The 57,671-nt window shown below is 36.0% G+C and carries 43 protein-coding genes, 1 pseudogene and 1 riboswitch (1 of these 45 running past the window's edge); of the genes and pseudogenes, 12 read left to right on the forward strand and 32 right to left on the reverse strand.

Translation table 11 applies throughout. The features are described from left to right. The 9 genes from C8E03_RS17845 to C8E03_RS17885 form a co-directional block, all read right to left on the reverse strand. The coding region (locus C8E03_RS17845) for a DUF6531 domain-containing protein (RefSeq protein ID WP_110291754.1) at positions 1 to 9,629 on the reverse strand (9,629 nt) is incomplete at its 3' end. A 110-nt stretch (positions 9,630 to 9,739) separates the two neighbouring features. After that, on the reverse strand, positions 9,740 to 10,405 hold the full coding sequence (locus C8E03_RS17850; protein WP_110291755.1) for a hypothetical protein: 666 nt from the start codon (positions 10,403 to 10,405) through the stop codon (positions 9,740 to 9,742). Next, a complete protein-coding gene (locus C8E03_RS17855) occupies positions 10,380 to 11,402 on the reverse strand; it encodes an MORN repeat-containing protein (protein ID WP_110291756.1) in 1,023 nt (340 codons plus the stop codon). The genes C8E03_RS17850 and C8E03_RS17855 overlap by 26 nt, the downstream gene beginning before the upstream one ends. Positions 11,403 to 11,928: 526 nt before the next feature. Further along, positions 11,929 to 12,441 carry a hypothetical protein gene (locus C8E03_RS17860; RefSeq protein WP_110291757.1) on the reverse strand — a complete coding sequence of 171 codons (513 nt, stop codon included), beginning with the start codon at positions 12,439 to 12,441 and terminating at the stop codon, positions 11,929 to 11,931. Positions 12,442 to 12,738: 297 nt separating this feature from the next. After that, positions 12,739 to 14,061 carry a glycoside hydrolase family 28 protein gene (locus tag C8E03_RS17865; RefSeq protein WP_242993635.1) on the reverse strand — a complete coding sequence of 441 codons (1,323 nt, stop codon included), beginning with the start codon at positions 14,059 to 14,061 and terminating at the stop codon, positions 12,739 to 12,741. A gap of 23 nt (positions 14,062 to 14,084) precedes the next feature. Continuing rightward, on the reverse strand, positions 14,085 to 17,252 hold the full coding sequence (locus C8E03_RS17870) for an alpha-mannosidase (RefSeq protein ID WP_110291758.1): 3,168 nt from the start codon (positions 17,250 to 17,252) through the stop codon (positions 14,085 to 14,087). Positions 17,253 to 17,393: 141 nt separating this feature from the next. Beyond that, the gene (locus tag C8E03_RS17875; RefSeq protein ID WP_094377089.1) at positions 17,394 to 18,245 is read right to left on the reverse strand and encodes a carbohydrate ABC transporter permease; all 852 of its coding nucleotides are present in this window, start codon (positions 18,243 to 18,245) and stop codon (positions 17,394 to 17,396) included. 1 nt (position 18,246) lies between these two features. Then, on the reverse strand, positions 18,247 to 19,128 hold the full coding sequence (locus C8E03_RS17880) for a carbohydrate ABC transporter permease (protein ID WP_242993643.1): 882 nt from the start codon (positions 19,126 to 19,128) through the stop codon (positions 18,247 to 18,249). 78 nt (positions 19,129 to 19,206) lie between these two features. Continuing rightward, complete coding sequence (locus tag C8E03_RS17885) at positions 19,207 to 20,565, reverse strand: ABC transporter substrate-binding protein (RefSeq protein WP_094377087.1); 1,359 nt, start codon at positions 20,563 to 20,565, stop codon at positions 19,207 to 19,209. A gap of 174 nt (positions 20,566 to 20,739) precedes the next feature. On the opposite strand from C8E03_RS17885, the gene C8E03_RS17890 reads away from it, so the two are divergent. The 3 genes from C8E03_RS17890 to C8E03_RS17900 all read left to right on the forward strand — a co-directional run bounded on the left by C8E03_RS17890 (position 20,740) and on the right by C8E03_RS17900 (position 25,829). Further along, a complete protein-coding gene (locus C8E03_RS17890) occupies positions 20,740 to 22,524 on the forward strand; it encodes a sensor histidine kinase (RefSeq protein ID WP_170123055.1) in 1,785 nt (594 codons plus the stop codon). Positions 22,525 to 22,550: 26 nt separating this feature from the next. Further along, positions 22,551 to 24,086, forward strand: coding sequence for a response regulator transcription factor (locus C8E03_RS17895; protein WP_110291760.1), 1,536 nt, complete (start codon positions 22,551 to 22,553; stop codon positions 24,084 to 24,086). A 117-nt stretch (positions 24,087 to 24,203) separates the two neighbouring features. Next, the gene (locus C8E03_RS17900) at positions 24,204 to 25,829 is read left to right on the forward strand and encodes an alkaline phosphatase (protein ID WP_110291761.1); all 1,626 of its coding nucleotides are present in this window, start codon (positions 24,204 to 24,206) and stop codon (positions 25,827 to 25,829) included. Positions 25,830 to 25,931: 102 nt separating this feature from the next. Here the strand turns inward: C8E03_RS17900 and thiT are convergent, their stop codons facing one another. Next, entirely contained in the window at positions 25,932 to 26,621 is a 690-nt protein-coding gene (gene thiT / locus C8E03_RS17905) for an energy-coupled thiamine transporter ThiT (protein WP_094377083.1), read from the reverse strand. Between the two features lie 35 nt (positions 26,622 to 26,656). Further along, positions 26,657 to 26,759: riboswitch (TPP riboswitch) on the reverse strand. Between the two features lie 225 nt (positions 26,760 to 26,984). Here thiT and C8E03_RS17910 point away from each other — a divergent pair. Beyond that, positions 26,985 to 28,001, forward strand: coding sequence for a glycosyltransferase family 2 protein (locus C8E03_RS17910; protein ID WP_094377082.1), 1,017 nt, complete (start codon positions 26,985 to 26,987; stop codon positions 27,999 to 28,001). Positions 28,002 to 28,106: 105 nt separating this feature from the next. On the opposite strand, the gene C8E03_RS17915 is transcribed toward C8E03_RS17910, so the two are convergent. Together C8E03_RS17915 and C8E03_RS17920 are read right to left on the reverse strand one after the other, a co-directional pair. Beyond that, positions 28,107 to 28,778: a phosphatase PAP2 family protein gene (locus C8E03_RS17915; protein WP_094377081.1), complete on the reverse strand. Its 672-nt coding sequence runs from the start codon at positions 28,776 to 28,778 to the stop codon at positions 28,107 to 28,109. A 94-nt stretch (positions 28,779 to 28,872) separates the two neighbouring features. Beyond that, entirely contained in the window at positions 28,873 to 29,796 is a 924-nt protein-coding gene (locus tag C8E03_RS17920) for a diacylglycerol/lipid kinase family protein (RefSeq protein ID WP_170123056.1), read from the reverse strand. A 174-nt stretch (positions 29,797 to 29,970) separates the two neighbouring features. On the opposite strand from C8E03_RS17920, the gene C8E03_RS17925 reads away from it, so the two are divergent. Next, entirely contained in the window at positions 29,971 to 31,191 is a 1,221-nt protein-coding gene (locus tag C8E03_RS17925; protein WP_110291763.1) for a 6-phosphofructokinase, read from the forward strand. 131 nt (positions 31,192 to 31,322) lie between these two features. Here the strand turns inward: C8E03_RS17925 and C8E03_RS17930 are convergent, their stop codons facing one another. The 6 genes from C8E03_RS17930 to nudC form a co-directional block, all read right to left on the reverse strand. After that, complete coding sequence (locus tag C8E03_RS17930; RefSeq protein WP_110291764.1) at positions 31,323 to 32,189, reverse strand: prolipoprotein diacylglyceryl transferase; 867 nt, start codon at positions 32,187 to 32,189, stop codon at positions 31,323 to 31,325. Between the two features lie 93 nt (positions 32,190 to 32,282). After that, a complete protein-coding gene (locus C8E03_RS17935; RefSeq protein ID WP_094377077.1) occupies positions 32,283 to 33,200 on the reverse strand; it encodes a SufB/SufD family protein in 918 nt (305 codons plus the stop codon). A 1-nt stretch (position 33,201) separates the two neighbouring features. After that, positions 33,202 to 33,927, reverse strand: coding sequence for an ABC transporter ATP-binding protein (locus C8E03_RS17940; protein WP_094377076.1), 726 nt, complete (start codon positions 33,925 to 33,927; stop codon positions 33,202 to 33,204). Between the two features lie 277 nt (positions 33,928 to 34,204). After that, a complete protein-coding gene (locus C8E03_RS17945; RefSeq protein ID WP_094377075.1) occupies positions 34,205 to 34,393 on the reverse strand; it encodes a small, acid-soluble spore protein, alpha/beta type in 189 nt (62 codons plus the stop codon). A 66-nt stretch (positions 34,394 to 34,459) separates the two neighbouring features. Then, positions 34,460 to 35,377 (reverse strand): ArsR/SmtB family transcription factor, encoded by a 918-nt coding sequence (locus C8E03_RS17950; RefSeq protein ID WP_207657818.1) that lies wholly within the window; start codon positions 35,375 to 35,377, stop codon positions 34,460 to 34,462. A gap of 140 nt (positions 35,378 to 35,517) precedes the next feature. Further along, a complete protein-coding gene (nudC, locus tag C8E03_RS17955; RefSeq protein ID WP_110291766.1) occupies positions 35,518 to 36,363 on the reverse strand; it encodes an NAD(+) diphosphatase in 846 nt (281 codons plus the stop codon). 114 nt (positions 36,364 to 36,477) lie between these two features. On the opposite strand from nudC, the gene C8E03_RS17960 reads away from it, so the two are divergent. Further along, complete coding sequence (locus C8E03_RS17960) at positions 36,478 to 37,404, forward strand: S1 RNA-binding domain-containing protein (RefSeq protein ID WP_242993637.1); 927 nt, start codon at positions 36,478 to 36,480, stop codon at positions 37,402 to 37,404. 120 nt (positions 37,405 to 37,524) lie between these two features. Here the strand turns inward: C8E03_RS17960 and C8E03_RS17965 are convergent, their stop codons facing one another. Beyond that, on the reverse strand, positions 37,525 to 38,436 hold the full coding sequence (locus C8E03_RS17965) for an EamA family transporter (RefSeq protein ID WP_094377072.1): 912 nt from the start codon (positions 38,434 to 38,436) through the stop codon (positions 37,525 to 37,527). A gap of 359 nt (positions 38,437 to 38,795) precedes the next feature. Beyond that, positions 38,796 to 39,152, reverse strand: coding sequence for a stage V sporulation protein AE (gene spoVAE, locus C8E03_RS17970; RefSeq protein ID WP_094377071.1), 357 nt, complete (start codon positions 39,150 to 39,152; stop codon positions 38,796 to 38,798). A 429-nt stretch (positions 39,153 to 39,581) separates the two neighbouring features. On the opposite strand from spoVAE, the gene arcC reads away from it, so the two are divergent. Beyond that, positions 39,582 to 40,517, forward strand: coding sequence for a carbamate kinase (gene arcC / locus C8E03_RS17975; RefSeq protein WP_094377070.1), 936 nt, complete (start codon positions 39,582 to 39,584; stop codon positions 40,515 to 40,517). Positions 40,518 to 40,992: 475 nt separating this feature from the next. Here the strand turns inward: arcC and dapF are convergent, their stop codons facing one another. The 4 genes from dapF to C8E03_RS22085 all read right to left on the reverse strand — a co-directional run bounded on the left by dapF (position 40,993) and on the right by C8E03_RS22085 (position 44,376). After that, positions 40,993 to 41,838 (reverse strand): diaminopimelate epimerase, encoded by an 846-nt coding sequence (dapF, locus tag C8E03_RS17980; RefSeq protein WP_110291767.1) that lies wholly within the window; start codon positions 41,836 to 41,838, stop codon positions 40,993 to 40,995. 129 nt (positions 41,839 to 41,967) lie between these two features. Beyond that, positions 41,968 to 42,516 (reverse strand): ANTAR domain-containing response regulator, encoded by a 549-nt coding sequence (locus tag C8E03_RS17985; protein ID WP_110291768.1) that lies wholly within the window; start codon positions 42,514 to 42,516, stop codon positions 41,968 to 41,970. Between the two features lie 41 nt (positions 42,517 to 42,557). Further along, a complete protein-coding gene (gene glnA, locus C8E03_RS17990) occupies positions 42,558 to 43,889 on the reverse strand; it encodes a type I glutamate--ammonia ligase (RefSeq protein ID WP_110291769.1) in 1,332 nt (443 codons plus the stop codon). A 322-nt stretch (positions 43,890 to 44,211) separates the two neighbouring features. Beyond that, positions 44,212 to 44,376 carry a hypothetical protein gene (locus C8E03_RS22085; RefSeq protein ID WP_170123057.1) on the reverse strand — a complete coding sequence of 55 codons (165 nt, stop codon included), beginning with the start codon at positions 44,374 to 44,376 and terminating at the stop codon, positions 44,212 to 44,214. 171 nt (positions 44,377 to 44,547) lie between these two features. Here C8E03_RS22085 and C8E03_RS17995 point away from each other — a divergent pair. From C8E03_RS17995 to C8E03_RS18005, 3 genes and pseudogenes are all read left to right on the forward strand, one after another. Then, positions 44,548 to 44,697: pseudogene (locus C8E03_RS17995) on the forward strand (ISNCY family transposase); the annotation flags it as partial. Between the two features lie 460 nt (positions 44,698 to 45,157). Next, the gene (locus C8E03_RS18000) at positions 45,158 to 45,694 is read left to right on the forward strand and encodes a hypothetical protein (RefSeq protein WP_094375650.1); all 537 of its coding nucleotides are present in this window, start codon (positions 45,158 to 45,160) and stop codon (positions 45,692 to 45,694) included. Between the two features lie 242 nt (positions 45,695 to 45,936). Then, positions 45,937 to 46,470: a hypothetical protein gene (locus C8E03_RS18005; RefSeq protein ID WP_094377372.1), complete on the forward strand. Its 534-nt coding sequence runs from the start codon at positions 45,937 to 45,939 to the stop codon at positions 46,468 to 46,470. Between the two features lie 229 nt (positions 46,471 to 46,699). Here the strand turns inward: C8E03_RS18005 and C8E03_RS18010 are convergent, their stop codons facing one another. The 3 genes from C8E03_RS18010 to C8E03_RS18020 all read right to left on the reverse strand — a co-directional run bounded on the left by C8E03_RS18010 (position 46,700) and on the right by C8E03_RS18020 (position 50,096). Then, a complete protein-coding gene (locus tag C8E03_RS18010; RefSeq protein ID WP_094377371.1) occupies positions 46,700 to 48,925 on the reverse strand; it encodes a glycoside hydrolase domain-containing protein in 2,226 nt (741 codons plus the stop codon). 222 nt (positions 48,926 to 49,147) lie between these two features. Next, positions 49,148 to 49,546 carry a phage holin family protein gene (locus tag C8E03_RS18015; protein ID WP_094377370.1) on the reverse strand — a complete coding sequence of 133 codons (399 nt, stop codon included), beginning with the start codon at positions 49,544 to 49,546 and terminating at the stop codon, positions 49,148 to 49,150. A gap of 13 nt (positions 49,547 to 49,559) precedes the next feature. After that, positions 49,560 to 50,096, reverse strand: a complete 537-nt coding sequence (locus tag C8E03_RS18020; RefSeq protein WP_094377369.1) for a sigma-70 family RNA polymerase sigma factor — start codon at positions 50,094 to 50,096, stop codon at positions 49,560 to 49,562. An 842-nt stretch (positions 50,097 to 50,938) separates the two neighbouring features. Between C8E03_RS18020 and C8E03_RS18025 the strand changes: the two genes are divergently transcribed. Then, entirely contained in the window at positions 50,939 to 51,382 is a 444-nt protein-coding gene (locus C8E03_RS18025) for a hypothetical protein (protein ID WP_094377368.1), read from the forward strand. Between the two features lie 42 nt (positions 51,383 to 51,424). On the opposite strand, the gene C8E03_RS18030 is transcribed toward C8E03_RS18025, so the two are convergent. Genes C8E03_RS18030 through C8E03_RS18040 form a run of 3 tightly spaced genes read right to left on the reverse strand, consistent with a single transcriptional unit; the run spans position 51,425 to position 55,001 of the window. Then, complete coding sequence (locus C8E03_RS18030) at positions 51,425 to 53,335, reverse strand: NAD(+) synthase (protein WP_094377367.1); 1,911 nt, start codon at positions 53,333 to 53,335, stop codon at positions 51,425 to 51,427. Between the two features lie 28 nt (positions 53,336 to 53,363). Beyond that, entirely contained in the window at positions 53,364 to 54,245 is an 882-nt protein-coding gene (gene hslO / locus C8E03_RS18035; protein WP_094377366.1) for an Hsp33 family molecular chaperone HslO, read from the reverse strand. 3 nt (positions 54,246 to 54,248) lie between these two features. Further along, positions 54,249 to 55,001, reverse strand: coding sequence for a class I SAM-dependent DNA methyltransferase (locus C8E03_RS18040; RefSeq protein WP_094377365.1), 753 nt, complete (start codon positions 54,999 to 55,001; stop codon positions 54,249 to 54,251). 129 nt (positions 55,002 to 55,130) lie between these two features. Here C8E03_RS18040 and C8E03_RS18045 point away from each other — a divergent pair, with 129 nt between their 5' ends. Further along, positions 55,131 to 56,138, forward strand: a complete 1,008-nt coding sequence (locus C8E03_RS18045) for a DUF6709 family protein (protein ID WP_094377364.1) — start codon at positions 55,131 to 55,133, stop codon at positions 56,136 to 56,138. Positions 56,139 to 56,286: 148 nt separating this feature from the next. Here the strand turns inward: C8E03_RS18045 and C8E03_RS18050 are convergent, their stop codons facing one another. Together C8E03_RS18050 and hisC are read right to left on the reverse strand one after the other, a co-directional pair. Next, on the reverse strand, positions 56,287 to 57,141 hold the full coding sequence (locus C8E03_RS18050; RefSeq protein WP_242993639.1) for a DUF368 domain-containing protein: 855 nt from the start codon (positions 57,139 to 57,141) through the stop codon (positions 56,287 to 56,289). A gap of 55 nt (positions 57,142 to 57,196) precedes the next feature. Then, a protein-coding gene (hisC, locus tag C8E03_RS18055; protein ID WP_094377375.1) for a histidinol-phosphate transaminase crosses the window boundary here: on the reverse strand, positions 57,197 to 57,671 show its 3' end. The gene runs 584 nt beyond the window's last position; 475 of the gene's 1,059 nt are visible here — the last part of the coding sequence; the start codon falls outside the window, past its right edge; its stop codon occupies positions 57,197 to 57,199.

Below are 57,671 nucleotides of genomic sequence, written 5' to 3' on the forward strand. Positions count from 1 at the left end.
ATAATTCGCTCGGCTTCACCAAACGCAGTTACAAACAACCCTCCTGCATACGCATAACTGTCAGTTTTTGTGGTTACTTCTCCATAACGGTTTTCCAGGCTTTGTGTAACCGGATCCACATATACCTCACTCTCTACCTGAACTTCTCCCGGAAAATGTAGGTAATCTGAGATTCCTGCCGTTGTTTTGACTGTTTTTGTGGGTTCACTTTTGATGTGAATCTCTCCCGGCATTGATACAATATCCCCGATTCCCGCTGTTGCTTTTATCGTGTTTGGTGACAAATCACTACTGCTAGATGAATTAGATCCATAGCTTGCGTATTCATGATAACTGTGTCCACTCGGGTCAACGTAATTAACCGGATTATTACCCGTATACGCATACAGATTCTGTGTCAGCGGATCTTCCAAGCTTCCTGTATCGGTGTCCTGTGTCAGAAATCCTCCGATACTGCTATTATAATACCTTGCTCGTAGATATTGCAATCCGGTATTGGTATCCACTGCTTCCGCATTGTACCCATAAGGGCTGTCGGTTTCTCCACTTACCTGTGCCACTCCGTAGGCATCGTACTGATAGGTCACCGTTGGCGTTGCGTGTACACTTGTTAAGGCAGATACGCTTCCTTGTCCGTCATACAGATAATACTGCGTCTGGCTGGCACCGTCACGCAGGTTCGTATAACTGTTTCTCTGTGCACCGTAATCATATACAGAGGCTGCCTTGTCATTGACATCATATTCCATCAGAACCTGCGTATATTCCTGATTCACATCATTGACATAGCTGGTCATTTGATAGTTTTCCCGCTCAATATCGTCTGTTCCGCTTGGAATCAGTACAGTTTCATACAATGCTTTTTCATAACCGCTTAATTCTTCTAATTCCTCCTTGGGAATGAGTGCGCTTCCCTCCTCGTACTGCTTTTCGCTTTTGATATGAGTCTTGGTATCGGTTTCTATCTCAGGATTACTTTGCCTCACATCAGTCTGCGTTGTTTCACTCCACTTTGGCTTTGCTTCCTCCCGCGTCAAAGATGTCTCATTCTCTTCAGACACTGATGCTGACGCTGTTGTCTGATACTCGGTTGTCTTGGTATGCCTTACGATATAATACTGATTGTTGATATAATCCCATGCTTCACGAAACCAGTTGGATAAATACTGCGGTGCGCCGCTAAAGCTCTGGATTAAGGCTTGCCCAAATCCATACCAGAAGATATTGACACTAGGGTCTACGTAAAGTCTGGTTTCCTCTATTTCTGTGTTCGGGGCGTAGCTTGGATTGTCTGCTTTTTCTTTCGCCTTTTCCTCAACTGTTACTTCCTTGGTTTGGTCACCTGCTTGCTGATGATAACTCTTTCTTGTGGCCGTTGTCTGGGTATCACGGCGGATAAAGGTTTTCTTAATGCTCTCTGTCACCTTATCCCAAGTGAATACGCCACGGCAGGTATCATATTCGACCGGCTTTTGCATGCTTTGCTCACTTGAAACAAAGTCCTTGTGTTCTGCAATGGTTTCCTCATAGCTTTCGCTTGTTCTTTCTACGGTAAAAATCCGGTTTCCATCGCCGTCATACAGAGCCGCCATTAACAGGGTTCCCTGCTCTTTAACGGAATTCAGACGGTTTTCCACATCATAATAATAGCTTACTTCCTCTTCACCGGGTGCCAGTTCCTTTACCATATTTCCGTTCTGATCGTACTCATAGATGGTTGTCCCATTCTTACTGTCCTTTGAGCTAATCAGGCGGTTGGCTTCGTTATAGGTATTCTCAGTCCACTGTTTACTGATGGTATCTTCCGACTTTTCAATGCAGATACGGTTGCCTGCCTGATCGTAGGTGTAACGGATATCGGTTTCTTTTTTATCCTGTCGCTTCACAACTTTGGTAAGCTGACCTCGAAGGTCATAGGTGAAGCTGCTCTTAATGTTGATTTTGTCCTTATCTTGGTACTGTGTCTCTTCCTCTTCAGTGATAAAGCCACTGTTGTCATAGCAGTAGGTATAGGAAGAAAGGACTTTTCCCTTTGCGTTTTGGTTCTCTACTAAGGTTACCTGATTTAATACATCGTAGGTAAGCTTTGTTACGGTTTGGTTTGGCCGCTTAATCTGAATTAGATTTCCTGCTTCATCATAGGTGTAATGGGTTTCCTTTTTATTACGGTCAGTCAGCACCGTCAGTCTGTCCAGTGCATCATAGGTGTAGGTGACGGTTTTACCATCCGGATAGATTAGCTTTGAGAGGTTTGCGTAGGAATCATACTCATAGTGTATTTCTTTTTGGTCACTGGTTCTTACAAGAGCAATTCTTCCTGCTTCATCGTATTCATAGGAGGTGGTTCCTGTTACATCCTCCATGGAGATTTTTCGTCCCTCACTGTCGTAGGCGTAGAGTACGTTTTCTTTTTCGTGCTCTTTTCCATAATCTATCGCTACAAGCTGGTCAAGCTGGTTGTAATCATATTGTATGGTGGTGCCATCTTGCTGCTTTTCTTCCTTTAATCTTCCCTCGATGTCATAGGTAAATTCCAAAATCTCGGAAAGCGGATTCGTAGTGGATGTCATTCTTCCAAGTAAATCGTAGGTGTAGCTTGTCGTATTTTGGTTTGCATCGGTCACACTTTCGAGATTGCCGACACTGTCATAGGTATAAGTGGTTTCAATTCCATCACCGTCTGTTACTTTCGTAATCCGGTCTGCCAAATCATACGCGTAGGCAATGCTTCTGCCCTCTTCATCCATAATCGAGGTAAGGTTTTGGTTTCCATCGTAGGTCAGCTTTAAACTGTTTCCTTTTGCATTGGTGATTGCTGTCTTTTGACCTATTTTGTCATACTCGTAGGAAGTTTTTTGTCCAGCAGCGTCTATGACACCTGTTACTTGATTCTTATTATCATATTCATAGCTTGTGGTCTGTAACAAAGCATTGGTCACAGACGTCTGGTTTCCCACTGGGTCGTAACCGTATTGTGTGCTTCGGCCTCCATTTTCGGTCAACTTGGTTAAATTGCCAACAATATCGTAGGTTAGTTCTGTCACCTTTCCTACCGGGTCGGTCTGTGTCGTGATACGGTCAAGCACATCATAAGTGTAGGTGGTCTTACTTCCCAATGGTGATACGACACTTGAAAGATTCCCCGCATCATCATAGGTATAAGAGGTAGTTGCATTTTCTTCATTCGTGGTCGTAAGCAGCCGATGCTGCTTATCATAGGTATAGGAAACCACTCTTCCTGCCTGATCGCTTTCTTGTATCAAATCTCCGACACTGTCGTAGGCATATTGTCGGGTTTGATTTTCTGGTGCTTCCAGTTTCGTCAATCGACCAAGCTGATCGTAGGCATAGGAATATTGTGCTCCGTTTGGAAGGCTTCGTTTGACTGCCTGATTGTTTTGGTCATATTCTAACTGGGTAACACCGCCGAGTGGGTCAGTAACGGTGGTGGTGTTTCCATGTCCGTCATACGTATAGGCATAGCTTCCGCCATTTGGAGTGGTAAGCTGTGTGAGCTGGCTGACTGAATCGTAGGTATAATTGGTTACATTACCTGCTGCATCCTGATATTTGATTAAATTACCAAGGGCATCATATAAATATTCCTGCTTTGATTTGTCTGCCTCCTCTACTGCAATGACCTGTCCAAGGGCATCATAGGTAAAGCTTGTTTTATTTCCATTTTGATCTTTCTGTGAAAGAAGATTGCCTGTGCTGTCGTATTCAAAGCTCTTGGCAGCTCCTGCTGCATCCTGTACCTGTGTCAGGTTGCCAAGTAGATCGTATTGATAACTGTTTTTCTCGCCAAGTGGATTGGTATCACTGGTTAAATTGCCAAGCTGATCATAGGTATATTGATAAGTGCGAAGCAGCTCATCCTCCTTTGAAATAAGACGGTTGTTCTTATCATACTCATAGGTGGCCGCTTTCCCTTCTGAATCTGTTATTTTTATCACATTTCCCATTTTGTCATATTCATATTGGGTAGTATTTCCATCCAGTGCTGTAACCGAGGTTAAATTTTTGCTGACATCGTAGGTATACGTTGTTTTCTGTCCCAGACTGTTTGTGAGGGAGGTGATATTTCCAAATGCATCATAGGTATATTCCTTGCATTCTCCTGCACTGTTTTCTTCCTTTAACAACTGTCCCTTTTTGTCATACTGATAGCTTGTTTTTAGTCCTTCACTGTCTGAGGATTCGATTAAATGATTTCGACTGTCATAAGTATAGGAAAGGAAAGACTGGTTGGGTGCCACGATTTTTGTATTGTTTCCTGCACTGTCGTATTCTAAATCATAGCGGTTCCCATTTGCATCAATGACCTTTACTACCAGCCCTCTTTTATTAAACTCATAGGCTGTTGTGCCGTTTAAGGCATTGGTTATGGCGGTGGTGTTTCCTGCCTCATCATAGCTTATTTTTGTTACAAAGTTTCTCTGGTCAACTGTCTGAGTAAGCTGATTCACCAAATCGTAACAATTCTTTGTTGTATTTCCGAGTGAATCCGTTGTCTGTATCAGGTTGCTGTTGTTATCGTAGGCAAAGGTAGTCAGATGACCCAGCGCATCGGTTACTGCTGTCAGATTGCCGATTTTGTCATATTTGTATGCTGTTTCGTTTCCAAGTGCATCGGTCTGCTTGATTAAATTGCCTGCTGCATCATACGCATATAATATGGTGCCTGTATTTGGTAGTGTCTGTGCAATCATTTGATTTAGGGCATCATAAACAAAGAAGTACTTCTTTCCATCACTGCTTATCATTTGTGTCAGGTTGTCATTTGAATCATATCCTAAATTGGTTACAAGACCGCCCTCTTGTTCATATTTTGTCATACGGTTTGCCGCATCATATTCAAAAGTAACCTGTTCTCCATTCTCATCGGTCTGCTTGATTGGAAGTCCGTTAACCGAATAGGCAGTGGCAATCTGTGCTCCCAACGGATCGGTTTTTAAGGATACTTGATTGCAGCGGTAATCGTATTCATAAGAAGTGGCATTCCCATTTGCATCGATTTCTTTTACTTTATTTCCTGCCACATCATATTCGTATTGAATCGTTTGTCCTTCTGCATTGGCAGCAGAGATTTGATGACCCATACTGTCATAGGCATAGGTTATGGCTTCCCCCTTTGGGTTGATTTCTTTGGTCTTATTTCCATTGGCATCATATTCATAATGATACACTCTGCCCATGGGGTCTGTTAAGGTAACAATGTTTCCGTTTTTGTCATGGGTAAAGCTTGTTTGTCCACCATTGTAATCAACGATTGCAGTAATATTTCCTGCATTGTCATAGGTGTAATCCGTACTTTTGCCTGCCGGATTGATTTCCTTTACTTTACGCCCTGCGCTGTCATACTGATAGGTGGTTGTATTTCCTGCCTTATCTGTAAAAGAGATTATATCTCCCTTGCCGTCGTAGGAAAAGGTCTGGGTTTGCCCCATTGCATCAATGATGCTGTGCACCCAAGGTCCTTGATAGGTAAACGTCGTCTGTAAGCCTTTTGCATCTTTCATTTCTGTTACATGATTGTTTGTATCATAAGTGTAGTAAATACTGCGATTATCTGGCTTGGTTATCTTAATGAGGTTTGAATTACCATCATATTCATAGGCGGTAAGGTTTCCTGCATAGTCAGTCTCACTTAACAGCAGATTCTGGCTGTTGTAGGAATAAGACTTACTAGCCCCGTCAAACCTTGTCTCTTTTGTCATGTTTCCACTGGCATCGTATTCATAGACGGTTTGATGTCCCAGTACGTCGGTTTCTGCTGTCAGTTGATTGCCACTGTAGGATTTGGACACGCTCGAGCCATTTGGGTAGGTAATCTTGGTTGTCCTATGCTGGTCATCATAGCTATAAATGGTTTGTGCTCCTGTTCCATCTGTCGTAATTGTTTTTCCATCCTGATAGGTAAGAAAGCACTCGTTGTTGTTTGCATCGACCTGTCTTGTTACTCTATCCTCACTGTCATAGGTGTTGCTTACGACTCTGTCACCGCTTCCATCGTACCATTCTGTCATGCGGTGTGCGTCGTCGTAACAGTAGTGAAGAGTGATTCCAAGCTCATTGGTAAAGGAGGTCAAATTCTCTGAATCATCATAACCATAGGTTAGTGTATTACCGTCAGGAAGCTGTATGGCTGTTATGTTGCCATTCTCATTGCAGTTGATATGGTAGGTAAAGCCTGTACTGGAGCTGATTGCTTGCAGAAAATAATTGGCATCATAGGTTAGGGTGATGGTATTGCCCTTTGCATCTATAATCTGTGTCAAATAGCCATATTCATTAAAGATACGCTTCGTGTTAGAATGATCGGTAATCGTATATTCGTATACACTGTAGGCTTTGTCTTTTTTTCCCATATTGACCGTTCTTGTTCCAACAACTCGTTCTTCTAACGAATCGTCATAGCCTTCCGGCGGTGTGTAGGTATTGCCGTTCTTTTGAAAGGTCAGTGAGCTTCCATCACCTCTGCTGTAGATGATGTTCTCATTTTCATCTTTTGAAAGCTGTTCCTCGTAATTAAACTGCCAGCCTCGTCCAAAAGAGCTGTTTCTTGTGGAGCCCTTTGCGTTGTAGCTTCTGGTAATGGCAAACTGTTTTGTTTCATCAGTAATGCTTGCATCGGTCTGCTCCATATAGAAGTTACCCGTATTTAGATTAATCGGCTCAAAGCCAAACTTACAATGTAAGCCTCGTCCCATTAGAAGGGAATCTATCTGTGCTTTGGAATCATCGGTTAATTTGGGTGGATTATATGGTTTGTTTGCATTCTTTTTTGGATTTCTTATAAATAATGTATTGTTTTTAACAACTAAGGTATCGGCTGCCTTGTTATCATAGAGCATTTGACTGAGTGGAACTCCATAGTATTTTGCAATCTTTGGCAAGGTATCAAACTGTGTGACCTTATAGATTAGAAACGTCTCACTTTCGGCCTTTTTACCTGTTACATTGTCCTTGGCAGCAGTCGCATTGATCTGATATAACACATTAAAGTCAAAATTGACAAATGGAAGCATCGTCTGCCAATTAGAGAGCTTGTCCTTATATTTTGTTGTTCCGGATGGAAATAAACTATTGGTTGCACTACTGTTTGGAAATACCTTATAGTAGCCTGCCAATACCGAGGAGTTGAAGTTCTTGGCAGCATCATTTAACTCGTAAGTGACGGTTGCGCCCGGTTTGGCTTCGCCATCTGCATATACACCATGAAATAAATGCTTGCCGCTTAAATTTGATTCAATCAAAGTTCTAAGATTTACGGTAGTGGCATCTAGGGAATAGTTGTTTTCGTCCAGCTCACCTTCATATTTCCAGTCAATCACAATCTTTGGCTTTTTACTCTTTTTGATTCCTGCTGATTCATTTGTATAAAACTCAGCATTTGTCTTTGCTTCCTTATCTGCAATGAGTACCAAACCATGAACAGGTGCAATTCCTTGTATCCATCTGCTTACGGTGTCTTTGATATCAATTTCATGCTTTCCTATTTTGGATTTAAAATTACTGTTCTCACCTGCAACCTCTCGGTTGATGTTTACCGAACTTTCCCATGTCATACCATCTATTCCGGCTTTATGATTCAAGGCTTTTTCCAATCGGTAACAGGTGATATTTCCTTTTTCATTTCCTGCATATTGGTAAATTTGTAGCTTTGCATCTGTGACCACCGCATCTTCCGGAATTATATCGTTAAACCAATAGCCTACAATAATATAGCTTCTGCTTTTTCCATAATCAGATGAGGAGCCTACATATCCAACCGTACTAGACAAGAAATTGGACTCTGAGCAGATGGAGTATATGACAATTTGCTTATCAATTGTATTAATGGACGGATCGATATGAATCGGATAAAGACGCTCTTGGCTGTCTAACCACTCCTGATTTGCTGTCATTGTAACAATGTAGTCTTCTTCTTTTTCCGCAAGATTCAGCGTAATATCGGTACTCTCTGCTCCTAGCTCGTCTGTCATAACTGGAGCTTCTAGCGTCATGGACGGTATGTTGTCTTCCCCCTTGAATATGTACACGACATTGTCAATCAGCTTCGCATAAAGCCCTTCCTTTGAGAAGCGGTAGGAGTATTCATTTCGCTTTGTTCTCTCGTTTAAAATAATATCTTCTTTTATACCAAACGTTTCAACTGTATATTGAATATGAATATTGTCAAATACCTGATTGTATAAGATGGCATTTTCTTTGACCGCCGCCTTGCTGTAATCACCTTCCATAGGATAAAGGGTGAGTGAAAAATCATTTTTACTCAGTGTAATACCATTGGTATCGCTTCCATTTGCAGGTAAGGTTACTACCATGTCATTGCTTACATTGGTATATGCTGTAATCACCTCCTCTGTCTGAGGCTCTGTATTCTTTTCCTTATCTTGTATTGTATTTTCTTTGGTTTCTTGTTCCTTCGAAGCATCCGTTACTTGTTCTTCTATTACCAATTCTTCTGTATCTGATTTGTCTGTATCTGTCTTGTCTGTATCTGTCTTGTCTGTATCTGTTATTTCTGTATCTGTTATTTCTGTATCTGTTTTGTCTGTATCTGTCTTGTCTGTATCTGTTATTTCTGTATCTGTTCTGCCTGTATCTGTTTTGTCTGCATCTGCATTATCCGTTGCATTTTCGTCTTCCACTGCTTCGTTCGTAACCTCTGCTGCTTTTTCTGCCTCGTCTTTTATTACTGTTGCTTCCCCTGCTTCATTGGTTTGCACTTGAGGTGTTGCTTGCTTCGTGTTTGAAAATACTGACAACTTCGTTGCAAATTCGCTTTTTTGTTCTGTTGCTTCTTTCTTATCATCAATTGTCTTTTCTTCTGTTTCCGGCTCTTTCTTATCATCAATTGTCTTTTCTTCTGTTTCCGGCTCTTTCTTATCATCAATTGTCTTTTCTTCTGTTTCTGGCTCTTTCTTATCATCAATTATCTTTTCTTCCGTTACCGGCTCTAGTGTATTATCAATTTCTTTTTCTTGCCCTTCGCTGTCAACATAGGTATTTGGAATATCACTGTATACCGTTTTATACGTTCCCTCCGGTGTTTTGTAAACTTTTGTATACTGTGTGACCTGTATTGGTTCTCCATATAAAACATCAAGCTCATCTTCTTCATCCTCAATCGAAGGCAATTCAAGCTTCTGTTGTTTTGATTGTTCTTTTTCCTCGTTGTTAAAAATCGCTTCTGTTTGTTTGTCTTTCTCCTCTTTAGGAGGATTTTCCTGAGCAGCATCCTCTTGCGGTTGACTTTCTTGAATCACACCTTCTTGCTCCTTGGAAGCATCTGTAGTTGGTTCCTGTGGTATTTTTTCTGTCTGCTCTGTGTTTTCTTCTTCGGGCTGTTCCTGTGGTGTTTCCAGTAAGTCAGAATTTTCTTCTACTGAATCGGCCGTATCCTCCTGTGTCTTTTCTTGCTCCTCGTCAATTTGTATTTGTTGTTCGTCTTCTTTTATTTCTGAATAAACATTTGCCTTTGGATAGTCAAATACTTCCCTTTCCTTCTCTATCGTCTGTTCCTGCTTTGTCTCAATCACTTCGGCAAATGCCTGTAAATCATTCGTAACAAATAAACATAGCGCTAATACAACTGCTATGACTCTTTTATCAATTTTCATAAACTCTTATCCCTCTCTTAACTCTTTAACACTCATCCTCTTGCTTCTCTTTTTCCCACTTTTACAAAGTATAACATCCTAAACAGAATGCTTTTTCTATCATAGAAAACTCAGAGGAATTTTTTATGACTGAAAAACAGCACGCTCACCATTAGTAAGGTACTCAAACATGCTGTCAGAATTGCCTGAATTGCCAGTGCGAAAGCACTGCTTCCGATGCGCTGTATCAGAAGTGTTCCTATGACAACGCCATAAAATAAAACCGTAGTTACCGCAATATGATTCCCTATGCTTTTCCACGGCAAATCATAAAGTAATTTTATGAAAAGAAGCAGTACAAAAGCTTTTAGCGGAGCCACAGCAACCACTGCAATTCGTTCTATAATGATTGCAGTCTGCAAGATATCGCTTTGAAGATATGCCAGATAAACCGCTGACATGCCAATCACAACGGCGATTGCCAAGCTAACACCTGCAAATATCAGAATAATTTTCATTAATATTTTTAATCTTACTTTCATACTCTTTTTCTCACCAAACGTAAACAGGGAATGTATCATAAGGAATATTCCAAAGATTTTAAGACTTAAGCCAGATAAATACCAAGGAGTAAAATAATAATTTTGCTGTACTGCATCTGTGACTGCAAATGGAATAAAGTAATACGCTGCCAAGTTGATAGCTAAAATCCCGCATAATAACATCATAATACTTTTGTTTTTTACTTTCCAAAACATGACTATTTTTTGCTTATTGTTCTCCCACAAACTCATCATTTTTCCATGCTCCCCTCATTATTACACCATTTTCATAGGTCATCGTACCGATACCATTTCTTTGGTTACTCTGAAATTCACCTTCATAAATGCCGATTTTTTGATTGTTCTCATCAAGATAAATCTCGGTTCCCACGCCTTCCTTTTGATTGTTCACCCAATCACCATCATAATAAGCCATGCTTTTATAGGTTAATTTTCCTTTCCCATTTCGCTGCCCGTTTGCAAAGCTTCCCTCATAAGTCCACCCATCAATCGATGTATAGATTCCTGTTCCCTGTTCAATATCGTTTTCAAATTCACCCTGATAAACGTCACCATTTGAGAATGTATCAATTCCACTCCCCGCTTTCTTTCCGTTCAAAAATTCACCCTGATAGCAAAAGCCTTGACTACTTGTATAAGTTCCATTGCCATTCCACATATCGTGGCTCCACTCACCATCATAAATGGAACCATCAGCAAAATAATAGATTCCCTTTCCTGACTTCTCACCCTTTACAAAATGCCCGGTATAGCTGTCTTGATTGGGATAGCACATGGTTCCTGTCCCCGAAATAACATCATTTTCCCATTCTCCGCTGTATGACCAACCATCCAAGCTTTCATAAGAGGCAAATCCATTATAAGCATTATCTTGTGTTTCCTCTTTAAAGAGTCTGTTTTGCTCATATACCTTCTGTGTATCTTGTTCGTCTGCTGTTATCGTATCTTCCTTTATAACTGTCTCTGTTGCTTCCTTTGCTTGAGAAAATTTTTCATTGTTATCGTCTTCCAACGCATTGGTTACTTTACTGCTTTCTTTCTTTTCCTTTGAATCGCCGGCTTCAACTACAACATATTCTTTTTCCTCCTTGTAACCAAGTAATTTTTCTGCCTCATTATTTGGAGATTTTGATGTCACCTTTGATTGCGGCACACTGAACTTAAAAATCAGAACGACAAAAAAACATAGCACAAAAAAAATGGCTATGTTCTTTTTAAATTTTCCTTTCATAACCCTCTTACTCCCTCTTTCGTATCAATTTTTGTAAAAACTTTATATAATAATTCATTATATGGATTATTATGGTATTTGTCAATAACTCGATTATTTTTATCGTCAATATGAGTGTTTTATTATTGTATAAAGTTAAATTGGATATTCGCAATTTGCATTGCTACTAGCTCATTTTTACATACATCAGGTATTTTATTTGAAAATAGAAAATTTTTCCTCCCTATCACAAACATCTTTATGGATTGTTCTGCAATTTTATTATAACATAATTAGATTGAAAAATTCAGCAATTTCAAGGGATTTTATTTTCTAAAAAATATTAAAACATATTTTTATTAAAAATAGAAAAATCAATAGACCTATTATGTATGATATTAAAACTCTAAAATTTTCATTATTACAAAAATTTTTTTTCCCTTTAAATATGTTTTGTAACAATAAATCTATTGAAATAACGCAAATAATACAGATTATAGCAACTAATATTGTTTTTATAATAATCATTTTTCACCTCAATTTAAATTTATATAGGACAAACTAAACGAATAGCATTAGATATTATTTTTTTTGTAGAATTGCTAGCATCTGGAATAACAAAATCCACAACTGCATAAATTGCAGAATCAATACTATCATCTACGCTGATAACACCATCAAGTAATTGATCTACTGCTGATGAAATACCTTTTCCTGTAGCCAATGTGACACCATATTTTTTGAGAATTTTTTCAATTTTTGTAGCATTCTTTTTTAAAAATTTTATTACAGTTTTAACTCCTGTTGAAATTGCTTTACCTTTTGTGTTTGAATTAAAAGTTATTATTTCTTTACTTTCAATATTATTATATAGATAAAAAGTATCTATGGTTCCAAATTCAGTAATTAATTCGATAGCAATTTTTTTAGCTGTTTCATCTGATATTACATTTTTAGATGTAACAATAGTAGTAGAAGTTTCTGCAAAAGTAGGAATTGTGTTACAAATTATTATTGCACAAATTAATATAAATGATGTAAAAGTTTTTAAAAATTTCATATTATACCCCCTTTTTTATCTAAATAAACAACTAGCTTTATAGACGATTATAAACAATAAAATTATATACGTCAATTATTAAACACAGGATAATGCTTACAATGGATTTGCTGCTTATGAAAGCTTGGATGGTTGGTAAGTGTAACACACTATACTTAGCAAGCTAAGTTGTGTGGTCTTGCAGACAGCTTATCACTCATTGAATGATAAGTCTATAATTATATGAACTCTTACAAAAACAAAGAAGTCCATACCTTCCCTTTAAGTGGGGGTATAGACTTTTTTAATAAGGTTAAATTAGAAGACGTTTACATTGGTTACTTCCAATAGCGTAACATCCTCCTTGTAATAGTCCATGATACTTTCTTTTTTTTCAATTCTTAAGCCTTGAAAATCAACATCCTTGCAGTAGTTACAATAGATTCCTGATATCTTTCCTTTCATATTGCCAACGCCCTGACATGGTCTGATATCATAGCCGTCGATCTCCCATTTTGAATTTTTCAAAAGGACTACCTTTACATTTTGAAACTGAATCTCTTCGATATAATTATCGCTGCTTCCTGACAAAAATATTCCATTTTCTCCCTTACAGCTAATGTTTTGGAACGTTATATTTTTAATCTTTCCGGCCTTTACTCCCGGTTTTCTGTCAATGGCAGTAAGACAAATTGGCTCCGCTCTTCCCCACCATTCGTGTGAAAATCTTCTTGTTTCTATTGTAATATTAGAAAATACTACATTTTCCACATTGCCGTTATCTCTGATTTGGATGGAAATACCTCTGTTACTTTTGCTAATGGCACAATTGGAAACAAGGATATTTCGAAAGTCATCTTCTCCCTCTGTACCAAACTTAATGGCAGCACTAGTCGAAATTAAGGTGCAGTTTGTAATTGTAATATTCTCGCAGGCACCGTATTTTCTGTAGTCTCCTGAGTTCTTCAATACGATGGCATCATCTCCGCATTCAATATGACAATTGTTGATTCTTACATTTTTGCAATGGTCTGGGTCAATTCCATCTGAATTAGCCATTTGAAGATTATTCAGGATTCGAAGCCCCTCAATCAATACATCATTACAGCCTACCAGATGAACCGTCCAAAAGGCACAGTTAATCATCGTTACATCCTTAATGGTTACATGTAAAAAGTCTTCTAACAGCATCAGCGGAATACGGGGATAATAGGTTCCCTCAATGTGATAGCCTGAATTTGTGCCATAGAAAATCTTTTCATTGGCATCAATGGTTCCAAAGCCGGTAACCGACACATTTTTTTGATGAAATCCGGTGATAAAAGCATGAAAAGGTCTTCCTGCATATTCACTATTTAAAAAGGAAGGAAGTCCTGACTGATGAGCGACTATCTTTCCTTCATTCGCCAAGGGATAATAATCAGCTAGATCATCACTTGCCTTTAAAACAGCACCTCTTTCCAAATGAAAATCCACCTCGGATTTTAGGAGTATCGAACCACTGTTAAAAATATGACCTCCCGGTAATAATACACGTCCTCCTCCATTTTTGCTGCATTGATCAATGGCTGTTTGAATTGCACTTGCATCATTGGTAATACCATCACCCTTTGCACCATAATCCATTACGTTATATATCATAGTTTATCTTGTCTCCTTAACCTTTATCTATTTTGCTTTATACGCAGTGTTTTAATTTCATAAGGCTTCATTTCAAACTGTATTTCCCCATTTTTACCTGCTATTTCTGTCTCCGGCTGCTCCATGCAATCGCATTCCCAGATTGTACCTGTGGTAAAATAAGGGGATTCTGCCTTTATAACAGAGCGTTTTTTGTATGCCTCATACAGTCTGATAATAATATCCTGATTGTCCTCTGCTTGCTTGATAACATCAACAAACACATTTTCTGCATCCAATCTTAAAAGGGAATAGGAATTTGTCTTAATTCCTTTTACAATCTCACCACTTAATGGACAATTTAAATCATATGCCTCCTGCGTCACCTTTCCTGCTCTAAAATCTCCTTCATGAGGAAAGAGTGAGTAAGTAAATCTGTGAATTTCTTTATCTGCATCCGGATTTGGAAAAATTCCTGATTTAATTAAGGTTAAACGCATCACTGACTCATGAATATCATAACCATATTTACAATCGTTTAATAAGGCAACACCATATCCATATTCTGAAATATCCGCCCATTTATGGGCACACACCTCAAACTTTGCCGCATCCCAGCTCGTGTTTTCATGTGTCGGACGTTCTACATTTCCAAACTGAACCTCGTAGGTTGCCTTGTTGCTGATTATATCAACTGGAAATTCTGCCTTAAGTAAAAGCTGCTGCTGCTTCCAGTCTATTGTTGTTTTAAAATCAATCCGCTTGGTGTACCCATAGAAATAAATGTATTGCTCTATGGTAGAAGATAAAAATTCCCGTTTTATATAAATGCAAGCCTGTATCGGTCCGTTTTCAACGATTCTGCATTCCAAAAGCTCATCAATTGCCCAGCTTTTCTCCTTATAATATGGATCAATATTCCATGCATCGTATTCGTTTGGCCTGTCTTCAAATACCACCAGACGATTACCTGCTTTTGTAGCTTGCAAGACCTCTCTTCTTGCCGTCTTATCATAGATAGAAATGAATTCTCCAGCCTTATTAAGCTGAATCAAATAGAATTTTGTTTCAATCGATAAACCGGCTTCCTTTTCGTTTACAGACTCTATTACCTGACCAAAAGGAGCTGATTCAGTAAGTACCCTTTCGTTTCTCGCAGCATTCGACTCATCAAAAACTTCCATTCCTTTTGAAACTGCATTATGAATCAGATATAAGTACTCTCCATCCTTTGACTCCTGCATCAAAAGAGAAGTAATTGGCTCTTTATGCTTGTCCACTTTTACAATTGTGGTTCTTTCAAAGCTTAAGCAATTATAGACAACCAGCTTTTCTTCTTCGTCTGCTGCTGCCAGATTGGCTGTAATATTTCTTCTCGCCTCTTCTATTATCGTTTCATCCAGCTTTCTTACCAAGCCGTACTGTTGGTCACAATCCTCATAAACTTCCTTAATGGAGGAGCCGGGTAAGATATCATGAAACTGATTTAGTAAGACCAGACGCCATGCCTGCTCTAACTCTTTTTGAGGATATTCATAATTTTTACCAAGCATGAGTGCCAGCATACTAAAAAACTCTGCATCTACATTCAGGAACTCGCATTCACGGTTATTTTTTTTATTTCGCGCCATGGAAGTATACGTTCCCCGATGAAATTCCAGATACAATTCACCACTCCATTTTGGTACTGTTTTCCCTTTCAGATTTGCTTCTAATGTATGGAAAAAATCCTTTGCAAAGGTCTGTCTGGTTGCCGGTACACCACAAACTCCATATTCTAATCTTTTGCTTTCCTCAAGCATCTCGGCCGTTGGACCACCCCCGCCGTCACCATGTCCATAGCAGGTCAAAACTTCCTGATTTAATTCTTTATTTTGATAACGCTGCCAGGTTCCTTTGATCTGACTCGCATTTTGTCTTCCATTATAGGTTGTATTAAAGGAAGGATTTCGTTTTAATTCCGGATAAACCTCATAATCCTTCGTAGTAATAAAGTAGGTTAAAATTTCACTGCCGTCTAACCCTTTCCAATAAAAAGTATCATTTGGAATCTGATTGTATTCATTCCAACCAATTTTAGTTGTCATGAAATAACGAATCCCAGACTTTTTCATAATCTGAGGCAATGCAACACTATAACCAAATACGTCAGGAAGCCACAATACCTCCTGTCTTTTTACTCCAAACTCTTCCTTAAAAAATCGCTTTCCATAGAGAAGCTGACGAATCAAAGATTCACCAGATGCCAGATTACAATCGGCTTCCAGCCACATTGCACCCTCGTTTTCCCATCGTCCTTCCAAAACTTTCTCCTTTATTCTCTCATAAAGCTGTGGTGCTTCCTCTTTCACAAATTGGTAAAGCTGTGGCTGACTTGACATGAATTTGTACTCCGGATATCGATCCATTAGATTTAGGACTGTCAAAAAGCTTCGTACTACCTTTTGTCTGGTCTGCTTTAGCTGCCATTTCCAAGCCACATCAATGTGTGTATGCCCGATGCTGTGAACAATCACCTCTGGTTTTTCCGACTTATTTAAATAAAAGTTGTCTTTCAGAAAAGAATCTGCTTCCTTTACTGAAGCAAAAAACTCCTGTTTATCTGTATCCCGAAGGTCTAACAGATTCACGCATTGACCTAGCTTTTCTAAGGTTTTAATTGCCTCAATGTCATCCTCTCTTAATAAGCAGACCGCATCAAACAACACCTTCATATCATAATAAAGCTCCTCCACATCCGTATGGCAGGCAGCTATCTGTAAATCAAAAAAATTACTATTTTCGGCGCTGTTTGAATAAGCATAGAAAGCAAATTCTATCTCTTGATTTCTTGTCTCCTCCTCAGTCAAAATAATTTGATTATGATTCATATCCATGGCGCAACGCATGTTACCATTACTATATACGATAATCTGTGGATTATCCGTATTCCAGATATCGGTTGCACCTGTATTTAACTGAATGATGATTGGATGGTTCTGATATTCCTTCGTAATTTTTAATACCGTATAAAACCAAAAATGCTTGTCCGTACCTCCCCAGGTTTCACCCCGAAGAAATGGCTTATAGTCAACTAAATTGGCCTGATAGCTTTCTGCGAAAGAATAATCCCCTTCTTTTACATAAATGTTCTCTACCCATTTTACATTTGAATATCTTAGCTTATCCAAACTTTTCAAAATCGTCTGGATTCTGTTTTTGTACTGATTCATAATGTCCTCCATTCATGAGTTTTACACACTGAATTCCTTCCCGCGAGTTTTTTTGTAGTATCGAATCTTGCTGTGTAATATACGATACTACAAAAAGAATGTGCTACAAAATTGTATTATAATCTTGTAACACATGTCATTCTAACCTTTAATACCGGTGGATGCAATACCTTCTACCAGATATTTTTGCATTGTTAAAAAGATGAAAAAGATTGGTAGTAAGGATAGCGTTGCCATAGCAAACATGGCTCCCCAGTCTGAACCTGCCGTAGGATCTGCAAACATCTTCAACGCATAGCTAACCGGATATTTAAGCGGATCACTTAAATAAAGCAAGGCTGCTAAGAAATCATCCCATCTCCACATAAAAGAAAAGATTGCGCTTGTTACTAAAGCCGGTTTAATCAATGGTAAAATAATTTGAACAAATATTTTATAAATGCTGCAACCATCCATATAGGCTGCTTCATCCAAGTCAATTGGTATTCCTTTAATAAACTGAATATTCAAAAAGATGAAAAAACCCTGACCAAAAAACTGCGGCACAATAATAGGTAAATATGTACCAACCCACCCCATTTTATTAAATAAAATGTACTGTGGAATCATGATAACCTGAAATGGAAGCATCATAGCTACAAGCATACATCCAAACCAGAGGCTTTTAAATTTAAAGTTGCATCTTGCAAATCCAAAGGCAACAATAGAAGATGAGATAACTGCGCCAATTGTTGAAAGACCTGCAATAATAAGTGAATTCTTAAAAAATATCGCAAATGTATATCCTGCAAAGCCCTGCCAGCCTATCTTATAATTAGTAAAATCAAAACTGGAAGGCAGTAATTTCTGTGCTGATTTAAATATTTCGGTGGTATCCTTAAAGGAGCCCATTACCATCCATAACAAAGGATATATCATTATAAATGCAAATAGGAAGGTAAAAATATGATAAATCACTTTTCCTGTAATTCTTTTAGTCTTGTAATTTTTCATTTTACTTCCTTTCTGACTCATAATATACCCATTTATTCTGAGTCTTAAATAATATTAATGTAATAAGTCCTACAAACAGTACCATAAACCATGCCATTGCACAGCCGTAACCTAACTTACTGTAAGTAAAGGAATTCTGATACATATAAACGGTATAGAATAGTGTTGTATCTCTTGGTTTTCCCTGAGTAATAATATAACTTTGTGTAAAAGCCATAAACCCGCTTATAATTTGATTAATTAAGTTAAAGAAAATAGTTGGTGTAAGCATTGGTAATGTAATTTTAAAGAAACGTTGAATTCCATTTGCTCCGTCCACAGTAGCCGATTCATACAAACTAACAGGGACTTGCTTTAAACCTGATAAAAAGATTAACATGGAAGATCCAAATTGCCATATTGCCAAAATAATGAGTGTCCATATCGCTGTGTCAGAATTTCCAAGCCAGGCAGTCGTGCTATTGATTCCGATTGAATGAAGCAAAGCATTAATGACACCATCGCTTGCGAAAAGTCTTTTCCACAAAATTGCCACTGCCACACTAGAGCCAATAATAGATGGCAAATAATAAACAGCTCTGTAAAAGCCTGATAATTTTGTAGATTTTACGAGTAACATGGCAACAATCAAAGCCATAATCAAACGTAACGGTACAGAAAAAAATACGTAATAAAGTGTTACGCCAAAGGTTTTCCAAAATTTGGGATCTGCCGTCAGCATTGTAATGTAGTTTTCAAGTCCAATAAATGTAGGTTTTTCAAGAATATTATATCTTGTGAATGAAAATCCGAAAGATAAAAGCATTGGTAAAATAATAAAGGCTAAGAAGCCGATTAGGAAGGGCAGGATAAACACATATCCTGCGACTCCTTCACTATTCATTATTTGGCCTAAAGTCTTCTTTCTTTTCGGAATAGCACTGTTATTTTTCAATGTCATTTCCTCCAGACTTCATGGTAATTATTTTGCAGCTTCTGTTAATATTTGTTGTGCTTGTGTTAAGAATTCCTCAGTAGCCTTCTCGCTGTCTAAGTCACCATAGCGAAGATTTTCAACTACAGTTTTTAACATTGCATCTACTTCACCTGCTCCTGATGGGTTTGGTGGGTCAATTGGCTCGGCAATCTTTGTTACTTCTGAAATAAATCCGAACACTTTGGCTGAAATAGAATCTACTTTTGCCATTAATTCATCTGCGATTGCGGTGTTAATCGGGATTCCTCTTTCTGCCATTAATACATTATTTGCTTCACTGCTGTTTGTAAACCAATCTAAGAATTTAGCTGCTTCATCTTTATTCTGAGAGGTTTCAGAAACAGAGAAGAACATACTTGGTTTTAAATATTCAGGCTGTGCAGATGCATCAGCAGTCGTTGGCCACATACAGATTCCATATTCTCTTTCTGCTGTGTTTGAAATACTGATATACTGATTTGAGAATGAAAAATCATTCCAAGTAGTCTGGTCAATAATAGGTTTTGTCTCCACTACATCTGGATTCTTTTCTGCTAATAAATCAGGTGAAATACTAAAGTCTGCTTCAGCAAATTTTTGAACATAGTCAAAATGTTTTTTGATTGCTTCTGTCTTGCCGGCTGTAATATCATCATAAATGTAAACACCCATTGATCTGGCTGTATTTTGTAAAGTTGTAGTACCACCATCATAAAGAGTTTTTACTCCCGTTTTTTCATAAATGGTTTTACCAAGATCATATAACTCTTCCACAGTTGGTTGAGAAGGAATTTCTACTCCTGCTTTCTCAACAATTTCTTTATCATAAACCATCATAGGTGCATTGCTTCCTAAACTGATTGCATAGCAGGTATCATCAATTTTACCACTGTCAATAATGCTTGAAGGGATGTTTGATGTGTCAATCGTTCCATTATCAATATAAGTTGATAAATTTGCTAACTGATTACTTTTTTGGTATTGGCTTAAATAAGAATAATCCATCTGGATAATATCCGGAAGATTTCCACCTGATGCCATTGCGGAAAGTTTATCCCAATATCCTGACCAATCTGTAAATTCTGTTTTGATTTCAACATTAGGATTTAATGTCATGTATAAGTCTACTGCTTGCTGCGTTAAATCATTTCTTGTCTGATTCCCCCACCAGCAAAGGCTTAGTGTAACTTTATCTGAGCTGTCTGTTGTGGCAGCCGTATCTGTTGTGGTACTATCCGTAGTGGTAGTATCAGTTGTTGCTGATTCATCTTTTGTTGATTGTGTTGAGCTCTTACTTGAACAACCAGCCATTAAACCTGTAGCCAAAGTAAGCGCAAGTAGCATAGAAACTAACTTTTTCTTCATTTTGATTCCTCCCAATCATTTAGTTTGTAGTCTTATTATAGTTGCATTTTATACAACAGTAAATTTAAAAAACGGTTATTTATGGTTAAAAAAAACGATATTTTAATTAATTCTTTAAAACGCCTTTACATTCTTTGTGAATTTTGTATAATTTACAACAAGGAGGTGTTTATTTTGCATAAAAATAATTACTATTTCACCGCTTTCCAAAATGTTGCACTCCGCAAAAAAATAACTTTAATTGTTATTATATCCCTTTTATTAATTTGTATTTCATTTTTAATTAATTTACATTTTTTAACAAAGCAATATGATAATGATTTATATGATGCTAACGCACAGCTTCTTAATAACGTGATAACCAATATTGAATCACAAATGTCAACCATAGCAGATATTTCCAGTTATGTAACTGCTGATACGTCCATTCAGGAGTCACTTACCTATCTTCTGGATAATCAAGAGAATACCAAAACTGCAATCAGCAGGCGTGATGCTTATGAAGCGCTATATCCTTACATGTTCTCAAATGAATATATCAAATCCATTACTTTAATTACAGATCATGATATTATAACCATGGGAGAAAATTTTCCATCTGCTTTAGTCGACTTGGATACTATGAACAATCAGGCCATTCAAAATGCAGGAAGGATTTCATGGGAGTCCGGCAAGACTGCAAATCAGTCAACCTATTGTGTTCGTGAAATCAGGGAATTGAAATATGTTAAGCTTCGAAAGCTTGCTATTTTGTATATCAGAATTGATATGGAGCAAATCATTTCTGACGCTCTTGAGGATGCCGGTTATGCTGCGGATGTCATTGATTTTATTATTTTACAGAACAAGGAACAAATCTATCCGAATGAAACATCTATAGATATAAGCTCAATTACATCAGATTGGGATTACGATACCAAATCCTATCATATGGCTACAATAGACAGTCAGAAAAAATTTATTATTTCTGGCTCTATGCGTTATGTTGACTGGGATTATTATTATCTTCGAGACTATGACCGGATTTTTAACCATATTACAAGAGCCAAATATGCAACCATATTTTATACCATGCTGATATCGATGATTGCATTACTCCTTACTAATTTTAGTGTGCAAAGCATTTTAAAGCATCTAGATTATCTGGTTGTAAAAATCAGACAGTTTGGAGAAGGAATAACAAAGCCTCCAAAGAAGAACTATAACTACGAAAATCGAACGGATGAAATTGGAACACTGCACCGAAGCTTTGACCAAATGACACATAGTGTTAAAGTGCTGCGTGATGAAAATTATGATAAACAGATTCTCTTAAAGGATACAACGATTAAAATGCTTGAGCAGCAAATTAACCCACATTTTCTTTATAATACCTTGGACACGATTAATTGGATGGCTCAAATGTATGGTGCAGACGATATTTCTACTATGGCTCTTTCCCTTGGAAATCTGTTTCGTGTCTCCATCTCACAAAATAACGATCTGATTCATTTAGAAACAGAGCTTGATTTTTTAAATAATTATATTCAAATACAGAAAATTCGATTCAAAGAACGCTTGCAATTTGAAATATCAATTCCGAAACAATACTATCAAATATTTATACCTAAATTGTGCATTCAGCCTTTAGTTGAAAATGCATTAATCCATGCAATGGAGCATAGCGATGAGACTTGTAACATAGAGCTTTCTATCGAAGAAGAAGAAAACAAGTACTTATTAAAGGTTTCGAATACAGGCTCTGCTTTCGAGGATGACCTGCTTGAAAAAATTGAGCAGCATACACTAAAACCCGAAGGCAGTGGAGTCGGTTTGACCAATATCAGTTCAAGAATCAAGCTTATCTATGGAACAGAATACGGTCTATCCTTTTATAACAAAAATGGATATGCCATTGTTGTTTTGTCAATACCAAAAGAGTATTCAAAGGAACATAACAACAGCTTTCAAACAACCTAAAATTATTGTGAGGAGATATCATAAGCATGCTAAGACTAATGATCGTTGATGATGAAGAAATAATTCGTACTGCTATATCTAAGATGATAGATTTTACATCCTTAGGCTATGAACTGATTGCAACTGCCAAAAACGGAATGGAGGCATTTGACATTATTTGTGACAGTTATCCAGATGTAATCATTACGGATATAAAAATGCCCATTCTAAATGGGCTTGAGCTGATTGAAAGAGCATATAATTTAGATATCGGAATCAATTATATTATTTTATCAGGATATGGAGAATTTGAATATGCCAAACAGGCCATGAAATATGGTGTTCAGCATTTTCTCTTGAAGCCCACCAATAAGCAAGAACTGATTAATGCATTAATTGAAATACATGACAGCCGCAATGAGGTACAGGAAAAACAGCGTCTTCAGCAGCAGCATATATTGCAAAAGGTACGTTTTCCGATGGAGCAATGCTTTTTAATGGAGTCTTTGGAATGGCAGCAGGATTTTTCCCAATGCTTTCAAAAATATGACCAATTATTGTCGTTTCCAAGCCACTGCCTACATGCTTGTATCTGTACCTTTATAGAAGATAACAATTTAAATGCCTTCTTAAAGGATATCAATAAAATGTTAGAAAAAAATCACATCACACAGTTTTTTCCGATTATCTCAGTAAAAAACACCGTAATCCTGATTATAAACGTGGAAACTTTAAACATTCAGACGAAGTTGCAGGAGTTTATTGAAAATCGAACTTATCCATCGCAGGCCGTATCGTTTCAGGCTGCCTTTATGCACTTTCATAACGTCTTTGAACTATATCAGTCAATCATAGAAAAGATTTCACGCTTTAGCCAGATTTTATTATTTGATTCTTCTCTTGTTGCATATGAAATCAGAAATAATTTGACTTCACCCTGGCGCTTAAAAGAACTGGAAAATATTATTAAAAGCTCTTCTAATGAAATGGAGTTCGAGGAAATTTTAAACACTACCTTTTCAACCTCCATTAACTTAGAAGCCGCCAAGAAAATATCCATCGAACTGTTTCTTATGCAAAATTCCTCTGTTACAGAATACTCTCTTGATATGGCTTGTGATTTCTTTCGAAAAATATATTCCTGTACTTCCACACAGGCAATTTATGAGATGCTACGCGACGTTTTGTCCACCTCCCTGCAAGAACAGCTCTCGCTTGATAGTAAACAAAAATCTTATATCCCTCTTTTAAAGAATTACGTAAACAATCATTTAGACGCTGAATATTTATCCCTGAAATGGCTTGCTGAAAATTATTTATATATCAGTGTCGGCTATTTAAGCAAGCAATTTGTCAAGGAAGAAGGTGAACGTTTTTCCGATTATCTGAATCGAATCCGTATGGAGGAGGCAAAAAAACTGCTGGCACTCTACAGCAACGACAATATCAAAAGCATCGCCAAGCAGGTAGGCTTTGGAAACAGTCCCCATTATTTCAGTCAGGTTTTTAAAAAATATGTTGGCTGTACTCCAAGTGAATTTTGGGAAACTTCGAAAACAGAGCATGTGCATAAATCACTTTGAAATAGTATTTGAATCGATTTATTACAAAGATTTTACAAAGATTATATATAAATTTTATGTCATTCATCTATAATAAATCAATCGATAAAAATAGTTAAAAAAGGGGATTGCGTTATTATGAATAAAAAATTATTATCTTTCATTTTGACAGGAACCATACTGTTGGTACAATTAACAGGTTGTATGGGAAAAACTGTTGAAAGTAACTCAAATACGACTGTCGAAACTTCGCAAAGTGTCAATGAAGGACAAAATACCGAAGCAGCAGACAAACTAAAGTATGTCTTTTTGTTAATAGGTGATGGCATGAGCACACCGCAAATTCAGCTCACCAATTATTATCTAAATGCAGTGTCAAATACTAACAATACTGCCACGGCCAATGGTACAGAAATTTTAACAAGTGAAAATCGTTTATCAATGTTAAACTTCCCTGTTGCAGGTTTTGCACAAACCTTTGACAGCACATCCTTTGCTCCTGATTCTGCTTCTACTGCCACTTCAATTGCAACAGGAAATAAAACCAGTAGCGGCAGTCTGAATGTAAATGAAGATTGTACTGTAGAATATAAAACAATCTGCGAACAGTTAAAGTCACAGAAAAATTATAAAGTCGGTATTGTAACATCGGTTAATATTAATCATGCCACTCCGGCTGCCTTTTATGCACATCAACCATCTCGAACGAATTATTATGAAATTGGATTAGAGCTAATCAAAAGTAATTTTGATTATTTTGCTGGCGGTGCATTAAAACTTCCAACCGGCACTTATAATGATCAAGAAGAATTATATGAAATAGCGATGAAACAAGGGTTTCGAGTTATTCGAACACAAAAAGCTGCAAGCGCCTTAACTGCCAAAGATGGTAAAGCAATTGTCATTGCACAAAAATTAGCAGATTATAATACTTTATCTTATGAAATAGATCGTGAGACTGATGAATGGTCACTTGCCGATTACGTGGAAAAAGGAATTGAAGTGTTAAATAACGATAACGGATTTTTTATGATGGTGGAAGGAGGGAAAATAGACTGGGCATGTCATGCAAATGATGCAGCCTCTGTCATTAATGAAACAATTGCTTTTGACCGTGCAGTCGAAAAAGCAATCGAGTTCTATAACAGCCACCCGGATGAAACATTAATAATTGTAACCGGAGATCATGAAACAGGTGGTTTAACTATTGGGTTTGCTGGTACCAACTATGATACTTTCCTGGCAAATTTTGAAAATCAGAAAATTTCATATGCCAAATTTAATTCTGAGTATGTACCATCCTACAAAGAAAATAACATTAGTTTTGACGAGGTTATGAAAGATATCAAAGCCCTATTTGGATTAGAAGCCCCAACAAATAGCAGTGAAATAAAAACAAATATAATAGATAGTGCTGATTCTCATCCTGAATCTGCGGAGGATGGATTATTAGTCTTGACGCAATATGAGTATAACAAATTAAAGGAAGCCTATGAAACAACAATGGAACGAACCGGTAATGAAACTGAATTTGAACAAGAAGAGTATGAAAAATATGGCAGTTATGAACCTCTTACCGTTACTATTACACATATTTTAAACAATAAAAGTGGTGTTAACTTTGGTTCTTATTCTCATACTGGTCTCCCCGTAGCTGTCTTTGCAAAGGGAGTTGGAGCCGAACAATTTATTGGCTATTATGATAATACTGACATCTATCATAAGCTTGCAGCGCTAACAGGAATAAAGCAACAGGAACAATAATGTTGGAACACTTTTGAATATACGCTTTTTATCTAATTAGTAAACCATATTTAGGACTGCCGTAATCATTTCACAGCAGCCCTCTTGTCTTTAGATATCTTTCTATGCCATACTCTTTTGGTCTGTCGCAAAGCTCTTAACATAGGTAATGGCATGTGCTACAGGCGGAATTGCTATTATGATTAATGTAAGGATGCCCTCTGCTCCTATCGTAACGCCATTATAGACCAAGGAATATGCAAGCGGAGACATCGTTTCAGGCGCATACATCCCGAAGAAAATCACTCCGGACAATACAGAACAGAAATATCTTCCCAATACACCAAGTGTATAACCCTTTAATAATCCATGCTTTTTGTTTGAAAATAAGCCTGAAAGTCCCAATGCTCCAAAGGCAAATATGTAATCTAAAAGCATTTGCGGCAGACTAATAATATAGGGATCAATAATCAATTGCAAAAACGCATAGGCAACACTTGTCATAAGTCCTATCTTAATACCATACCAATAACCAATCAGGCAAATAAACAGCATGCTCATTAAAGTAACCGAACCGCCCATAGGCAGCTTAAAAATCTTGATGGTAGAAGTAACCATCGCCAATGCCATTGCTAAACCTGCGAACACAATGGACTTGGTATTCATGCGCTTTTTGTTCTCACTTTTACCAATAAAGCCTGCTGCTATCACTAACGCAAGCATCGCGAGTACTAAAACTGTATAACCTGCTGTTGTAATGGAATACGTTGTGGTTCCCCACTGATCCACTACCTTTGTTACAAAAAATGACATAAAAAAACCTCCTTAAGTAATAAAAACTTGAAGGGGGCTGCTTTGGTGTGCTTCCTTACGCCGGTATTACCCGGTTCAAGTCATGAGGGTCCGTACAAATTAGTACCGTCTCAGCCAAAGGCTCCCCTAGCATAATGAATGCTATTAAATTGCTTTACGATTACTATACTGTTATTTTTATAAAATGTCAATGTTCTAACTTCTATTTATAATAAATATTTTATTATGGTAAATAATATATGAAAAGTAAAGGCACTTCAAAATTCTTTAAGAATTTGCTGCTTTCATTATTCTAAAAAAACGTTTATAATACTTAGGAAGTAACGCATTACTAAAATGTTCCATTACAAGGAGGAAATAACTTTGAAGCTTTTATCTATAGCAATTCCTTGCTATAATTCGGAAAACTACATGAAAAAATGCATTGACTCACTCCTCATCGGCGGTGAAGATGTCGAAATTGTCATTGTTGACGATGGATCATCCGATCATACTGCACAAATTGCGGATGAATATGCTGCCGCCAATCCTACTATCATCAAAGTAATTCATCAGGAAAACGGTGGACATGGTGAAGCTGTAAACACTGGTATCAAAAACGCATCTGGACTCTATTTTAAGGTAGTAGACAGTGATGACTGGGTAAATGATGCAGCTTATTATAAAATACTTGAGACGCTTAGAAATGTCGTGGGAGGTAATCAGACTCTGGACATGCTGATCAGCAATTTTGTCTATGAAAAGCAAGGCGCTGCACATAAGAAGATCATGAGTTATAAAACTGCATTTCCACAGGATGTAATCTTTACATGGAACGACGTAAAACATTTCTATAAGGGGCAATATATTCTGATGCACTCTGTTATTTATCGTACACAACTATTGCTCGACTGCGGCTTGGAGCTTCCTAAGCATACCTTTTATGTCGATAATTTATTCGTATATCAGCCATTACCCTATGTTAAAACAATGTATTATTTGAATGTCAATTTTTATAGATATTTTATCGGACGTGATGACCAATCCGTACACGAAAGCGTTATGATTAACCGAATTGATCAGCAAATTCGTGTAAACAAGCTTATGATAGACTCCTATGATGTATATAAGCTAAGCAACAAAAAGCTTCGCCATTACATGATAAGTTACATTGATATCATTACAACCGTTTCGTCTATTCTGTTGATTCGTTCCGGAACAGATGAAAATTTTGAAAAAAAGAAAGAACTTTGGAGATATCTCAAAAAGCAAAACAAACATCTTTACTATAAACTGCGCTTTGGATTACTTGGTCGTTATGTAAACCTACCCGGTAAAAGTGGACGCAAAGTATCAATTGCTGGCTATAAGCTGACGCAAAAATTCTTTGGCTTTAATTAATAGTGTATTATAGCGTTCTATATCTATAAATTCAAAAAGGTTCAGATTTTCATAATCTGAACCTTTTTGAATCAATCTACTTTTGTATCGGAAATAAGAATAGCATTAGAATACCGTTCCCTGATACTCTTCTTGCTCTTTCTCGTCTGAAAATACAAATCCATTTCTATAAACTAAGGAATAAAATCCTCCTGCCATGATAAATGCTGTTATTACATCAAACATAGAATGTTGCTTCAAAAATACTGTTGACATAATAATGAACGACATTAGGATAAAGGATGCAGTATGAAGCCCTTTTTTATTTTTTAATCTCTCACTTTTAATAATCGCCAAGTGAGTTCCTATTGAATTATATACATGAATACTTGGAAAAAGGTTCGTTGGCGTATCTGTGCGATATAAAGCCTGAACCATTTGTGTAAAAATATTATCCCTTGCAAACACCTCTGGTCTTAACTGATGTCCATTTGGATACACCGTCGATATGAGCAAAAAGATAGTCATACCGATAAACATGAATACACACATCTTATAATAACTTTTTATATCACAAAAGAAAAAATATAAAAAGGTTACAGCTACATAGCCAAACCAGAGCATGTATGGAATGACAAATACTTCAATAAAAGGGATTTTATCATCAATGCTCATATGGATAACATGGTAGTTCTTTACTACGTGCTTCTCTAAATACATGAACCACGGTAAATAAATAAAAGCATATAACCAAGTCACTGCATGCTTATACTTTTTTATAAAATCCATAAATTTCATAAATACCAACCTTTCAATGTTGAAACACACCTATCTTGGATTATAGCATACTGCTTTTTTATAAACAACCTATTCCAAACATCTTAATAAAGTCTTAAATATTTCCCGCTATAATAGTCAATTTCTCTGGTATCGACTTTACTGTAACATAATTTTGCTTTCCCAATGATTCCCCATCAGCATGTACCGGCAGCATATTCGATGTTTTTATAGACAACTCCCTGCATCGAATAATATCTACCGCCTTATATCTTATATGCTTGCCTGTAAAAGCGGTAGGAAGTAAAAACAAGAATTTAATTTTACTTAGTTTATTCACAACACAGATATCTAGCATCCCATCCTGGTAATCAGCCTGTGGGCACAGCTTGAGTCCACCCCCCTCATACTTATGTATATGTGAGGAGATGAAATAAATTTCTTTATAATTTCTACTTAATTTGCCATCCATGATTATAGTTGCACCTTCTGTTTTAAACTTAGCAAGCTGCTTAAGCGCAATTCCCACATACGTTAATTTCCCTAATTTTATTTTATTTAACACCGCTTTTAACTTGGAATCTAAAGCTTCATGACAAATGGACGCATCAAAGCCAATACCCGTACTAACTACAAACCGTCTTGTATTACTACTTGCTGTTACCTCACCTAAATCCAGCTTTTGAAAATATTTCGGCTTCAATATGTTAAGAATAGCCTCTCTGGGTTTTGATGGTAATTTAAGACTTCTCGCCAAATCATTGCTAGAGCCTGTCGGAATATAGCCTATTATCACATTGTCCAGATGTGTAATTCCATTCACCACCTCATTCATGGTTCCATCACCGCCTAAAACTACCAGCCTCAACTTTTCATTTCCTTCGGTTATCCTTTTCACAAGTTTAGTGGCATGACCTTTATATTCTGTAAAATAAACTTCATATTTGACATTTTGATTTTGCAGCAGGCCCTTTACCTGCTTCCATATTACTCTGGCATAGCCCGACTTCGAATGTAAATTTACTATGAAATACAACACAATAGAAAAACTCCTTCCTTGGTACCTATCTTTATATTATCAGTTTATGTTATGATGGTCAACCTATGAAAGCTTGGAAGTTTGCTTGTAAAATCTAGCAAGATAGGGTATATTATTTAAGAAAGTATTCATACTAGTAACGAAACAAAAGAAAATATAAATGAGGACATATTTATGAAAAAAAATCTTATCGTTGGCCAATCTGGCGGACCTACAGCCGTAATCAATTCCAGTTTATACGGTGTAATCAGCGAGGCGTTTCAATCAAGTGATACCATTGATAACATTTATGGAATGGAAAATGGTATTGAAGGCTTTTTAAAAGGCAGCATAATTGATATTACCCACAAAATCTCAAACGAGGAGCTAGAAGCAATCAAAACTACTCCCGGCGCATATCTTGGCTCTTGCCGTTATAAGCTTCCGGAGGATTTAGAAGATGAAGTATATTCCAAATTATTTACCGCATTTGAGAAGCTGAATATTGGCTATTTCCTTTATATTGGGGGAAATGATTCTATGGATACCGTAAGTAAGCTTGCACGATATGCAGACTCCATTAACAGTACCATAAGAATCATTGGAATACCTAAAACAATCGACAATGACTTAGTTCATACCGATCATACGCCGGGTTATGGAAGTGCCGCCAAATTTGTGGCTTACAGTGTTAGGGAAATCGCATTGGACGCTTCTATCTATGATACCAAATCTGTCACTATAGTTGAAATAATGGGACGAAATGCAGGCTGGCTTACCGCTGCCAGTGTACTTGCAAGAAAACATGAGAATGATAACCCTGTACTTATCTATCTTCCTGAAACTGATTTTAATAAAGAAGCTTTTATTTCACAGCTTAATCAGCATTTGGAAGTAACAAATAATCTTGTCGTATGTGTATCCGAGGGCTTACACGATGCTTCTGGAAATTTTGTATGTGAAAACGAGACATGTACCGAGGTTGATAATTTCGGTCATAAAATGCTGAATGGATGCGGTAAGTATCTGGAAAATCTGGTAAAGAATCATTTGAACGTAAAGGTACGCTCAATTGAGTTAAATGTTACACAGCGTTGCAGCTCAGCCCTGTTATCTCTTACTGATTTATCCGAGGCAGCAATTGCAGGTAAAACCGGTGTAAAAGCTGCACTAAATGGTGCAACCGGTCAGATGGTTGCCTTTAAGCGCATATCGGATACCCCTTACCAGTTAACTTATGAGCTGGTGGACGTGAATGAAATATGTAATCAGGAAAAAAGGATCCCACTTGAATGGATTACCAAGCAAGGAACTGATGTAAGCAACGATTTTATATCCTATGTACAACCATTAATCCAGGGAAACATAAGTGTTTCGCTTGAGGATGGTCTGCCTGTTTTTGCATACCGCAAATAGCAAAACGATAAGACCCAATATAAAATGCTGATTTTAAGAGCAAAATCCTTGCTCAAAAATCAGCATTTTAAAATATGTAATCTGTAATACTATTCTTATTCATTTTTCAATGATACGTTTTATTAAGTAAATCATACTTTATCTGAATTTTTGACTTTTATACTTTTGAAGTCTGAGGCTTTTGTATGCATACCTTTTGCCTCTATGGCTTCACTAGTCGTTTCTTTTGTATTTATACCTTCTGGCTCTGTTTCTTCACTAGCCGTTTCTTTTGTATTTTTACCTTCCGGCTCTATTTCTTCACTAGCCGTTTCTTTTGTATTTTTACCTTCCGGCTCTGTTTCTTCACTGGTCGCTTCTTTTGTATTTTTACCTTCCGGCTCTATTTCTTCACTGGTCGCTTCTTTTGTATTTTTACCTTCCGGCTCTATGGCTTCACTGCCTATACTTTCCTCTTGTTCTTCAGTATTTTTCAGCATATCTTCCATTTCCTGACTTAATTTCTCGGAACCATATTTAGTAAGTGCTGCCTGAATTGCATCAGTATAAAGACCCGCTCCCATTGCGCTTCCATCTTCACTTTGACTGCTTTTATCCATGGCTGCCAAAACACAAGCTTGCGTACAGGCTTCTGCCACAGCCGCAGCCTTTGCTGTTTCGGATTTAGCTGTTTTTAACGCCTCTTCCAGATTTTCTCGTAAACGGTTGGCTCTCATAGCCTTACGATACAAATCAGGATAGTTTTCTCTCAGATATTTTTTCTCCTCACTGGAAACCTGCTTACCCTGTGCAATCTTTCTGGCAATCACCTGAGGATGCATTTTTTTATTCCGTTGATTATCCGTTTTGGATGTTGCCAAAGTACCTGTAGTGCTGTTACTGTTTGTTTTATTCTTATTTGTCAGACTACTTCCTGTTGAAATCGTGCCCTGAATACTGACATCATTTCCGTACAGACTTTTTCTGATTAAACTATTTGCATTCAAACTGACACTCATAACTCATCCCTTACCTTTCTGCTTACTCAATAAACTCTGTAAGGTATATCGTCATAAATAATCTATTTTTTACCAAATTAATAAAAACGTAAGCTATTTTAAAAAGCCATTGATAATTTGTGCTTCTGCTTCACTCTCCGTCAGACCAAGTGTCATTAGCTTAATTAACTGTTCACCTGCAATTTTTCCGATTGCTGCTTCATGAATCAGACTTGCTTCTATATCATTTGCCGTAATTTCAGGAATCGCACTGACTGATGCATGATCCATGATAATTGCATCGCATTCGGTATGTCCCATACATTTTGCATTCCCATTAATCTTGGATAAAAATGTCTGCTTAGAATTTTCCTTTGCTACTGAACGTGAAATAACATTGGTACTGGAATTTTCACCATTTAGATTAACCTCAAAATCAGTTTTAGCATACTGATTTCCATGTGTCAAAATCTTTTCCTTAATCACTAAGGTGGAATCCTTGCCAAGAGTCGCTTTAGTGGTGCGCACTGTAGAATCCACACCCTTGATTTGTACCGAATCCATTTCCATATATCCGCCTTCTTCAATTTGGATAATAGTAACCGGATTTAGAACTCTTTCTCCTTTGCCATCTCCTTCTCCGTAGTGCTTTTCCACATATTTTATCTTTGCATTTTTGCCAATATAAAAGGTATGGACACCATCATGCTGTGATTTTGCATCTCCTGCATTATGAATCCCACAGCCTGCTATAATGGTTACGTCAGCATTTTCACCAATAAAGAAATCATTATAAACCACTTCCTCTAAGCCAGTCTGGCTTAATACAACCGGTATATGAACACTTTCATTTTTTGTATTTGGCTTTATGATAATATCAATGCCTGACTTGTCTTCCTTTGTCACAATATCAATATTTTCAGTTGTATTTCTGGCACTGCTTTTTCCATTTGTTCTGATGTTATAAGCACCGACAGGAATCTCATGAAGATTGGCAATCTCCTTTAACAAATTCTTTTGTATTTCATCCATATTAATTATCTCCTTTATAGAATTTGCAGCTTCCTGCTGTATTTAATAATTCCGGTAAAATTTCACTCTTTGTTCCTACATTTGTAATCTCACCGCCGGATAACACAACAATTTCATCGGCAATGTTAAGTATTCTTTCCTGATGCGAAATAATTACAATAGATCCCTTTATTTCTTTATGAAGCTTCTCAAATACCCTGATTAAATTGTTAAAACTCCATAAATCAATACCAGCCTCCGGTTCATCAAAGACTGACAGCTTGGTTCCTCTGGCTATCACCATTGCAATCTCGATTCGCTTTAATTCGCCGCCTGAAAGACTTGCATTCACTTCCCTGTTAATATAGTCTCTTGCACAAAGCCCTACCTCTGATAAATAATCACAAGCACTTGAAGTACTTAATTTCTTGCCTGCCGCAAGCCGTATCAAATCCTTAACGGTTACGCCCTTAAATCTAACCGGTTGTTGAAATGCAAAGCTGATTCCTGCATTTGCTCTGTCTGTAATGCTCATATTTGTGATGTCTTGTCCATCTAACAATATTTGTCCGCTTGTCGGTTTTATAATACCGGCTATTATTTTAGCAAGTGTAGATTTACCACCGCCATTTGGTCCTGTAATAGCAATAAGTCTTGCGTCATCTATCGTTAAATCGATATTTTTTAATATCCCTATTGAAGCATTTTCACCGATTACTTCAAAGGATACATTTTTTAGTTCTAACATATCTTACCTCCATGTCATTTGTATCTATTATAAATTCACTTTCATTATGTAATGCCACTTTAAAAAGTATAACAACACTAGTATTTATATGTCAACGATTCTATCTTATTTCGCAGACAAAATATCTAAAAAGTTCTCATAGGACAAAGCTTATTATTCTATGGACTCACTTAGATTTCACTCTACCTTAGATGTCTTACCTATAGAATTATAACAAAGTAGTAAAACCAATAATTTGATTTTACTACTTTGTTATAATTCTTACAAGATATCTAATTCATTTTTTATTATGCCTTCGTTTATTAATGATGCCTCCAATACGTCCTGTCTCCTTGGCAGAAAGACTTTTCCAGCCATCAGAGAGAACTCTGTCTAACAACCCTAATTCCTCTGCTATTTCATACTTCATTTTATCTTCAGGAGTTATATTGTTGATATCGATTTTATTTTCTTTTTTCTTACTCATAAAAATACTCCTTTCGCTTCTGCTACTAGGAGTATCGCCTTATTTGAACAAATTATTCAATGTTAATTAATATTCAAGCTTTAGTACAATATTTTGTGGATAATCTCCGAAGCAGTCTCCAAATATATTAACTCCTCCTATATTCTGTGCATCTTCCTTAATCCCAATACGAATTGAAATATAAGGATAATCCGCCAAACTATAATCTTTCATCACATTTTCATTGACCTTTTCTTTACCAATAAAGGTACCTTTATCTGTTAGCCTCCAGGTTTTCAGCATGCCATATTGTGTATTCTTATCCGGCCACCAATCTGGATTAAGCTTCCCTCTTCTTCCTCCAAAGTCACTTGGAGAACACCAGGTTCCAGCATCTATTCCATTAATCCAGACTGTAATATCTGACTTACAGTTTAAATCGTAATCTGGTGCTTCAGAGCATAGCTCCATCGAAAGCTCTGCACTCTTTACTCTTCGCTTTTGGATTACAGCGTTAGGAAAACGATATTCCACATACCCTGCTCCAAACCATAGAAGCTTAGCTGTTATTCTGGCTGGATTATAAAAGCACCTTGGCTCATCCTCATCATCAATATGGCTCTTTTCATTTACAATTCCACAGGTTGGAGTGACCTTATAATCTACATAATTACCAATCGGCATACTAATTACTTCTATACCGTTCTTACTTCTATTTTCATCATGATTCAGAGTGATATTTAATTCCTCTGTTTGCTTATAGCATACTTTCATCGATCCTCTGATTCCCGGCTGCAAATCACATCGAATCAACCCTGCTTCCTCTAATACCTTTACGTTTAAAGCTGCCGTAGAAGCAGGAATGTCTAGTCTCTCTGCAATTTCATTCACCTTAAGGCTTTCCTTACAAAGCAATTTCAGTATATCAATTCTAACCTCTGACGCTAACGCTCTTGCTGTTAAAACTAAATCAGAATGATCCAAATCCAGATTTCTCTTCTCCATCAAATTCTCCTACTATATGATTGTCTTAATTATAATAAATATAAATTATGTTTTATTCCATATCTTTATTTTATCATATAATCTTAAATGGTCAACTGCCAGTTATCTGAAAATAAAATAGTAATTTATCCTAATGTTTGTTATTCTATATTCTTATCCGTTTGATTTCGAAACCGTTCAATCATTTCACTTGTCAAACTTATTTGGGACGGACTTTTGGGTATCTTCTCTCTTTCAAACCATGTGGCTTCGGAAAGCTCGCTTTCTTGAAGTGTTACAGTTTCATCTCCATCTACCTCCGCAAAATATCCAACCAGCAAAGCACCTGAAAATGGCCAAGGCTGAGTCTTATAATAAGTAATGTTTTTTACATTGAGTCCGACTTCTTCCATTACTTCACGACGAACGGTTTGCTCTAGGTCTTCTCCTATTTCAGCATATCCTGCCACCAAAGCATAGTTTTTATATATTCCATATGCATATTTTGTCATTAAAAGCTTGTTTCCATTCGTAATGGCAACAATAACGGAAGGTGCCAATGTCGGATAAATGATATCCGAACAATTTGGACAAAACAAAGCCCTCTCTGTACTATGTAATACTAACTTTTGGGCACATCTTCCACAATATTTATGACTGTCATACCACAAAGACAACTGCCCTCCCACGGCCGCGGCAAATGCCATCCACATGGGCTTTTCCGTCCTTAGCTTATGAAGATTTTCATATTTAAATTCGTTATCTTCTTCAATTAACCTGTCATTTACTAAAAAAAAGTTAATTTCATCTATGGAAAATAGATAGATTGCACTCTTATCTATATTAAAATACTTAGATACAAAATCCTTAAATGTAGGCAATTTAATTTCCTCTTGCCGTCTTACTAATATGGTTCCCTCTTTTATAGAGATAATAAAATCGTCTTTTGCCGGTTTTTTATCCATATATTGGTTGTTAAAAATGTGAGGTGCTATATCTTGAAGCATTGTTTCTTCCTCCTGTTTGCTTACGTATACTTTTTACTTATTATAGCACAAATGTTTTACATTCTCTAAAAGAATGTTATACTAGATACTATAAAATTATTATGAGGTGATAAAATGACAGAAGAAACTAATGTTACAGAAAATATGCCATCTATGGCAGATTTTGAATCTGAGCTTGAGAACTCTTTTAAAAAATTAAAAGAAAAAGATATGATAACCGGCACTGTGATCGGTGTTTCTGAAACAGAGGTAACGGTAGATCTTGGAAGCTACAGTGAAGGAATTATTAAGCTGGAGGAACTAAGCAATGACCCTCACTTTTCCATAAAATCTATTCAAGTTGGAGATCAAGTATCTGCTGAGGTTCTATACGAGGACGTGGAAGGACGAATCTTTCTCTCCAGAAAAAACGCTTATGATGTCCTTTCCTGGGATGCATTAAGGGAAATGCTTGCAAATAAAACAGTATGTAATGTAAAAATTGAAGAAGCAGTAAATAGCGGAGTAATTACCTACTTAAATGGAATACGTGCATTTATTCCAGCTTCCCAATTATCCTTACAATACATCGAGGATTTAAACAGTTTTGTAGGCACTAAGCTGGATGTACAGGTAATTGAAGTAAATCAAGAGGATAATAGGCTGATTCTATCTGCCAAGATGCTGTTAAAAGAAAAGGCTCTCGCTGATAAGAACAGTCGGATTTCCAAATTACAACCCGGACTGATTCTAACGGGAAAGGTCGAAACAATTGTGCCTTATGGCGCATTTGTCAATATCGGTGAAGATTTAACCGGCCTGGTTCATATCTCTCAAATATGTGGCCGCCGCATCAAGTCTCCAAAAGAGATAATCAAAGAAGGCGAGAGCGTTACCGTTAAAATTCTGGATATCAAAGACGGTAAAATCAGTCTAAGTATGAAAGCAGTTCAAGAGAATGCTGAGATTTTAGATGATGCTGCGGATGCTGCCTATGAATATAGTTCAGGTGAGGAGGCTTCAACAAGCTTAGCCTCTCTTCTTGGCAAATTTAAACTGTAGTATTTTTAAAGATAGGAAACACCTTGTTATCCCAGTTTTATAACAGGGCGTTTCCTATCTTTAAGTAAAAAAGAGCGCATAATGCAGTTACTTTATGACATATTTTAAATACTTTCTCCATTAGAAAGTTACATTACTACAGTCTTTTACTTCATCAGCCTTTTCCTTATCCAATCTTATATTACTTCCTATAATACCAGCTAATATCAGTATTACTCCAACCCATTGAAGCCAATTCACTTGCTCTTTCAAGACAACCAAAGACATAATAATAGCCACGGGAAGCTCAGAAGCAGGCAATATTGTACCAAGTCCTGGTCCAACATGAGGCATTCCAATTAAAAAGAGAAGTGGTGGAAGAACCACTCCAAATATACCAAGTATCAATCCGTATGGAGCCATACCCATTAAGACTGAAAAGTTAAATAAGAATGTGGGTCGCAGCAATACAATAATAACGATAAAAGCGCCTGTAGAAAAAAGAGCACTTTTAAGTAACGGAGTCGTATTTTTTCCCACTATACTACTTAGAAAAAGAGACAAGGTATAAGTCAGAGAAGAAAGCAATCCCCAAATGACTCCTTGCCATGAAAGAGCAACCCCTTGCTGAGTAGTAATATTTGCAGCCAAAAAAGAGCCAATTAGCAAAATAACAATGGAAAGAAGCTTTCCTTTTGTCGGTTTTTTCTTGTAGAAGATCCAATCAAATAAAGTGCCAATCCAGACAAATTGAAATAAAAAAACAATTGCCATAGATGCATTAAGAGTTTTTAATGATTGATAATAAAATAAACCGGTTAAAGCAAACGGAATTCCACATAATAACAATATGAATGCTTCCTTTAAAGATATTTTATTATTTTTTGTAAATAAAACAGCTCCCCAAATAATCACTGTGCCAAAAAAATACTGTCCTCCTGATACCTCAGTCAGTGAAAAACCTGCGGCGTAAGCTAGTTTTACAAAGGTTGATAAGATTCCATATGAACAGCCTCCTAAAAATACGGCCAATGCATAATATCCTTTTTTCAAAATTTTCTCCTTTCTGTTAATTAGAACGAGCTATGTAATTCTCACACTGTAGTGGATTGCAAAACGACTACTTCCTTACCCGTGTCTTAGCGATCTTTTATACGTTACCACAACAAGGTCTTTCTTATGAAACAAAAAAACCACACAATCATCATATTGACAACTGTGTGGCGAAAATAGAATTTCTCTAGAAAAGTCCACGTAAAAATTTTTATTATTTAATTTCTATTAAAGTATAAAATTAATTTTTTGAATTGTCAAGAAAAAGCTTGAACTAACTATATTGTCTTTTGATTGATTTTTGATAATGTCAGAAAAAGCTTGAACTAACTAATATGTCATATAGAACTGTTCAGCTGCTAATTTTTCATTTTAGGATTAAACATAAGCGAAGCAAGATAGCCAAGGATTAAGGCACCGGAAATCCCGACAGCACTTGCTGTAAAGCCTCCCATAAATATGCCAATAAAGCCATCCTGATCGATTGCCTCCTTCACACCTTTCCACAAAACATTTCCAAAGCCAAGTAAGGGGACACTGGCTCCTGCTCCTGCAAATTTTAAAAAAGGTTCATAAATACCAAGTGCTCCTAAAACTGCTCCCGAACATACCAGTAATACCATAATTCTACCCGGCATCAGCTTCGTTCGATCCATCAATATCTGAACAATTGCACAAATTAATCCACCAATCCAAAACGCATTTATATAATCCATTTTTTTGACTCCTTTTTTCCTTTCATTACTACTATATTTCCCCAAAAATTGTAATATATACATTTTTATTTCATGTACTGTTTTTGTAACATTGCCAGTCTTTAGCGTTGTATCGGTGCGTAATCTATGCTATATTAATATTATTAATTATAATTGTAAAAGTAGATATTCGTTATCCGCTTTATTACGTGCTCATCATAACCCTATTATCCATTCGTGATATTTTCGAAAGAGCTTATACTTCTATTAAAAAGGATGTTCATACCATGAATCGAAGACTTCCTTGATATCCTTGATAAGATTAAACTATGAAATTTTATGCTTTTTACCATAATCTACATATTCAAATAGATAAATGTATACACTTTTTAGAATGATTATTTATTTGAATTCAAACAGCTAAAATAAATATGAAATGAGGTATCTATCATGACAAAAAAGAGACTTGTAGTTGCGCTTGGCCGTGAAGCTTTCGGTGCAATTATTCCTGAACAGAAAAAAGCAGTAAAACGGGCCGCCAAAGCAATTGCTGATTTAGTAGAGGCTAAATATCAAATTATTATAACTCATAGCAATGGTCCACAAGTAGGCATGCTTCATACCGCTATGACTGAATTCAGCCGGCTTGACAATGCCTATACGGTAGCTCCTATGTCCGTATGCGGGGCACTCAGTCAGGGTTATATTGGATATGACTTGCAAAATGCAATCCGCAGTGAATTACTGGAACGTGGTATTTATAAGCCTGTTTCTACCATTATTACACAGGTTCGCGTTGATCCATTTGATGAAGCTTTCCATCACCCTACTAAGGTAATCGGCCGCTACATGACCAAAGACGAGGCTGCTATAGAAGAGGAAAAAGGAAATTATGTGATGAAAGAAGAGAAGGGGTTTCGAAGAGTCGTTGCTACTCCAAAGCCAATCGATATTTATGAAATTGATGCAATCAAAGCATTAAGCGATGCAAATCAGCTTGTCATTGCCTGCGGAGGCGGTGGTATTCCTGTATTAGAGCAGGGAACTCATCTAAGAGGGGCAAGTGCAGTAATTGAAAAAGATACTGCCTCTGCTAAACTTGCTGATATGCTTGATGCAGATGAAATTTTGTTTTTGACCGGTGTGGAGAAAGTTTGTTTAAACTATCATACACCAGAAGAAACTACACTGAATACCATAACAGTAGAGGAAGCGAAAAACTATGTTAGGGAAGGACATTTTCCAGAAACCTCCATGTTACCCAAAATAGAAGCATCTATTGAATTTGTTTCTAAGAAACCAGGCAGAAAAGCTGTCATTACTCATCTAGACAAAGCAAAGGATGCCATGTTAGAAAAAACAGGAACTATAATTGTAAACTCTTAAATGATGGCTGTCGCACTAAAACTATTAGTGCGCAGCTCCATTTTATTATGCGAAAATCTTGATAGATAACTCTGTGTTTGCTTTTCAGATCATCTATTCTCATCGATCATGCTTATCCCTCTCTAAAAATATTTGTAAAATATATAATCAATTATTTACATTAACAAATTGTACTGTTCCTAAAATTTTGTAAATTGCATTGACGGAATTCATTGAAAATGGCCATTTTGAAAAATATCAAAACATATTAAAAACATATTACAAAAAAAATATGAACTATTATGTCATTCTATAAGAAATATTTTTAAAAATGATGCTACAATACATGGTAGTAGTGTCGGTTTACACATATTACTAAGCATAAACTGTTCCTATAATCAGACAGAATTAATTGAAAGGGCTTCTAATAATGGAGTAACAATTTATCCTGTTGATCATTACTGGATAAACAAAAAAAGTTGTCCTCAAAATCAAATTATGCTAAGGAAGACAGATTAATTTCTCCATCAAATACAACTTCTGCCGGCCCTGTCATAAACACTTTGTTTTTCTCTTGATCCCATTTGATAATCAAATCGCCGCCTAATAAATGAATTGTAACCTCATTCTCTGTATAACCATTCAGAATAGAGGCAACGGTAGTTGCACATGCACCTGTTCCACAAGCCAGTGTTTCTCCTGCTCCTCTTTCCCAGACACGCATTTCAATTGTTTTTTTATCAATGATTCTGGCAAATTCAGTATTTGTTCTGTTGGGAAATCTACTATGCTTTTCAAATTTAGGTCCTAGCTTTTCAATTTCAAGTCCCTTAACATCCTCCATATAAATAACGGCATGTGGATTGCCCATTGAAACACATGTCATCTGATAAATTGTCCCATCTACATCGATTGGCTGGCTTACGACCTGATCTCCTTCTGCCACAACCGGGATCTTTGCTGGAAGCAATTCAGGGTTTCCCATATCTACCTTTATGAGTACTGCCTTATCATCCTTTGTAGTCAGCTCTAAGAATTTAATCCCGGCAAGTGTTTCGATTGTAATATTTGTATCTCTGGTCAAGCCGTAGTCATATACATATTTTCCAACACATCTGATTCCATTTCCACACATTTCACTTTGTGTGCCATCAGAATTATACATTTCCATTTTAAAATCGGCCACATCAGAAGGCTTAATTAAAATTAATCCATCTGAACCAATACCAAAATGACGGTCACTTACCATCTTTGCAGTCTCACTTGGATAATCTATTTTTTCCCGAAAGCAGTTTACATATACATAATCATTACCGATTCCTTGCATTTTAGTAAATTTCATACGAATCTTTCCCTCTTTTCCTCTTTTATATGATTAACAATTATAACCCCTGCACTAACTAAAAACAGAGTATTTTTTGCTTCATAGGTTGCAAATAATGCTCTGTTTTAGCTTTGGAGTCCAATATTACTATTCTCTCATCAAGGTGAGTATCATCTGGGCTGTTTCTACCAGATTGGTACCACTATCCATACTGCACCTTTGAATGTATCGATGTGCTTCTTCCTCCGACATATTATTGCGATCCATCAGCAAAAGCTTAGCCTGCTGTATCAATTCCTTTTCATGCTCATTTCGCTCTCGCGGCTTAGACTTTAGCTTTTTAATCCTTCGATCCATCGTCAACACCATCATATCGACTGTGTTGACCAAATCATATGCCTTAATTGGCATTGAAAGACATATAATATCAGTATTCTTGCCTATACTTAAAATATGCGGAGAGGCAACCAAAAGCATTTCAAAGTTGGAAGATAAGCATTCATGCAAATCAGAATACATCATATCTGCAAATTTATATCCACAAACTATGATTCCATAATTTAGACTGTCTGCATAATTTAAGGCCTGTGCACCCGATGTACAGGTTGCGGCTACTGAATATCCATTTCTAACTAACAGATTTCTTATGTTTTTTGCATCCACCATATTGGGAAAAACGACGATTAGATTTACCACAATTACACCTCCTTAAATTATTCCTTTGCGGTATAATTGTATTAAATCTTATATAAGTATTCTTCAATCTCCCATTCTGTCACCTGTGCACGGTATGCTTCCCATTCGAGCTTTTTAGCACTAATATAGCACTCACTGATATGCTCTCCGATTACCTGTGAAATAAACGAATCCGCTTCCATTTCTTCGATCGCCTCCATTAAAGTACTTGGTAACGAATCTATTTGCTCTGCTATTCTCTCTTCTTTCGTCATTGCAAATATATTTTTATCCACGCTTGCTGGCGGCATAATTTGATTCTTAATACCATCCAAACCGGCGGCAAGACAAACAGCAAGTGTCAAATATGGATTGGTAGAAGGATCAGGACAGCGAAGCTCTATTCTTGTTCCTTCTCCTCTGGATGCCGGAATACGAATCAATGGACTTCGGTTCTTTGCTGACCATGCAATATAAACCGGAGCCTCAAACCCCGGAACTAACCTTTTATAGGAATTAACTAATGGATTGGTAATAGCAGTCATCCCTTTGATGTGTTTCATTAATCCACCCATAAAGTAATATGCTTCCTTACTTAAACCTAATTGATCGGTAGGATCATCGAATACATTTCTACCATCCTTTGACAAGGACATATTAGTATGCATTCCTGATCCGCTGATACCGTATTTCGGCTTTGGCATAAAGGTTGCGTGAAGACCATGGCGCTTAGCTATGGTTTTCACTGCAAGCTTAAAAGTCATAATGTTGTCCGCTGTTGATAAGGCTTCATCATATTTAAAATCAATTTCATGCTGAGCCGGTGCAACCTCATGATGCGATGCTTCAATTTCAAAACCAATTTCTTCTAATGTCATCACAATATCTCGTCTTGCATTTTCACCTAAATCAACCGGTCCTAAATCAAAATAGCCTGCTTTTTCATGAGAGATTGTAGTAGGAAGTCCGTTATCATCCGTGTGATATAAGAAAAATTCACACTCAGGTCCAACATTAAAGGTGTATCCCATATCACTAGCTTCTTTGATTGCTCTTTTTAAAACATAACGAGGGTCGCCCTCAAATGGCTTACCATCGGGAGTATAAACATCACAGATTAAACGGGCAACCTTGCCTTGCTGCGGTCTCCACGGAAATATTTCAAAGGTATCCTTATCCGGATACAAATACATATCCGATTCCTCTATTCTCGCAAAACCTTCAATCGAAGATCCGTCAAACATACACTTATTATCTAACACTTTCTCTAATTGGCTGGCTGTAATTGCAACGTTTTTAAGCATACCGAAAATATCTGTAAATTGTAATCTGACAAATTCAATATCTTCCTCTTCTACTATTCGGATGATATCACTTTTTGTATATTTACCCATACCTATCTCTCCTATCTTATTTGATCCGCAAAAGCGGGGTTAATGTAATGCCGCGCTGAATGCAGTCACGAAATGACATTTTCCACTTGCATTCGTTCGCATTGTGTTTTTATTTCATAGGAATTAAATTTTATACGCTACCAAAACAAGGTCTTTCCAATGATATAAAAAAAGGACAATTTTCTTTCGAAAACGCCCTTGTTCTAAATAAAATAATAACAGTGGCCTTTCATTTTGTCAATATAAATTAAGCTTCTTTATTTATATTTTCCTATTTTATTTATTTTATCACATGAATGTTGTACATGTGCTTTCCACTATTTTATTCATCCTCTTTTAGATTTAATACAGTATTTTCACACATTTCTCCGGTTTGAAAACTCATGTGCTCATATTCAATCGTAGGTTCCTTGACAAAGGACACCCAGTAATCCGGTACCTGATGTGCAAAATTGCACACAGGACATTTGTATAGATACACTTCCATAATCTTCTCCTTTCAAAGTACAATTTATTTTTACTCGTTTGCGAAACGCCATAACACGCATAAATGCCATGTTTTTTCATTTATAAAATAAAAATCTCTTCAATGGTTTATGTTAAAATAGAGTTGTTCAGAAACCATTTTAGCAATCCACCAAAAAGGAGATGCATACTTATGATACCATATAAACAACTCTCTTTGGCAGAAATTTTTGAAGATTGCCAAAATAAATTTGATAATGATAAATACTCGTTTCTTTCTCTTCTTAATGAAACCATTAATCTTGATGAAATTGTTCCTGTTTCTTTAGTTACTCACTTTCATTGTCACTATATTGAATGTAGATAATAAGAAAGCCGACAAGTCCGCATCAGCTCCCTGAGCCCTCACTCATGAGGGACTTGACCGCTTTCCAGCGCCGAATACAGTCACCCAGTGACATTTACTTGTATTCGTGCGCATCCTGCGGAGCATTTTTATGTAATAGTACGCAATATCTTATTACATAAAAAATTTTAATTATATATATTATTGCTCTCACAATATGTTAATTTAGATCAAATTGACAGTTATAATAAATTCGCATATAATATAATTAAGTTTTAGCAAAAGAAAAGTACTGAATTTGTATTTAATCAAAAACATATTCCAGAGAATACTGGTTGTTTGCATATGAAAATATCTGTTGTAATATAATAAGTGTAATTTTACTTATAAAATTTGTTAAATTTATAATAAAAGTTTTCATACTGTTTATTTATGAATAGAAAGATTGGAGAAGAAAATGGAATTCGAAATAATAGTTGATCAAACAGAGAAAAGATTTAAAAAAACCTATAAATCAGGAATTAAATACTGGATTAAACATGATAGGATGATAGGTAAAACTCTTTTAAATATTGTAAATATAGCGTCTGCATTATTGGTTCTTATTTCCATAATACTTTTTATTTTAGATCCTCATAATTACATTGTACCATTAAAGTTTTTAGTATGTGCAGTATTGTATTTTTTTATAACCCCTGTTCTTTTTAAATACTTAATTTATGCGATACACAAAAAAGAATTGAAATGTAATTTAAAAATGAGTTTCTCACAACATGAATATATAATCTACCACCTAACACATAAAGTTAAAATACCATATAATGAAATTAAAAAATTAGTAGAAACAGAACAGTTTCTTTTATTATATCCAATATTATCTTCTGATAGAAAGAAACGGGGAAAACAAGCTGCTCTTTTCCTCTCTACATATATTTTTAGCAATCAGCAACTTGAATTATTAAAAGAATGGATAAATCAAGATATTGCTGTATAACACACATATTTATACTGAATAAACACCCGTATTCCACGGTACTAGCATTGATTCGTCTAACAACATATTTTCAATATAGCACTCAGACTTAATTCAGTAAGTTCTTTATTATAGATTGGGATAAAAACACTGTTTGTTTGCATATAAAAATCTGTTGTTATATAATAAGTGTACTTTTACTTATAAAATTTGTTAAATTTATATAAAAGTTTTCGTACTGTTTATTAATATTGGAGGATAAAATGGAATTTGAAATATTAGTTGATCAAAACGACAAAAGGTATAAAAAAAATTATAAATTAAGCATTGACTATCGGATAAAAGCTCATAAAGTGATAGGAAAAATATTCATTAGGTTATTAAACATACAATGTGTTCTACTCGCGCTTTTAAGCCTTTTACTTTTAATATTAAGACCACAAGATTATATTCATCCATTATTATATTTGATGTGGGCTTTTTTCTGGTCTCTTACCCCTAAGGTTTTAAGGTCTATAACTTATGTGAAGAATAAAAAAAAATTAACGTGTATTATTAAAATGAAATTCTTACAACATGAATTAATATCTTTATTTCCAAACGGTGAAATGAAAATTATATATAATCGAATTAAAAAGTTAGTAGTTACGGATAAATTTCTTTTATTATATCCAATATTATCTTCTGATAGAAAGAAACGGAGAAAACAATTTGAATTCTATATTCCCACATATGTTTTTAATAACCAGCAACTTGAATTATTAAAAGAATGGATAAATAATGATATAGCTAAATAACAAAGCTTTTTATTTTATCTCGGACATCTATCTAAAATAACGATTTATGAGTGTAAAATGTTAGATGCTTAATTACATAACAATTTATACAATCGAAATTTTATAGAAATCCTACTAAATAAAAATATTTTTACATCAAGACCCTAAATACTTCATAAATGAAAGTATTTAGGGTCTTGAATTAACAATATTTCTACTCTACTTGAATATAGCATATTTTAGCAGAGTATTAAGTTACAGAATTATTATTAGTTTCAGAATCATCACTATTATCATCTTTAATTTCAGTTAATCCCAAAAATCCCAAAACAGCGATAAATGCTGTTGTTGCTTGTCCTGTTGCTGTTCCTCCCGTTTGGTAAATAACATACGCGCATGCAGCAAGTGCTGCTACTGCAACTACTCCGACTACTAACCCTTTTGCTAAACTCTCTAATTTGTCTAGGAATTGCTCGGAAGCATTAGAAACTAATGCCTCTTGATACGCAATATTATCAAATGAGCTTTTCTTTATAGAAATTGTATATAGAAAACTAACATTTTGCTTATAATATGTACCCACCTCAACTTTGGTTGAAATAATATAACTTGTGTTTATCCAAGTTCCATCTGTTGTAACCACTACTTTTCCTTTACCTGTACCAACCATTGTAGAAAGGGAAATAATTGGTGTAATACTTGCGTTACTGGTGTCTAGGCCTAAATTCATCGTTACATTATCGATTAGACTTACAGAATCAACATAACTGGTTCCATTTGTAATCGTAAATGTCATATTACTACTTTCACTATCATATAATGTGGTGTCTTGTCTAATACTATATGACAATTTTACATCCTCCGTGATAGGAATTTCATAGGTTACATTAGATCTTAAAACCAAAGGAATTTGAGGAGCCGGAGCATCAAGTGCATTTAAAAAATCTGATAGTTTTGATACTACTGCTTCTTCAATCTCGTCATCGGTTGGTAAATTTATATAATTAACCCCCGTATTTCTTCCAGAATTAGAATCTTTATCTATTTCAATTAGTCCATTACCACTACCTACAGAGGTTGTATAAAACTGGTCAAATGCCCAATTATCTGGCATTTGATAGCCAAGATTGCCACTGTACCCGGATGACATATCACCTACAAAACTACTAATTGCGTAACCTGCATCGTAAATGCGTGTACAAATATTACGGGAACCATAAATACCAATACGATAAGATGTGGTAGCATAATTACTAAAATAAGAACTAATTGATTGAAAATATGGAAGTACATTGCTGTTGATCTGTCCATCTAAAGCATCATAATCAACTGCAAAATAGATTATTGTATCGCTAGGTATTCCAAGATTTTCAGCTGCTTTTACTGCTGCTTCTGCATCTTTTGTCCCTTGAGTGGATGTAAAATAAGCATTACTTGCACCGCCCGCTTGATAAATCGGGAAAAATTTCAAACCAGCATTAAATATGATCTGAATTTCTGAAACTGTCAAAGCTTTACTAATCCCATTTGCGGTACCCGTCAAATATCTTCCTACGATGGAATAACCATTGTTCTTTAATGTAACTGCTTTTTCTGTTGTCAAAATTGTCGCGCAATCACATGCAGAAGCTGTACGGGAAGTATCTCCGCAGCTAGTCATAAGTGCTCCCCATGTATTTTTTCCAACAATTCCATCTGCTGAAAGGCAGAAAAATGTTTGAAAGTTTACCACTGCTGAATATGTTCCTGCTCCAAATGTTCCTGTAAAGCCTCCCGGATAATATCCATTCACACACAATGCCCATTGTAAAATTCTTTTGGTATTTGGATAACCACTTTTATTTTTTGATAAGGTAGGGCAAGCACTTAGTGTACCGCTGCCAAATGCTCCATCCGCTGTTACACTACATTCTTTCTGCAAAGCTTTAATCAGGTTTTTGTGAGAATTCCTTTCCCATATACCATTGGAAGGTGAAAGACCAAAAGAAGCACCGTACATACTGTTCAATCCTTTTTGAACTGCTCGAATATTTAAATCACCATCCGAATCCAGAGCATACCCATCCGTATTCATAATTGCCTTTAAAATATATGGCTTAATGATTCCATCTTGCGTTATACCCGCATCTTCTTCAAACTTTTCTACTGCATTTGTTGTAGCTGGCCCAAAAACTCCATCAAATCCTCCCGGATTATATCCTTTGCACCAAAAGGAGCCCTGAATAATATAATGTAGATTGCTGGGAGCTGCTGAACTCGAGTCTGCAACTTCACTGATTTGTGCAGGGCAAGCACTTAATGTACCCTCTCCAAATACTCCGTCCGCTGATATGCCAAGCTCTATTTGAAGTGCTTCAATTAGAGCTTTAAACGTTGCTCTTCCCGTTATACCATCTTCAGTAACTGGGGAATAACCTGAAATGCCTGTATAGGTTTTATTAACCCATTTTTGTGCTTGCAAAACTTGTTCATCCATAAAATTTACCTCTTTTCTGTTTATTGAATCGGCCGTTCAATTAATAAAGATAATTTTTATTTGTTTTTGTAAACAGTTTTCAATTATCAAATCTAATTTTTCACTCACCCGTAGGATAGATTATATAGTGTTTTTCCACAAATAAAAAAGGAAACTACGCACTGTTAATTTAAGCGATCCGTTCCCTAATAAAATAATCTCTTTATTTATGGTATCCTATTATTATGTGTCACTGCTGAGCTTTTGTATGGCGTCTTTTAATTTTTGAGGAATTGCCAGACCTAATATCCCCGCATTTTCTAGAATACTGATACCTTCGTTTGCTAAATAAAACATAATAATCAAAGTTCTAAGTGTGCTCCCAGTATTTAAAATATAATTATCCATAATATTTCCCATAGATACAATAATTAATATTAGTATCTTTTTTATAATCCCCTTATATCCCACTTCACTCGAGAGTGTTTTATTTTTAATAGCGAGCATTATACCCGTTATATAATCTATTATTATAAAAACAATAAGAGCATAAATCAAAGCATCCAAGCCTCCCAAAACCCAACCTAAGATTCTTCCTAGAAATGCTACGATTAATTTACCATAATCAATTAAATAATTCATTTCACACTACCTCCTAAGCCATATAATCCTTTTTTAATTTTCTCAAAGCTCGATTTTTCATTTGATTTACTGCTTGTCTTGATATGCCATAAAAGTTAGCAATATCATTTACTGAAAACCCATAATAATATACCAATTCAATTATAGAAATCTCTGGAGCTGTAAGAAAATCTTGAAGTGATTCCATATATAACTTAAAATGCGAATCATTTGTAGCCGACAAAGATTCAATATAATATTGTTCACTTTCACTTAAATTAGAATAAATAAATAAATTTTGTAACCTTATTATCTCATTTAGCCTTTTCACATAACTACTATGAATTGATGTACATATGTAAGACACTATACTTCTTTCTGCTTTGCTTTTAATGTTTTCTACATGAAAATTGTGAATACACTCAATAAAATTTAAAATCAGGTCATTATAAGCATCTTCATAGTTCAATTTAAATGCATACTTCTTTAGCAAGGGTGTAAATTTATTAATAAGTTTCAATGTTGAATCTCTATCCCCTTTTTGAGATTTTACAATATCATTTATCGTCAATTTGTATCCCACCTTTCATTAAATAAAGAGATGGAATACAAAAAATTGTAAACGTCTGATAAATTTTAAATAAATGCAAAACAAATTACTAATTATAGCAATATAACTGCTATTTTTTAAAAATTGTGTAATTTTGCTTAATTATTTCATATTTATGTTACAAAAATACTATATGTAATTACAATTCAAATAATATTTAATATTTTTTGGTTGGTTTACTACAGCATAGAAAAATTCTCTACATTTACCTATCCTTATTTTGATATCTATCGTTTATAACCTACGCACTAGGTAATAATCTTTTTTCCTTTTTTTACGGTTATCGAAACTTTTGTACCCTTATCCCTTTTTATACTCTCGTCATTAGTCAGCCATATTTGCACATATGAGATTAACAGAAGAAAAAGCATCTGCACTTTTTGATAAAGATATTTTTAAAGCTAAGATTGAAGATACGATTAGAACATTTAATGTAAAGATAGCAGACCACGTGCAAATATAGTACGAAAGCTCGGAAATTCATGTTTTACTGAATTTCCGAGCTTTCTTATATCATATCACTCTGCTCTTATTAATTTTCCATTTTTCTATATTTTTAAATAGTGAAATATCAAACTGTCACATCTGGTAAATCACTAAGAATTTGCAGTAATTTGGTTTTACTCTGTTTACTAATAGCTGCACTGTGTTGCTAGTCTCCAATTCTTGAAATTTGGCAAACAAAACTTCTATTCTGTTGCAACTAAGTTTACGAACTAGTTTCGCAATTACCTACAAATCTATGAATATTTTTTATCACTATTTAATACATTATATAAAGCAAAAATATAGGAGGGCTTTCCATGAGTTCCAAAACAAAAATCGTAGTAATTCAGTTGAAAGAATTGATTTATACATTTCTCTTTGTATTACTTGGAATTCTTCTGGTATTACTATTGATTTTTATGTTTCTGCCAAAAGGTTCAAAAGATAATCAAGCAGCTCCTACAATGAATTATGTTGCCGGTGTATATTCATCTTCACTGGTAATAAACGACAACACAATCGATGTTGAAGTCGTTGTTGATGAGGACCATATTAATTCCATCTGTTTAATTAATCTTAGTGAAGCAGTCACTACAATGTACCCATTAATGCAGCCTGCACTTGATGATTTAACAAAGCAAATCTATGCTAACCAGTCACTTGAAGGTGTTACATATTCTGAGGATAATAAATATACCTCAATGGTACTTCTTGATGCTATTGCAGAGGCCTTGGATAAGGCCGCTTTGTCTATCGAGTAATATCTTTAAATCCACTGTAGGAAGACCTTACATAAGGTCTTTCTATAGATGATCCAAATCTTCAAGCCACAACCTGACACATGCATCACTAGGCATTCTTAAATCACCTCTTGGTGAAACCGCTATCGATCCTACCTTTGGTCCATCTGGCAGACAAGACCTTTTAAACTGCTGGCTAAAGAATCTTCGATAGAAAATTTTAAGCCATTTTAGTATCGTCTCATCTTCATAAATACCCTGAAATGCTATTTTTGCTATTCGATAAATTTTAGACGGCCGATAACCAAATCTTAATAAATAATATAAATAAAAATCATGAAGCTCATAGGGTCCGACAATGTCCTCTGTTTTTTGGGAAATCATTCCGTTTTCAGGTGGAAGCAGCTCTGGGCTTACCGGTGTATCCAATATATCCTTTAAAACCTCTGACAACTTACCATCCTGACAGGTATCCGCAAAATAGCTCACCAAATGTCTTACCAAGGTCTTTGGTACAGAAGAGTTGACTCCATACATGGACATGTGGTCCCCATTATAAGTGGCCCAGCCAAGAGCAAGCTCTGACATGTCTCCCGTTCCGACTACCATTCCATTGATTTGATTTGCCACATCCATTAATATCTGCGTACGCTCTCTTGCCTGTCCGTTCTCATAGGTGATATCATGAATGCTTCTATCATGTCCAATATCTTCAAAATGCAGATTAACAGACTCTTTGATATTAACCTCCATGAATGTTGCATTCAGCATCTCAATCAGGTCTACCGCATTGTGATAGGTTCTATCTGTTGTCCCAAAGCAGGGCATGGTGATGGCTCGTATATTCTCTCTTTTTATATTCAGGCTGTCAAACGCTCTTACTGCGATCAAAAGCGCCAGCGTGGAATCCAAACCTCCCGATATTCCAACTACTACATGTTTGCAGCCTGTATGCTTTAATCGCTTTTTGAGTCCCAGACTTTGCATGGACAATATCTCCTCACATCTTCTGTCTCTGTCAAGCTTACTCTTTGGTACAAAAGGTGAATTGTCAAAGCTTCTCTTAAGCTTCGTCTCTTCTGTTTCGACAGAAAATTTAACCGTAACATAGTCACTGGCATCTATGCTTTCAAAAGTAGTCATCCTCCTGCGCTCGCTTCTGAGGCGGTCAATATCTATATCTGCGTAAACTGTTTCATTTTGAAAACGCACCGATTCAGCCAATGCAATCCCATTTTCAGATATGATATTATGACCTCCGAATATAAGATCAGTAGTCGACTCACCTTCTCCGGCATTGGCGTAAATGTATGCACATAATAAACGTGCCGACTGACCATTAATTAAATTTCTTCGGTAAATATCCTTACCTGTAGTCTCATCACTGGCCGAAGAGTTGATAATGACGGTGGCTCCTGCCATCGCATGACGGATGCTTGGCGGGTTAGGAACCCAAACATCCTCACAAATCTCTCCTGCAATAACAAAACCATCCATATTTATACATTCAAATAAAAGATTCGTTCCAAACAAAACCTCTTTCTCATTGATCATGACTGTAACAGGCTTTTCATTGCCCTTTGTGAAATGTCTTAACTCATAAAATTCAGAATAGGTCGGAATATGACTTTTCGGAATAAATCCTAATATTTCACCATTTAAAATAGCTGCTGTAACATTATAAAGCTTTGCTTTCCTTTCATACGGTAACCCGACGAAAATAAGAATATCCTTTCCCTTTGAATACTTCGCTAACTCAATAAGTTGTTTTTTCGCTTCTATTAACAATTGTTCCTGCAAAAATAAATCACTACATGTATATCCGGTTAATACAAGCTCCGGAAACACAATCAGCTTTGCTTTCTGGCTAAGTGCCTTATCAATTTCCGCTTCAATTGCAATACGGTTATATTCACAGTCTGCTACCCTGATTTCAGGTGTTGCGGCGGCAACCTTTACAAATCCTTGTTTCATCGCTTCCTCCTATCGTGCTGAAAAGTCTTTATTTACTTTTCTTCAAAATTTGTTTTAATTCATTCACGCTAAATTTATATTTTGTATTGCAAAAATGGCAGTTCACTTCTATTTCCTCTCCATCCTCTATCATTTCTTTAATATCTTTCTTCCCGATGCTTATAATTGCTTTCTCAATCCGCTCCTTGGAACAGTTACAATAAAACTGCGTGGATACCGTATCCAATATCTCAAGGTCATTAAAGTCACCCAGAATTTTTTCCAAAAGCATTTCAGGTGTATATCCCTCATCAAGCAGACTGGTTACCGAGGTAACCTCCTTTAACTTTGTTTCTAGCTTATCTATGACTTCATCCTCAGCAAACGGCATAAGCTGTATGATAAATCCACCTGCCTGCTTCACCGTATTGTCATGCTCCATTAAAACGCCAAGGCCAACTGAAGAGGGAACCTGTTCGGAGGTAGCAAAATAATATGTCAAATCCTCTGCTATCTCACTGGTTTGTAAAACAGTCTGTCCAACATAAGGCTCTTTCATTCCCATGTCCTTAATTACGTTCATAAATCCTACACCTACCGCACCAGCCACATCAAGCTTTCCCTTTGAATTGGCCGGAATGATAACATCAGGATTTTTTACATAGCCTTTCACATTTCCCTTTGAATCTGCAGTCACTGTAATTCCTCCAATGGGTCCTCCTGCCTTGACCTGCAAGGTCAAAATGTCCTTATCGCCTTTCATCATAATACCCATCATGCTTCCGGCTGTTAAAAGACGACCCAGTGCTGCTGTTGCTACCGGACTTGTATTATGTGCTTGCCTTGCCTTTTCTACAATATCTCTGCTCGTAATGGCAAATGCCCGTATCTGGCTGTTTGCTGCTATTGCTCTTACAATATAATCTCTCATGTATTATTTTCCTTTCTCTCTTGCTATCACATAAATTCTTTCGCTGTCATTTTTAGGTGGCTCTTTGGTAAACGCATCATAAACTGCAAGCAATTCCATGCCTGCTTTTTCAAGCAGCTTTTTAACCGCATCAGGCTCATACACCTTTTGGTAATGATTTTCCTGAAATCTACGATACAGATTGCCTTCCTCTTTGATAAATAAGGTTAAATCGTATTCATTGACCTCTTCGTCCCCATAATAGTAATTTTCCCATATAAAGCTGCAATCTTCTCTGTTTTCCGCAATAACTCTTTCACCAAGTATCTGTTCATATTTATATTTAGTGTTTAGATCAAAGATAAAAATTCCCTTAGGATCCAGATAATTATTCACAAGCATAAAAACCTTAAGTAAGTCTTCTTCATCCATAATGTAATTCATGGAATCACATATGCTAATGACGGCCCGTACCGTTCCATACAATTCAATTTCTCTCATATCCTGCAACAGATATAAGATATCAAGACCAGACTCTAGTTTCTTTTCCATCGCTATTTCAAGCATTTCTTCTGAATTATCAATGCCAATCATATCAAATCCATGTCTTGCCATAAGCTTTGTAAGACTTCCTGTTCCACAGCCAAGGTCTAGTAAAATCCCATTTTCTATCTGATAATCCTTTAAAAGTCCAATAATATAACCAGACCATTCTTCATACGGTATATTGTCCATAAACGTATCATATACCCTTGCAAAACTTGTATATGCTTCCATTTTATCCTCTTTCTTATTACTATATTTCTATTTCATTTTCTTTAAATATTTTCATTAGTATTATAATCGTTTGTTTGCGTTAAGTCAAAAAATCTTGTATACTTAGCATATTGAAAGGAACTTTATAATATGAAAAAACGAACACTTATTAACTCAATCAGACTGCTGTATTTTACCAAATTAGTACCTGCTGTCATATTTCTTATTTTTACCGGCTACCTGATTTATCATTACCCCTTTAAAGAAATTATAATACCTAAGCAGTTAAGCAGTATAAATAGTATATTTGATGAATATCAAAACGGTCAAGAATTTCTTGAAGTAACAATTCCGCTCTTATATTATACAGGTTATGATTACACAATAAATTCAATCAGAAAAGGCTCCTACTATTATAGCTTTATTGGCGATAAATGTGTATTTTTTCTGATACATAATCAGGCTGATGCGACAGCTTTGACTGCACTTGAGAATAAAACTATGAAAGCAAAATTAATTTATGATACTGATCAGATGGATTACCTAATCTCACATTTTGCTTCCGATTTAGCCTGGACGGATACACAACTGTCCAAAATATCCGCTGACTTTATTGTAAGTGAGCCAGATTATTTCGTTCCTAAAACCTATATCTTAATGCTTTTAATTGGAGTTATTGATTTGTATACTGTTATCTCTGTATTCTGCTATTTGATTTTTATCATGGCTCCCCAAAATTCTTTGGTATGCAGGCAGCTTGGTAGAGGAAGAGATGCAAAGCTTGGTTTAAAAACGGCTGATTTGGAATTAAAGAATAACAGAGAATATACGATTGCTGATATTTCTATGACTTCCAATTATATGATTACAAAAACAAAAAACCAGATAGCTATTATCCCGCTGACCGATATTATATGGGGCTATAAGCATAGTAAGTTAAGCAGGATTTCAGGAATCTCATATCATATTGTAATTCATACAACACATGGAATTATTAGATTTAAGCATAAACAAAAATTTGAAGCTGATTCTATTCTCGATTATTTAGGGACTCATTATCCGAATATTTTGCTAGGCTATACAAAGAAAAACGCTGCTCTTGCCAGACGGCTTAAAAATAAAAGCAACGCAATGCCTATCCTTGAGAGTGGGAAATAGCAGAATCGATCACTTCCTATTTTATAGGAAATTGCTGATATTTATATTAGAAAAAGCTCATGGATGAAGTCTTTTCCTTACATAACCGCTTGATTGCCAAGTAGTGACATAAGGGGAGTGAGCGTATCCCTGAGCTTTTTATTTATTTTTATGCTTCTTTTTTCCCTAAGTAATAGGTCATTACTCCACCTATAATACAAAGAATTAAACCTAGAAATAATTTTATTATAGAAACTTCATTCAAATGCTTATATAAGCCCGTATTATAAAAAATAGCAATAGGTGACCCCAATACCAAACCAAATATTGCGCTATAGGTCATTACACTATGTTTGTTAAATAAATACTCAATTATCTTAGCTATTCCAGCTATTCCAATTAATACACCAATTCCAAAAGGCACCAGTACCAAAAAACCATTTAATAATGCATCTAAATCCATTACTTTCAATGCCTCTAAAAAATTCTTTATTGTATTAATAATACCATAATAATAGCCTAGAATCATAAGTACCAAGGAACCACTGACACCTGGGATAACCATAGTAGCTGCTGCAATGACACCAACAAAGAATAAAATTAACATATTAACAGGAGTTCCCGCTAAAACACTTGAGGTTTCAGATCCAACACCGAGCATAGGCAGACCCACAACAACAGCAAATAATCCTACAAATGCAATTACATTTCCCACACCTATTTTTGATTTTGTTTCTGTCATTTTAGCTCTCATATCAGTATAAAGCATGGGAAGCCCACCAAATATTAATCCAACAAAAGTCATACAAGTTACAAAGGTATGCTGGCTTAATAGATATTCTATCGCATAGGTGAAGCCTATAATCCCAATTCCAATTCCTATTACAATTGGTAACAAAATCTTGCAGCTTTTTCTCCAATTCTTAAAAAATCCGGTTATGGAAGAAATAAATTTATCATAAATTCCTAACGATACTGCCATCGTTCCACCGCTGACTCCAGGAATAACATTTGCTATTCCCATAAATATACCTTTTATTACATCAAGTAAAAACGCCATTTTCTAAACCCTTTCTTTATTACATATTAAGATATTGTTTTAAAGCCTTAATGAACAAATCCATTTCCTGATCTGTTCCAATTGAAATTCTTAAATAATTGTCAATTCTCTTTGAATCAAAATACCGAACATAGATTTCTTCTTTTCTTAGTGCTTCAAATATGTCTTTGGCCAAAACTTTTCTATGGCTTGCGAAAATAAAATTGGCCTGAGAATCGGTAAAGGTAAAACCTAATTGAGACAATTCCTTTTTGATACGTTCTCTTGTATGAATTACTTTGTCAATCATAAATTCAAAGTATTCCTTATCTTGTAATGAGGCAACTCCTGCAGTAATTGCCGTGCGGTTCATAGTATAAGAATTATAGGAGTTCTTTACTGCATTTAAGTAATGGATAAGCTGCTTGTTACCCATTGCATATCCAATACGGATTCCTGCCATAGAACGTGATTTTGAATACGTCTGTACCACAAGCAGATTATCATATTTTGAT

The sequence above is a fragment of the Lachnotalea glycerini genome, from assembly GCF_003201285.1.
Classification (GTDB): domain Bacteria; phylum Bacillota; class Clostridia; order Lachnospirales; family Lachnospiraceae; genus Lachnotalea; species Lachnotalea glycerini.

Bases quoted from the DNA above. Each gene is read 5' to 3' on its own strand.
- C8E03_RS17850 (WP_110291755.1), bottom strand. From the start codon at position 10,405: ATGATGAGTTTGTGGGAGAACAATAAGCAAAAAATAGTCATGTTTTGG.
- hslO (WP_094377366.1), bottom strand. From the start codon at position 54,245: ATGAGAGATTATATTGTAAGAGCAATAGCAGCAAACAGCCAGATACGG.
- C8E03_RS17950 (WP_207657818.1), bottom strand. From the start codon at position 35,377: ATGGAGAAGAGAAATCTGGATTTGGATCATTCTGATTTAGTTTTAACA.
- C8E03_RS18050 (WP_242993639.1), bottom strand. From the start codon at position 57,141: ATGGGAATAGCAAATGTTATTCCTGGAGTCAGCGGTGGAACGATGGCA.
- C8E03_RS17875 (WP_094377089.1), bottom strand. From the start codon at position 18,245: ATGAAAAATTACAAGACTAAAAGAATTACAGGAAAAGTGATTTATCAT.
- arcC (WP_094377070.1), top strand. From the start codon at position 39,582: ATGACAAAAAAGAGACTTGTAGTTGCGCTTGGCCGTGAAGCTTTCGGT.
- C8E03_RS18045 (WP_094377364.1), top strand. From the start codon at position 55,131: ATGAAAAAACGAACACTTATTAACTCAATCAGACTGCTGTATTTTACC.
- C8E03_RS18010 (WP_094377371.1), bottom strand. From the start codon at position 48,925: ATGGATGAACAAGTTTTGCAAGCACAAAAATGGGTTAATAAAACCTAT.
- glnA (WP_110291769.1), bottom strand. From the start codon at position 43,889: ATGGGTAAATATACAAAAAGTGATATCATCCGAATAGTAGAAGAGGAA.
- dapF (WP_110291767.1), bottom strand. From the start codon at position 41,838: ATGAAATTTACTAAAATGCAAGGAATCGGTAATGATTATGTATATGTA.
- C8E03_RS17935 (WP_094377077.1), bottom strand. From the start codon at position 33,200: ATGGATGAAATACAAAAGAATTTGTTAAAGGAGATTGCCAATCTTCAT.
- C8E03_RS17915 (WP_094377081.1), bottom strand. From the start codon at position 28,778: ATGAAATTTATGGATTTTATAAAAAAGTATAAGCATGCAGTGACTTGG.
- C8E03_RS18025 (WP_094377368.1), top strand. From the start codon at position 50,939: ATGAGTTCCAAAACAAAAATCGTAGTAATTCAGTTGAAAGAATTGATT.
- C8E03_RS17895 (WP_110291760.1), top strand. From the start codon at position 22,551: ATGCTAAGACTAATGATCGTTGATGATGAAGAAATAATTCGTACTGCT.
- C8E03_RS17940 (WP_094377076.1), bottom strand. From the start codon at position 33,927: ATGTTAGAACTAAAAAATGTATCCTTTGAAGTAATCGGTGAAAATGCT.
- C8E03_RS17945 (WP_094377075.1), bottom strand. From the start codon at position 34,393: ATGAGTAAGAAAAAAGAAAATAAAATCGATATCAACAATATAACTCCT.
- C8E03_RS18040 (WP_094377365.1), bottom strand. From the start codon at position 55,001: ATGGAAGCATATACAAGTTTTGCAAGGGTATATGATACGTTTATGGAC.
- C8E03_RS17925 (WP_110291763.1), top strand. From the start codon at position 29,971: ATGAAAAAAAATCTTATCGTTGGCCAATCTGGCGGACCTACAGCCGTA.
- C8E03_RS18000 (WP_094375650.1), top strand. From the start codon at position 45,158: ATGGAATTCGAAATAATAGTTGATCAAACAGAGAAAAGATTTAAAAAA.
- nudC (WP_110291766.1), bottom strand. From the start codon at position 36,363: ATGCTTCAAGATATAGCACCTCACATTTTTAACAACCAATATATGGAT.
- C8E03_RS22085 (WP_170123057.1), bottom strand. From the start codon at position 44,376: ATGGAAGTGTATCTATACAAATGTCCTGTGTGCAATTTTGCACATCAG.
- thiT (WP_094377083.1), bottom strand. From the start codon at position 26,621: ATGTCATTTTTTGTAACAAAGGTAGTGGATCAGTGGGGAACCACAACG.
- C8E03_RS17960 (WP_242993637.1), top strand. From the start codon at position 36,478: ATGACAGAAGAAACTAATGTTACAGAAAATATGCCATCTATGGCAGAT.
- C8E03_RS17865 (WP_242993635.1), bottom strand. From the start codon at position 14,061: ATGATATATAACGTAATGGATTATGGTGCAAAGGGTGATGGTATTACC.
- C8E03_RS17860 (WP_110291757.1), bottom strand. From the start codon at position 12,441: ATGAAATTTTTAAAAACTTTTACATCATTTATATTAATTTGTGCAATA.
- C8E03_RS17880 (WP_242993643.1), bottom strand. From the start codon at position 19,128: ATGAATAGTGAAGGAGTCGCAGGATATGTGTTTATCCTGCCCTTCCTA.
- C8E03_RS17900 (WP_110291761.1), top strand. From the start codon at position 24,204: ATGAATAAAAAATTATTATCTTTCATTTTGACAGGAACCATACTGTTG.
- C8E03_RS17930 (WP_110291764.1), bottom strand. From the start codon at position 32,189: ATGAGTGTCAGTTTGAATGCAAATAGTTTAATCAGAAAAAGTCTGTAC.
- C8E03_RS18015 (WP_094377370.1), bottom strand. From the start codon at position 49,546: ATGAATTATTTAATTGATTATGGTAAATTAATCGTAGCATTTCTAGGA.
- spoVAE (WP_094377071.1), bottom strand. From the start codon at position 39,152: ATGGATTATATAAATGCGTTTTGGATTGGTGGATTAATTTGTGCAATT.
- C8E03_RS18030 (WP_094377367.1), bottom strand. From the start codon at position 53,335: ATGAAACAAGGATTTGTAAAGGTTGCCGCCGCAACACCTGAAATCAGG.
- C8E03_RS17855 (WP_110291756.1), bottom strand. From the start codon at position 11,402: ATGAAAGGAAAATTTAAAAAGAACATAGCCATTTTTTTTGTGCTATGT.
- C8E03_RS17870 (WP_110291758.1), bottom strand. From the start codon at position 17,252: ATGAATCAGTACAAAAACAGAATCCAGACGATTTTGAAAAGTTTGGAT.
- C8E03_RS17885 (WP_094377087.1), bottom strand. From the start codon at position 20,565: ATGAAGAAAAAGTTAGTTTCTATGCTACTTGCGCTTACTTTGGCTACA.
- C8E03_RS18005 (WP_094377372.1), top strand. From the start codon at position 45,937: ATGGAATTTGAAATATTAGTTGATCAAAACGACAAAAGGTATAAAAAA.